Annotated in this window: 50 protein-coding genes and 1 pseudogene (1 of these 51 running past the window's edge); 28 read left to right on the top strand and 23 right to left on the bottom strand. The window is 59.9% G+C overall.

Going from position 1 to position 57,671, the window contains the following annotated elements; translation table 11 throughout:
* On the bottom strand, positions 1-724 hold the 5' portion of the coding sequence (locus VMA09_12675) for an AAA family ATPase (protein HUA34455.1). Its footprint begins 2,612 nt before the window's first position; the window shows 724 of its 3,336 coding nt (coding positions 1-724); its start codon is at positions 722-724; its stop codon lies off the left edge, out of view.
* A gap of 197 nt (positions 725-921) precedes the next feature.
* Between VMA09_12675 and VMA09_12670 the strand changes: the two genes are divergently transcribed.
* Positions 922-2,007 (top strand): hypothetical protein, encoded by a 1,086-nt coding sequence (locus tag VMA09_12670; GenBank protein HUA34454.1) that lies wholly within the window; start codon positions 922-924, stop codon positions 2,005-2,007.
* A 10-nt stretch (positions 2,008-2,017) separates the two neighbouring features.
* On the opposite strand, the gene VMA09_12665 is transcribed toward VMA09_12670, so the two are convergent.
* Together VMA09_12665 and VMA09_12660 are read right to left on the bottom strand one after the other, a co-directional pair.
* A complete protein-coding gene (locus tag VMA09_12665; GenBank protein ID HUA34453.1) occupies positions 2,018-3,205 on the bottom strand; it encodes an amidohydrolase family protein in 1,188 nt (395 codons plus the stop codon).
* Positions 3,206-3,239: 34 nt separating this feature from the next.
* The gene (locus VMA09_12660; GenBank protein ID HUA34452.1) at positions 3,240-3,890 is read right to left on the bottom strand and encodes a hypothetical protein; all 651 of its coding nucleotides are present in this window, start codon (positions 3,888-3,890) and stop codon (positions 3,240-3,242) included.
* A 201-nt stretch (positions 3,891-4,091) separates the two neighbouring features.
* On the opposite strand from VMA09_12660, the gene VMA09_12655 reads away from it, so the two are divergent.
* Genes VMA09_12655 through VMA09_12640 form a run of 4 tightly spaced genes read left to right on the top strand, consistent with a single transcriptional unit; the run spans position 4,092 to position 9,305 of the window.
* Positions 4,092-5,336, top strand: a complete 1,245-nt coding sequence (locus VMA09_12655) for a cytochrome P450 (protein ID HUA34451.1) — start codon at positions 4,092-4,094, stop codon at positions 5,334-5,336.
* Positions 5,337-5,361: 25 nt separating this feature from the next.
* Complete coding sequence (locus VMA09_12650; protein ID HUA34450.1) at positions 5,362-6,462, top strand: LLM class flavin-dependent oxidoreductase; 1,101 nt, start codon at positions 5,362-5,364, stop codon at positions 6,460-6,462.
* 10 nt (positions 6,463-6,472) lie between these two features.
* Entirely contained in the window at positions 6,473-8,146 is a 1,674-nt protein-coding gene (locus VMA09_12645; GenBank protein HUA34449.1) for an amidohydrolase family protein, read from the top strand.
* A gap of 37 nt (positions 8,147-8,183) precedes the next feature.
* Positions 8,184-9,305, top strand: coding sequence for an amidohydrolase family protein (locus VMA09_12640; protein ID HUA34448.1), 1,122 nt, complete (start codon positions 8,184-8,186; stop codon positions 9,303-9,305).
* Positions 9,306-9,325: 20 nt separating this feature from the next.
* On the opposite strand, the gene VMA09_12635 is transcribed toward VMA09_12640, so the two are convergent.
* Positions 9,326-10,225, bottom strand: coding sequence for an alpha/beta hydrolase (locus VMA09_12635; GenBank protein HUA34447.1), 900 nt, complete (start codon positions 10,223-10,225; stop codon positions 9,326-9,328).
* A 140-nt stretch (positions 10,226-10,365) separates the two neighbouring features.
* Between VMA09_12635 and VMA09_12630 the strand changes: the two genes are divergently transcribed.
* Positions 10,366-10,875 (top strand): cupin domain-containing protein, encoded by a 510-nt coding sequence (locus VMA09_12630; GenBank protein HUA34446.1) that lies wholly within the window; start codon positions 10,366-10,368, stop codon positions 10,873-10,875.
* 23 nt (positions 10,876-10,898) lie between these two features.
* On the opposite strand, the gene VMA09_12625 is transcribed toward VMA09_12630, so the two are convergent.
* The 5 genes from VMA09_12625 to VMA09_12605 form a co-directional block, all read right to left on the bottom strand.
* On the bottom strand, positions 10,899-12,548 hold the full coding sequence (locus tag VMA09_12625) for a hypothetical protein (protein HUA34445.1): 1,650 nt from the start codon (positions 12,546-12,548) through the stop codon (positions 10,899-10,901).
* Positions 12,549-12,597: 49 nt separating this feature from the next.
* Positions 12,598-14,889 carry an FUSC family protein gene (locus VMA09_12620; GenBank protein HUA34444.1) on the bottom strand — a complete coding sequence of 764 codons (2,292 nt, stop codon included), beginning with the start codon at positions 14,887-14,889 and terminating at the stop codon, positions 12,598-12,600.
* A gap of 31 nt (positions 14,890-14,920) precedes the next feature.
* Entirely contained in the window at positions 14,921-15,982 is a 1,062-nt protein-coding gene (locus tag VMA09_12615; GenBank protein ID HUA34443.1) for an adenylate/guanylate cyclase domain-containing protein, read from the bottom strand.
* A complete protein-coding gene (locus tag VMA09_12610) occupies positions 15,979-16,431 on the bottom strand; it encodes an SRPBCC family protein (GenBank protein ID HUA34442.1) in 453 nt (150 codons plus the stop codon). The genes VMA09_12615 and VMA09_12610 overlap by 4 nt, the downstream gene beginning before the upstream one ends.
* 290 nt (positions 16,432-16,721) lie before the next feature.
* A complete protein-coding gene (locus VMA09_12605) occupies positions 16,722-17,108 on the bottom strand; it encodes a hypothetical protein (protein HUA34441.1) in 387 nt (128 codons plus the stop codon).
* Positions 17,109-17,576: 468 nt separating this feature from the next.
* On the opposite strand from VMA09_12605, the gene VMA09_12600 reads away from it, so the two are divergent.
* Positions 17,577-18,245, top strand: a complete 669-nt coding sequence (locus VMA09_12600; protein HUA34440.1) for a DUF4410 domain-containing protein — start codon at positions 17,577-17,579, stop codon at positions 18,243-18,245.
* A 104-nt stretch (positions 18,246-18,349) separates the two neighbouring features.
* Complete coding sequence (locus tag VMA09_12595) at positions 18,350-19,210, top strand: SDR family oxidoreductase (protein HUA34439.1); 861 nt, start codon at positions 18,350-18,352, stop codon at positions 19,208-19,210.
* A gap of 28 nt (positions 19,211-19,238) precedes the next feature.
* Here the strand turns inward: VMA09_12595 and VMA09_12590 are convergent, their stop codons facing one another.
* A complete protein-coding gene (locus VMA09_12590) occupies positions 19,239-19,922 on the bottom strand; it encodes a YoaK family protein (protein ID HUA34438.1) in 684 nt (227 codons plus the stop codon).
* A 150-nt stretch (positions 19,923-20,072) separates the two neighbouring features.
* Here VMA09_12590 and VMA09_12585 point away from each other — a divergent pair, with 150 nt between their 5' ends.
* From VMA09_12585 to VMA09_12575, 3 genes and pseudogenes are all read left to right on the top strand, one after another.
* Complete coding sequence (locus VMA09_12585; GenBank protein HUA34437.1) at positions 20,073-20,888, top strand: alkaline phosphatase family protein; 816 nt, start codon at positions 20,073-20,075, stop codon at positions 20,886-20,888.
* Positions 20,889-21,047: 159 nt separating this feature from the next.
* Positions 21,048-21,437: pseudogene (locus VMA09_12580) on the top strand (alkaline phosphatase family protein).
* Complete coding sequence (locus tag VMA09_12575; GenBank protein HUA34436.1) at positions 21,437-21,787, top strand: YciI family protein; 351 nt, start codon at positions 21,437-21,439, stop codon at positions 21,785-21,787. Before VMA09_12580 ends, VMA09_12575 begins: the two are co-directional and overlap by 1 nt.
* A 54-nt stretch (positions 21,788-21,841) precedes the next feature.
* Here VMA09_12575 and VMA09_12570 read toward each other — a convergent pair whose 3' ends face one another.
* Genes VMA09_12570 through VMA09_12560 form a run of 3 tightly spaced genes read right to left on the bottom strand, consistent with a single transcriptional unit; the run spans position 21,842 to position 23,702 of the window.
* Positions 21,842-22,246, bottom strand: a complete 405-nt coding sequence (locus VMA09_12570; GenBank protein ID HUA34435.1) for a VOC family protein — start codon at positions 22,244-22,246, stop codon at positions 21,842-21,844.
* 15 nt (positions 22,247-22,261) lie between these two features.
* Positions 22,262-23,134, bottom strand: coding sequence for an SDR family oxidoreductase (locus VMA09_12565; GenBank protein HUA34434.1), 873 nt, complete (start codon positions 23,132-23,134; stop codon positions 22,262-22,264).
* A gap of 10 nt (positions 23,135-23,144) precedes the next feature.
* Positions 23,145-23,702, bottom strand: coding sequence for a carboxymuconolactone decarboxylase family protein (locus VMA09_12560; GenBank protein ID HUA34433.1), 558 nt, complete (start codon positions 23,700-23,702; stop codon positions 23,145-23,147).
* Positions 23,703-24,704: 1,002 nt separating this feature from the next.
* Between VMA09_12560 and VMA09_12555 the strand changes: the two genes are divergently transcribed.
* From VMA09_12555 to VMA09_12515, 9 genes are all read left to right on the top strand, one after another.
* Positions 24,705-26,387 (top strand): CSLREA domain-containing protein, encoded by a 1,683-nt coding sequence (locus VMA09_12555; protein ID HUA34432.1) that lies wholly within the window; start codon positions 24,705-24,707, stop codon positions 26,385-26,387.
* Positions 26,388-26,965: 578 nt separating this feature from the next.
* Complete coding sequence (locus tag VMA09_12550; protein ID HUA34431.1) at positions 26,966-32,524, top strand: HAMP domain-containing protein; 5,559 nt, start codon at positions 26,966-26,968, stop codon at positions 32,522-32,524.
* Positions 32,517-34,979, top strand: a complete 2,463-nt coding sequence (locus VMA09_12545) for a response regulator (protein HUA34430.1) — start codon at positions 32,517-32,519, stop codon at positions 34,977-34,979. The genes VMA09_12550 and VMA09_12545 overlap by 8 nt, the downstream gene beginning before the upstream one ends.
* Before the next feature lie 218 nt (positions 34,980-35,197).
* Entirely contained in the window at positions 35,198-38,416 is a 3,219-nt protein-coding gene (locus VMA09_12540; protein ID HUA34429.1) for an AAA family ATPase, read from the top strand.
* Positions 38,417-38,534: 118 nt separating this feature from the next.
* Positions 38,535-39,026, top strand: a complete 492-nt coding sequence (locus VMA09_12535; GenBank protein HUA34428.1) for a hypothetical protein — start codon at positions 38,535-38,537, stop codon at positions 39,024-39,026.
* A 74-nt stretch (positions 39,027-39,100) separates the two neighbouring features.
* Positions 39,101-39,577 (top strand): hypothetical protein, encoded by a 477-nt coding sequence (locus VMA09_12530; protein ID HUA34427.1) that lies wholly within the window; start codon positions 39,101-39,103, stop codon positions 39,575-39,577.
* Between the two features lie 233 nt (positions 39,578-39,810).
* A complete protein-coding gene (locus tag VMA09_12525; protein HUA34426.1) occupies positions 39,811-41,310 on the top strand; it encodes an alpha/beta fold hydrolase in 1,500 nt (499 codons plus the stop codon).
* A gap of 99 nt (positions 41,311-41,409) precedes the next feature.
* The gene (locus VMA09_12520) at positions 41,410-42,129 is read left to right on the top strand and encodes a thioredoxin family protein (GenBank protein ID HUA34425.1); all 720 of its coding nucleotides are present in this window, start codon (positions 41,410-41,412) and stop codon (positions 42,127-42,129) included.
* Positions 42,129-42,410: a hypothetical protein gene (locus tag VMA09_12515; protein ID HUA34424.1), complete on the top strand. Its 282-nt coding sequence runs from the start codon at positions 42,129-42,131 to the stop codon at positions 42,408-42,410. Before VMA09_12520 ends, VMA09_12515 begins: the two co-directional genes overlap by 1 nt.
* A gap of 75 nt (positions 42,411-42,485) precedes the next feature.
* Here VMA09_12515 and VMA09_12510 read toward each other — a convergent pair whose 3' ends face one another.
* Complete coding sequence (locus tag VMA09_12510) at positions 42,486-44,249, bottom strand: NAD(P)/FAD-dependent oxidoreductase (protein ID HUA34423.1); 1,764 nt, start codon at positions 44,247-44,249, stop codon at positions 42,486-42,488.
* 153 nt (positions 44,250-44,402) lie between these two features.
* Here VMA09_12510 and VMA09_12505 point away from each other — a divergent pair, with 153 nt between their 5' ends.
* Together VMA09_12505 and VMA09_12500 are read left to right on the top strand one after the other, a co-directional pair.
* Positions 44,403-45,059, top strand: a complete 657-nt coding sequence (locus VMA09_12505; protein ID HUA34422.1) for a hypothetical protein — start codon at positions 44,403-44,405, stop codon at positions 45,057-45,059.
* Between the two features lie 63 nt (positions 45,060-45,122).
* On the top strand, positions 45,123-45,308 hold the full coding sequence (locus VMA09_12500) for a hypothetical protein (protein HUA34421.1): 186 nt from the start codon (positions 45,123-45,125) through the stop codon (positions 45,306-45,308).
* Positions 45,309-45,358: 50 nt separating this feature from the next.
* Here the strand turns inward: VMA09_12500 and VMA09_12495 are convergent, their stop codons facing one another.
* Positions 45,359-46,291, bottom strand: a complete 933-nt coding sequence (locus VMA09_12495) for a LysR family transcriptional regulator (protein ID HUA34420.1) — start codon at positions 46,289-46,291, stop codon at positions 45,359-45,361.
* A gap of 111 nt (positions 46,292-46,402) precedes the next feature.
* On the opposite strand from VMA09_12495, the gene VMA09_12490 reads away from it, so the two are divergent.
* Positions 46,403-47,668: a molybdopterin-dependent oxidoreductase gene (locus tag VMA09_12490; protein ID HUA34419.1), complete on the top strand. Its 1,266-nt coding sequence runs from the start codon at positions 46,403-46,405 to the stop codon at positions 47,666-47,668.
* A gap of 69 nt (positions 47,669-47,737) precedes the next feature.
* Positions 47,738-48,055 (top strand): hypothetical protein, encoded by a 318-nt coding sequence (locus VMA09_12485; protein HUA34418.1) that lies wholly within the window; start codon positions 47,738-47,740, stop codon positions 48,053-48,055.
* A gap of 8 nt (positions 48,056-48,063) precedes the next feature.
* On the opposite strand, the gene VMA09_12480 is transcribed toward VMA09_12485, so the two are convergent.
* Together VMA09_12480 and VMA09_12475 are read right to left on the bottom strand one after the other, a co-directional pair.
* The gene (locus VMA09_12480; protein HUA34417.1) at positions 48,064-48,798 is read right to left on the bottom strand and encodes a TerC family protein; all 735 of its coding nucleotides are present in this window, start codon (positions 48,796-48,798) and stop codon (positions 48,064-48,066) included.
* A gap of 57 nt (positions 48,799-48,855) precedes the next feature.
* Positions 48,856-49,839 carry a helix-turn-helix domain-containing protein gene (locus tag VMA09_12475; GenBank protein HUA34416.1) on the bottom strand — a complete coding sequence of 328 codons (984 nt, stop codon included), beginning with the start codon at positions 49,837-49,839 and terminating at the stop codon, positions 48,856-48,858.
* A gap of 92 nt (positions 49,840-49,931) precedes the next feature.
* Between VMA09_12475 and VMA09_12470 the strand changes: the two genes are divergently transcribed.
* Positions 49,932-50,705: a glutathione S-transferase family protein gene (locus VMA09_12470; protein ID HUA34415.1), complete on the top strand. Its 774-nt coding sequence runs from the start codon at positions 49,932-49,934 to the stop codon at positions 50,703-50,705.
* Positions 50,706-50,804: 99 nt separating this feature from the next.
* Here the strand turns inward: VMA09_12470 and VMA09_12465 are convergent, their stop codons facing one another.
* Positions 50,805-52,022, bottom strand: a complete 1,218-nt coding sequence (locus VMA09_12465; GenBank protein HUA34414.1) for an FAD-dependent oxidoreductase — start codon at positions 52,020-52,022, stop codon at positions 50,805-50,807.
* A gap of 75 nt (positions 52,023-52,097) precedes the next feature.
* Between VMA09_12465 and VMA09_12460 the strand changes: the two genes are divergently transcribed.
* The gene (locus tag VMA09_12460) at positions 52,098-52,877 is read left to right on the top strand and encodes an NRDE family protein (protein ID HUA34413.1); all 780 of its coding nucleotides are present in this window, start codon (positions 52,098-52,100) and stop codon (positions 52,875-52,877) included.
* On the opposite strand, the gene VMA09_12455 is transcribed toward VMA09_12460, so the two are convergent.
* Positions 52,856-53,047 (bottom strand): hypothetical protein, encoded by a 192-nt coding sequence (locus tag VMA09_12455; protein ID HUA34412.1) that lies wholly within the window; start codon positions 53,045-53,047, stop codon positions 52,856-52,858. The genes VMA09_12460 and VMA09_12455 overlap by 22 nt on opposite strands.
* Before the next feature lie 77 nt (positions 53,048-53,124).
* Here VMA09_12455 and VMA09_12450 point away from each other — a divergent pair, with 77 nt between their 5' ends.
* Positions 53,125-54,171, top strand: coding sequence for a peptidylprolyl isomerase (locus VMA09_12450; protein ID HUA34411.1), 1,047 nt, complete (start codon positions 53,125-53,127; stop codon positions 54,169-54,171).
* Positions 54,171-55,025 carry an aminoglycoside phosphotransferase family protein gene (locus tag VMA09_12445; protein ID HUA34410.1) on the top strand — a complete coding sequence of 285 codons (855 nt, stop codon included), beginning with the start codon at positions 54,171-54,173 and terminating at the stop codon, positions 55,023-55,025. The genes VMA09_12450 and VMA09_12445 overlap by 1 nt, the downstream gene beginning before the upstream one ends.
* 24 nt (positions 55,026-55,049) lie before the next feature.
* Here VMA09_12445 and VMA09_12440 read toward each other — a convergent pair whose 3' ends face one another.
* From VMA09_12440 to VMA09_12425, 4 genes are all read right to left on the bottom strand, one after another.
* Positions 55,050-55,577, bottom strand: coding sequence for a GNAT family N-acetyltransferase (locus VMA09_12440; GenBank protein HUA34409.1), 528 nt, complete (start codon positions 55,575-55,577; stop codon positions 55,050-55,052).
* Between the two features lie 33 nt (positions 55,578-55,610).
* Positions 55,611-56,084, bottom strand: coding sequence for a 6,7-dimethyl-8-ribityllumazine synthase (gene ribH / locus VMA09_12435; GenBank protein HUA34408.1), 474 nt, complete (start codon positions 56,082-56,084; stop codon positions 55,611-55,613).
* Positions 56,085-56,234: 150 nt separating this feature from the next.
* Positions 56,235-57,269, bottom strand: coding sequence for an aromatic ring-hydroxylating dioxygenase subunit alpha (locus tag VMA09_12430; protein ID HUA34407.1), 1,035 nt, complete (start codon positions 57,267-57,269; stop codon positions 56,235-56,237).
* The coding region (locus tag VMA09_12425; GenBank protein ID HUA34406.1) for a TetR/AcrR family transcriptional regulator C-terminal domain-containing protein at positions 57,266-57,671 on the bottom strand (406 nt) is incomplete at its 5' end. The genes VMA09_12425 and VMA09_12430, both read right to left, overlap by 4 nt.

The raw sequence follows: 57,671 nt of genomic DNA, 5'->3' as shown, positions 1-57,671 counted from the left end.
TCTGTCCTGCGGTGCGCTCGATGAACCGACCGACCTCGTCTTGGCTGAGTCCGGCGAGCGGAATCGTAAGACCCTCGCGAATCAACGCACCGGCCAGTCGTGCCAGCTCCGGCGACTGTCTGATTTCGGCGTCGCGATAAGTGACGATCATCGCGATGCGCGTGCGTTTAATTTCACGCGCGATGAAGCGCAGCAAATGCAGTGAGGGCTGGTCGGCATCGTGGAGATCGTCAACGATGATCAGCAGAGGCTCGGCACGCGCGACATTCTTCAGGAAGGTCGCAACCGAGCTGAACAAACGGAATCGCGCCGACTCCTGGTCAGACATGATCCGGCTATCGTCCGGCGACGGGCGTGCAGGCCGCAATTCCGGAATTAACCGGCTGATTTCCCTTGTGCCTGGACCTAACAGTACTTCCAGTTGCCCGGCATCGCGGCCCTCGATACAGGCGCGAATCACCTGGATTATCGGCCAATAGGCCGGCGCGCCCTCGCCCTCCCAACATCTGCCCCAGACCACCTGGAAGCCCCGCGCGGTTGCCAGACGAGCAAATCTGTCGGCCAGCCTCGTCTTGCCGATTCCCGGCTCGCCGGCCAGCAAGAAAAGGCGCCCGCGCCCCTCGATCGCATCGTCGAGGCCGGCTCCCAACTCCGTCAGCTCCCGCGCTCGCCCGATGAAATTAGCCGCGGCGACGCCCCGCTCCGGTAGAGCTGATTGATCCATCTCGCGAGCCAGGCCCTCCTTCGAGGCTGTACGCCGCGCTGGTTTGGCGCTACGAATTGCTACACGTTTTGCTACCGAATGTACAAGTTCTATCGCTTGAGGCCGGAACAGAGCGATTTTGAGTGGTCGGACCCGGAGAGTGTTCTCAAGGATTGCACGCAACCTCGAGCGTCTCTCGTAACTGGCGAGGGAATCAGATGGCGAATCAAGATCGTGACTACACACAGCGGCTGACGGAACTTCAAACAGAAATTCTCGAATTCGTCGGGACCTTCGAATCGATCCAGGAAGAGATTCGGCCCGGCGTTCTTCCTCAGTGCCAGGCCCGTCTCGTCAGCGCAACTGGTGACACGTTTCGGCGATTCGATTCGAACTTCGTACAGATGACGCCACCCCCCGATCTCACGGGAACGCACGAGATGCTATGCGCCGCGATTGGCGAGCTTGCAAAAGCCTATCAGCTCTTCATGACGACGCCGGGACGCGAATGGACGCTTATCTACCTGCACTCGCGGGCCGCATTCTGCCGCGGGCTATACAAGATATTCGATTTGGGCGAGCGGTTGCCGATTCTCGCGGCACATTTCCTGACGCCCGGAGCGAACGCGCCAGTGCATGCGTCTGCGGACGGCCTGGCTCGCGGTTTTATCCATCGCAAGCGCAACGACGAGCGCTCTGACTACTCGCTCTACATTCCCGAAGACTATTCGAAATCGAAACCGCTGCCGCTGATCGTCGCGCTCCACGGCGGCTACGGTCAGGGCAACGAGTATATCTGGACGTGGCTGCGCCCGGCGCGAAGCCGCGGCTACGCGGTACTCGCACCGAAGTCATGGGACGTCACGTGGGACATGAGCATTCCGAGTTTAGATAGTCAGTCGATCCTGCGGATGCTCGATCAAGTCACAAATGAGTATTCGATCGATCGCGCTCGAATTTATCTGACGGGCTTATCCGACGGCGGAATCTTCACATTTATTTTCGGATTCGAAAACGCGCAGCTGTTTCGCGGCCTGGCTCCGGTTGCCGGCGTGCTGCATCCGGTGCTTGATTCCTTGCTGCGGCAAAACCGCGGCAAGGATACGCCGATACTGATGATTCACGGCGCCCAGGATTTCATCTTTCCAGTCGCGTTCGCACGCCAGGCGTTCGATCTCTTCAAGGCGGTTGGCTATCCGGCAACCTACGAAGAACTACCTGATTGGGGACATGCGTATCCCTACTCGATCAACGAGCGCATGGTGCTGCCGTGGTTCGAATCATTGCCGCCCAAGAGCCGGTAGTATCGCGATCTCAAACGCTTGATCGCTTCGCTTCGTCGGCTGCGCTGGGAGATGCGACCTTGTACAGCTTCTGCGCATTGTCCCAGAGGATCTTTCGGCGCACCGAATCCTCGCAGTCGGAAAGTCCGTCCCTGATCCGATCGTGCACCTCTTGGCCGTAGAGCGAAGTCGGATGCGGGAAGTCAGTCTCGAACATCACGTTGTCAGCTCCAATTTTGTCGATCAGCCGGCGCGGCGCGACCTGCTCGAACCAGTAGCAGGCGTACACGTTGCGCACGAAGTACTCCGATGGCATCAGCTTGAACTCGGGACGCTCCTCGCGAACGGCATTGCCGATGAACTGATAGTCCATTGCCTCGAGCATGAACGGAATCCATCCGATACCGCTTTCCACCGACACGAACTTGATCGCCGGATAACGATTGAGCACGCCCGACATGATGAGGTCGCTCACCTGGCGGCCGTTTTGCAGCAGGATGTCGATCGCAAGCGCGGTGAACGCGGGCGCGAGTCCGTATGACGATACGCGATTTTTGAGCAGTCCCTCCGACATGTCGCCCGAGCCGACGTGAAAACTGATCGGCAGGTCGAGATCGCACGCGATCTCCCATAGCGGGTTCCAATGCGGGTCGCCGAGCAGCGGCTGATCGAAGTATTGCGGGTCACCGGTGAAGAGAATTCCGCGATGGCCCATCTTCGCGCAGCGGCGCACCTCTTCGGCCGCGGCTTTCACGTCCCAGAATGGAATCGAGGTAATCGGCAGCAGGCGCCGCGAGTCGGCCGACGCCCATTCGGTCTGCCAATCGTTGTAGATGCGCACGCACGTCAGCATCAACTCAGGATCGTTGAGTTTGAGGAATTGCTGCGCGCCGAAGCCGCCCACGTTCGGATACATCACCATCGCCCAGATGCCCATCTCGTCCATGTATTTCAGGCGAGCCTTGGGATCGTAAGCACCCGGATGCATCTCCTCGTAGCTGCGCGGCGGATTCTTGAAACTGCCGCGCCCTGCGGTTGCGGTCATCCCGGGAGTCGCAAGGAAAGCTTTACTATCGCCGAGCACCCAGCGCTGCGTGCCCTTCGGCGAGGTTTCAATGCGCGGCACCCGATCGCGCATCGCGGCGGGCGCGCGACTCGTCCACACCTCGGGCGTTTCGGTGACGTGAGTATCCGCATCGATAATGGTGTAGCCGCGCATGACTAACCTCCCGCCTGCCGCAAAAAAGGTTCAGCTATTCAATCTTCGCCAAGCTCAGCCTCTGCGGTCCAATCTCAAGATCTGAGCCATTAGTCGCCGCGACATTTCTCGCGTCCACTCCGTGGACTGGGTGAATACGCTGAAAAAACGAAACCGAGGCGCGCAGGAATTCGAATCCGGCCTCGATCTCGTCGGGCGACAGCGATTTCTCGAGGTCCGAGATTAATTCCCGCACCAGGTGCTGCCCCCGCTCCGCCATCGAGAGGATGTACCGCTCGCCCTTCGGCGTCAGGATGACTTTCTTCTCACGGCCCGAGTCGGCGCTGCCGACAATCCGCACGAATCGAAGCGGCGGCTCCGCCAGCGTCTGCAATGCGATCGTGATCGCGGGGCTGCCGAGATCGAACCAGTTGTGCAGCCGCTTGGCGACGTCCTTGCGCAGCATGCTGCGCGAAGTGCCGCCTTCCGAGCGAATCAGCCACAGGATACTGGCCTGGGTCCGCGAGAGCTGCCCGCGCATCGCCGCGCCGATCGCAGAGATTCCCTTATCGTGGACGAAATAAAGAATCTCCAGCAGCTCGGCTGCGTTGGCTTCAAGTTGAGACTTTGGCGATTTCGCGGCGGCCTTGCCGGCCGATTCCGTCGAATTGGATTTACGTTTCGTTTTGAGAATGTTCAGTACCACCCTCTAATAATGTCCCGTGATTATATGACTTCGACCGCACGATTGCGCGTATCTTTCGAAACTTCGAGCCGGTCGCGGCAGGCTTGCCGTCGGAACACCCCCGGAGCTATGTTTCACACAATCGTTGCACGATCAAACAATTTAGCCAGGCAAGTATTAACCGAGGCCCGCGCCTTCGAGGTTCGCCAACGAGGATTGTCGATGGACCATCACTTTATCGATGAGGCTTTGAGCGATCCCGGCTTCTTCATCGATCACGATCCTCATCCCCTGTGGAAGGAGTTGCGTCAAACCGACCCCGTCCACTGGACGCAAGGGTCGGGTAAACCGTTCTGGTCAGTCACACGCTACGACGACATCATCGCGGTCGTCAGCGAGCCGAATCTTTTCAGCTCCGCCTACCTGATCGGCCTGCCGTCGAGTCCCGAGATGGAGCAGGTCACGCCCCAGATGCTCGGCGCGGGCGAGATGATGCTGATGACCGATCCTCCGCTACACGGTGCGATGCGCCGCGCGTTCAATCGCTTGCTGCTGCCGCGCGCAGTCGGACGCTTCGAAGCTCCGGGTCCGCAACTTGTGCGCGAGATCATCGAAGAAGCGATGGCGAGCGGCCAATGCGATTTCGTGGTCGATGTCGCAGCGCGGATGCCGATGGCATTCATCTGCGAGATCATGGGTATCCCACGCCAAGACTGGCCCGACATGTTCAAGTGGGGAAACATGGTGGCCGGCAACGAGGATCCTGAGTACCAGGTCGATTCGGGATCTGCCCTCGACACGCGGCAGGTCGGCTCGCGCAGTATCGGCCTCTACTGCGTTCAGGCCGCGCTCGAGCGACGCGGCGGCGACGGCGAAGACCTGCTGAGCGTCCTCGGCAACGCGACGATCAACGGCCGTCCGCTCTCGCGCACCGAGCTCGCACACAACGGCTTGCTCTATGTCGGCGCGGGCCTCGAGACGACCCGCAATGCGATTTCAGCTGGCCTGCTCGCCTTGATCGAACATCCGCAGCAGATGGATCTCCTGCTCGAGCATCCTGAGATCATGCCCACAGCGATCGAGGAGATTCTGCGTTGGGCGAGTCCTGTGACGCATTTCGCTCGGGTCGCAACGGCCGACACCGAGCTCGGCGGTAAAGCGATCCATGTGGGAGATCGCGTGGCGCTGTGGTTTCCATCGGCCAATCGCGACGAAGCAGTCTTCAAGGATCCATACAATTTTGATCTGAGGCGCACGCCCAACGAGCACATCGCATTCAGCAAGGGAGAGCATTTTTGCGGCGGCGCGCATCTCGCGCGGCTCGAATTGCGGCTGACGCTGCAAGAACTCCTGCCGCGCCTCAGGCAAATTCGAATTACGGGCAGAGTTGAACGCCTGCGCTCGAACTTCCTCGCTGGTATCAAGCACATGCCGGTGCGGTTCGCCGAGTCGCAGAATGCTGCGTGATTGTCATTTCAACGGAGGGTTCACTATGAAGCTCGGAGCATCGATCATTTTTCAGAACTACTTCCGTGGCGAAAAACCCGACTGGCAGATATACGAGGAGGACCTCGCGCTGGCGGATATGGTCGAGCCGCTCGGCTTCGATTCGCTATGGGGCGTCGAGCATCACTTCTCGCCGTACACGATGCTTCCCGACGTGCTGCAGTTCCTCACTTATATGGCGGGGCGGACGAAACGCGTCGGGCTTGGCTCGATGGTCGTGGTGTTGCCGTGGCACGATCCAGTGCGCGTCGCCGAGCAGGTTGCGATGCTCGATATGTATTGCGGCAATCGCGAGTTGACTCTTGGTTTCGGCCGCGGCGCCGGACGGATCGAGTATAACGGATTCCGCGTGCCGATGAGCGAATCGCGCGAGCGCTTCAGCGAAGCCGCCGAAATCGTGCGGATGGCGCTGACGCAGGAGCGTTTTTCCTACGACGGCAAGTACTACCAGATTCCCGACATGAGCATCCGGCCTCATCCGCGGCGCAAGGATCTGACCGAGCGTTTCTACGGCGCGATCATCTCGCCCGAAACCGGCGATATCATGGCGCGCCAGGGTATGGGGATGCTGGTGATCCCGCAGAAGCCGTGGATCGAGCACAAAAAGGACTACGATCATTTCAAGGAGTCGTGCGCGAAGTTCGGCCACAGGGCGAAGCGCCCTGTCGTGTCGACATTCTTCTACTGCGCGGAGACTGAGCGCGAAGCCAACGAAGCCGCCGAGCAATGGATCGGCAACTACTCCGACACCGCCGTCGCTCATTATGAATACGACGAGCCCGAGCATTTCCGCGGCGCCAAGGGCTACGAGTTCCACGCGCGGATGGCCGACGCGACCAAGAAGAGCGCGACCTCGTTCCGCGAGATGTTCACCAGGACGCAGGTCTTTGGCACGCCGGAAAAAGTGATCGAATCGCTACGCGAGATCTCCGCGACGATGGACGCTGCCGAATTCGTCGGCTTCTTCAAGTATGGCGGGATGCCGCTGGAAGTGGCACAACGCAGCATGAAGCTGTTCGCGACCAAGGTGTTGCCGCATATCCAGCGCGACACTGGCGAGCAACACAACGTAGCCGCCGGCCGTTGAGGTAAGCGCGATGTACGACTTGCTAATCAAGAATGGAACTGTGGTTGACGGAACGGGAGCGCCGCGCCGCGTCGCAGACGTCGCCGTGAAAGACGGCAAGGTCGCCGAGATCGGCAAGATCACCGGCGGCGCCGCGCAGATCGTCGATGCCTATGGCCTCGTCGTCGCGCCCGGCTTCGTCGATCCGCACACGCACTACGATGCGCAGATCTGCTGGGACTCGCAGATCACGCCCTCGTCGTGGCACGGAGTCACCAGCGTCGTGATGGGAAACTGCGGTGTCGGCCTCGCGCCCTGTCTGCCGAAGGCGCACGATATCGCGGCGCTCGATCTCGTCAACGTCGAAGCAATTCCGTACGACGTCCTCAAGCGTGGCATCACGTGGGATTGGGAGAGCTTTCCCAGCTACATGGAAGCGGCGGGACGCCGCGGCAGCGCGATCAACCTGGGGTTCCTCGCACCGCTCACGCCGTTTCGCCATTACGTGATGGGCGAGGATTCGATGGAGCGTGCCGCAACGTCCGCCGAGACCGAGCAAATCTCGGCGCTTCTGCGCGAGGCGATCAGTGCGGGCGCGCTCGGCGTATCGCACACGACGGGCGTCCAGCACGTCGGATATAAAGGACGGCCCCTTGCCTGCCGCCTGGCGGATCGCGCTGAGCTCGGCGCCTATGCGCGCGTGCTACGCGCCCTCGGCAAGGGCGTGATCGAGATCACGCTGACGCAGAACTTCGGCCATATTCAGGATCACGAGATCGATCTGCTGAAGTTCCTGCTCGATGAAGGCGAGCGGCCAATCACGTGGCTTGCGATCTTCGACCTCGAGGACAGGCCGAACGCGAGCGCCGAGACGCTCGACCGCGCCGAACCGCTAATCAAACGCGGCGCGATTCCGCAGATGACTTGCCGTCCGCTGATCGCGGAAATCGAATTCAAAACCGGCATGTCGTTTTCGCTGATGAAATCGTGGCAGCCGGCTGTCGATCAGCCGCCCGAGAAGCTCAAGAAGCTCTACGCCGATCCCGAGTTTCGCGCCGCCGTCGTTGACGAGATGAGCCGCGGCGTTCTGAGGCGCAATTGGAAGCGCGTCGAGGTCTGCGATGTCAGCCGGCCGGAGCTGAAAGGCCTGGTGGGCAAGACCGTCGCGGAGATCGCGCGCGATCGCGGCCGCGAAGGCCAGGAATTCGAGACGATGCTCGATCTCGCGATCGAGGACGACCTCAACATCTCGTTCGCGCAGGCGATCTTCAACAACAACGAAGAGCGACTCGCGAAGTTGATCAACGATCCGCGTCCGATGATCGGGCTGTCCGATGCGGGCGCGCACGTGAGCCTGCTCTGCGACGCGGGCTACTGCACGTACCTGCTCGGGCACTGGGTGCGCGAGCTTGAGGCGATCACGCTGGAATATGCGGTCAAGCGGCTCACGTCGGAGCCGGCGGATTTCTTCGGGCTCAAGGGGCGCGGCCGTCTCGCGGCCGGCAACAACGCCGATATCGCGATCTTCGATCCCGCTACCGTCGGATCGGCGCGGCGCGGCACGATGACCGACGATCTGCCCGGCGGTGGCAGGCGTCTGATCATGCCGGCGACCGGGGTGATTCACACTTTCGTCAACGGCGTGCCGGTTTACAAAGACGGCCGCTACACCGGCGCGACGCCTGGCGCGGTGCTGCATTCATAAATAGCAAGTTACTATTCCAAAACTGGGAGCTTCGAATATGGCAAACAATGTGATCAATAAGCCCATTATCTCCTCCGATTCGCACATCATGGAGCCGCCTGATACCTACATCGCGCGAATCGATAGCAAGTATAAAGACACCGCCCCGCGCGTCGTGTGGCAGGAAAAAGGCGGCGACGTATATGTGATCGACGGCATGAAGCAGACCATCCCGATGGGCCTCGTTGCCGCGGCCGGTGTGCCCGCCGAGGGCCTGGCGACTTCGGCGCGATTCGCCAAGTTCGACGATCTTCATCGCGGCGGATGGGATCCCGAGGCGCGCATGGCCGACCAGGATCGCGATGGTGTCGATGCCGAAGTGATCTACCCCAGTGTCGGCATGGTGCTCTGCAATCATCCCGATGCCGACTACAAGAAGGCCTGCTTCGATGCGTACAACATCTGGATCGCCGAGTATTGCAGCCCGCATCCGGATCGGCTGCTCGGCCTCGGCCAGACCGCGATGCGCACGCCGGAGGAGGGCATCAACGACCTCGAAAAGATGAAGTCCATGGGTCTGCGCGGCGTGATGATGCCGGGCTTTCCGACCCTCGAGGATTACGACAGCAAAATCTACGACGAGTTCTTCGAGGCCGCGATTTCCCTCAAGATGCCGCTCAGCTTTCACATCCTGACCTCGCGCGAGGGCGTCGCGAATCCTCCGCGCGGACCAAAGGCCAACTCCTTCATGTCAATTATCCGGGGCAACCAGGACATCATGGGGATGTTCATACTCGGCGGCGTCTTTGAGCGTCATCCGAAACTCAAGATCGCCTGCGTCGAGGCGGACGCCGGATGGGTTCCGCATTTCATGTACCGGATGGACCACGCCTACGATCGGCATCGCTATTGGCTCGATATGGCGAAGCTCTCGAAGGTGCCGAGTGAGTATTTTCGCGAGAATATCTACACGACATTCCAGGACGACTGGGTAGCGTTCAAGAGCACCGACATGCTGAATCCGCATCGCCTCATGTGGGCGAACGACTTCCCGCACAGCGATTCGACGTGGCCTAATTCGCAGGAGCTGCTGCAAAAGCATTCGCAATCGCTCACGCAGGACGAAAAGAACTGGATCCTCCACGACAACGTCGCGGAGCTATACGGGATCGCGAACTAGGATTTCCGCGTGGAGAAATACTAGCGCGTTTGCGCCCGAACGAACGCGACCATTTTCTCTACCGTCTGCGACGTCGACGTCGACGATGCATCGCGCTCGTAACCCGCGCCCATAGGCTGGGCCGGGTTGCGCGGCGCGAACGCATCGGCGGCGCCCTCCGACAATTCCAGCTCCACCGTACCGCCGGCCTTGCGATAGAGCTCGACGAACCGGTCCAACTGTGCGCGAGGATGCACGATGTCGCGCGAGTCCTGGATGTAAAGCACGGGAGGTGTCTCGACGCGCTCGCCTCGCTCGAGGATCTGCACTGGACTCGCCTCGCTCATCGCATCTTCGGTCTTCCAGTACTTGTCATGGAGCGGCAGCACCATGTCGACGAAGGGCGGAGGATTGCCCTTTTCCTTGAGTCCCTTCGCGTAGCGATAACGTCCGATCGGATCGATCACGGGCGCGCCCATGATAACGCCACGTACGCTAGCGTCACCGGAAAGCGGAATTGAGGTATAGCGCAAATCGGCCGGGCGCATCCCGAGTAGCATCGCTTGATGACCTCCGCTCGAAATTCCAAACGTGCACACCATGTCAGGACGCGTTTGCAGCCCGGCGGCCTTCGACTTGAGCCAGCGGATGCCGTAGTTGATGTCGACAACCGATGCCGGATATGAAGCGACGGGAGGCACGCGAAAATCCAGTGCCGCGACGAGAATACCCCTTCGTGCGAGTTGCTCGTTGATGCGGTCATCGTTTTTCCGATCGCCGAGGCACCAGGCGCCGCCGTGCAGCTCAACGATCGCAGGAAACGGGCCCTGCGCGCGCGGCTTGAAGAGTCGCGCCTGCAGGCCAATATTTCCGTGACGGAGATATTCCACGTCTTCGATTTCGATCTCGTGTTCGAAAGCCTTGGGAGCTGCAGCAGCCATAATCGCCTACTCCTCCAAATTGTGTTGCTGGGTCGTCTGAGTCTTAGCACCATCGGATGAATTCCTGAAACCGTCAATCGGGACTTTTTTGCTTGCTCACCCGAGCGCGCCGGAGTTAGCTTCCGATCGGAGGTTTTGTTATGGCACCGCAGTTCCGTCGAATAGTCACTGGCCACGACGCCGAAGGTAAATCGATCGTAGTAGTCGATGGACCAGCAACGCAATTCGGTGCGTATTGGCAAACGGCCGGCGCGCCTGCCGACAACAAGAGTGCGGGCGATGCGGCGCAATCGGTCAATATGCTCGAGCCCGCGCCGTTGGGCAGTATCTTCCGCTATGCGGTCATTGCTCCCGAAGATCCGAAAGTCTCGCGCGAAGAACGCGAAGCTGCCACCGCGAAAATGTTCGCCCAGATGCGCGCGGAGCACTGCCGTCCCGACACCACGCGCGATCCCGGCATGCATAAAACAAAGACTGTTGACTATGTAATCCTGCTCTCGGGAGAGGTTACGCTGATGCTCGATCGCGGTGAGGTCAAGTTGAAGCCCTTCGACGTAGTCGTGCAGCGCGGCACCAACCATGCCTGGATAAACAAGGGCAAGGAACCCGCGATCATCGCGGCCGTTCTGATTGACGCAGAGAAACTATAGAACTGCGCGCGACGAGCGCACTACTAGGCTGTCGCGCCTCCGGAATGCGCCACCCGCGGCGGTTCGGCGCCCTCGTCGGATTCAAGGAGGTGTCGTATCCGGAGCGAGTAAATGAAGATAAAAAATGGCGCGCCCAAGAGCGCCAGGCCGGTTGCTACCAGCGGCTCAGACTCGAAGAGCCCTTCGACTTCCTTTGCGTTGAAAGGGTTTACGAGATGGCTCGTCGTGGAGGCCATGACGAGCAAAGCGACGCTGATCACGTAAGCAAAGAAAAATGACACGCGCGCGAGTCGCGGAACCCGCGTCGTATGCACATTGCTGGCGATCTCGCCGGAGGAGAGAATATCCCACGCGAGTGCTGCGAATACCACCAGTGCTTGCGGCACGGTAAGTCGTCCCGGGCTTCCACGCGCGGACAAAAATGCGAGCACTAGTAATCCATAAAGCAGGAAACAAATATTCAACTCGCACAGCAGCATACCGTAACCGACAAACCGCGGTATCCTCCGGACCAGAGCAAACAGCAACATGAGCAACGTGCCAACCGCCACTGAGTAGTAGACATCGACGAATGCTTCGCCGTGGCTCGAGTAGTCCAGGAACCACATCATGCCAATTGAGGCTCCGAGGCCGAAAAAAGCGAACCGATGCCGCGATCGTCCACCGACCGCGTAAAACAATACAACTGCGACCACGAAGACAAGAAAGGGAAAGATGAAGACCTTGGAATAGCTGAACATCTGCGCCGGGTCGTATGTAACTGGATTACTGATAAAGCGCCACATCAGTCCGGCTTGCAATGTGACAAAATAGAGCGCAACGACCACGAGCAGTGGCCGGTATCCAATGTGCGGCGGGATTTGCGTCAATCGTTTATGCGACCTCCGGAGCATCAGGTAGATCAACCCTATCCACATACCAATACCGAGACCGCTACCGATGGCCGCGGCCAGAATCGTGCCCGAGCCAGCTACGAAGCGAGTTGTCACCCAAACATTCATTGCGATCGAGAAAAGCGTTATCACCACGACCGGTACTCTCGAGTGACCCAGCTTCCTGATACCTCGGGTTGCGGCCTCCGATGCCAGCATTGCGATTTCGGCGATGTCAGTTGCCGCCATGAACAGACCGAACATCGCCGCAGTCGCCTGAAAACCGAGAATACTTATGGCTATGACATGATATCCCGCGGCTGCGTAGATTTCGATCGTTGCGATGGTCGTGAAGGCTACGGTAATCGCACCTTGAACTCTTTGGATCGTCGACCAGTGTCGTTTCGAGGCAAGCACGGCGAAAATACTCAGCAGCGCCGCGGGGACCAGAAGGCCCAGACACAACTCGATGCCGTTAAGGATCATCACCAGAACGAGAAGGGTCGCAAGCACCGATACGATCGTGGTCTTGGCGCGGCCGCGCACCAGCAATACCGCGAGCGCGATGAACGTAACAACTATAGTTTCGCCCGCGATCAGAAATAGTAGAGTTGCGATTGGAATATCGCCGGCCAGCGTATGGACCGCCCTGCCAAGATGGCCGCCAAACAGGTTGAGAACGATCGCAATGACGACGGTGGCTGAACCGCTCTGGAATGCGATTCGAACGTCGCGATCCATCGAGGAGTAGTTAACGATCTTGTGGCGGAACTCTTCCCAGAATCCGCTCTGCTCGCTCATCGCGGCTCTCCCTGGGCGGCAGACCGATGAGAGCTGGACGACACAGTGTTCAGCCCAGTCGGGCAACGGGACGAGCGCTCGGAGGCGCGCCGGGAATCCGAGCCAGCCAGCGGTTAAGATCGTTTATAAGAAAATCCAGTCGCCGCATCGATTGTAGTTCGGCCAGAATCGTGCGCCGTTGATCGAGTGTCCATTTCTCGACTCGCGCGTAGCTGCCGTCTTCGATCCACGAGCCAAAGCTCGCCAGCGGAATACGAAGATCTTCCGGGCGGTAGGCATTGGCGACCGCGTGGGCAATCGCGGGTTTAAAGCAGTGAGGGCTCTTGAAGTAATCGAGCCAGTTCTCCAGTTGCTTGACTATAGGAGCGAGAATAGCTCCGCGTTCGGATTCTATCGCGGGATCTATCGGAGGCAGTTGAACGGAGATTCTGCCGGTTGAAATAGACGCGAACCTGTTCGCGATCCGGCGCAATGCGCCAGTCGCCTCGACGATCGCGTTGTGATCAACCATGCTGCTGCGCCCTTCGAGTTGCGCGTCATCGGCGACCTGCAGAATCTCGGCCAGCAGGCGCATCGTATCGGAGTTCACTTCCGAGATCTGTTCGTCGTCGCCTGCCGCCGAACCGCCCGGCGCGAGCGCCAAGGTGTCTTCAATTACCCTGCGCAGCCTTGGCAACAGCGAATCGCCGGCGTACACCGGCCATAGTAACAGCGTCGCAATAGCCACTACGAAAGTTCCAAGGAGAATGCTCCAGATGCGCCAGAGCGGCGAATAAATCTCAATCGATGGGCTGAGCCCGGCGAATACCAGTGTGAAAGTTGTACCGATCTGCCTTCCCGCATATGACACGCGGCCGCTGGTGAGGGACGCATAGCCGGAGACAAAAAACACAACCAGCACGGTCATCATGTATGACGGCAGATTGTCGAAATTAGGCGACACTATAATGATCGCGACCAGCGACACAATTCCGCCGAGCAACGCGCCGACGATCCGCAAAATCATCTTGCGCATTGCGGCGCCGTAAGTGGGTAGTGCGGTTATAAGCACGGTAGTTAGTATCGTGGAAAGCTCCGGGCGCTGGGCCGTCAGACCGATTGCGTATCCAACCACCGCGCACAGTCCAACCTTTAACGAGTATCGAGCGAGGTCGGGATTCGGCGAAAGAGTGAATAGCGGAGCCAGTTCGGAAGTCGCCTTGGGCAGCGACTGCGGTGGCTCATCGAGCAAACGTTCCAGATGCGCGGTCAGAACCGCGAGCGAGTCGGTAAAGGCAGCGAAGTTCTCGATCTCGGCCGTGCCTGCGGTACGAATATATTCGTGGCGAACCTCGAGGACCCGCGCCGAGAGTTTGTCCATCGCAGCTCGCGCCTGGGCTCGCGCGGGAGGCATTCGATCGACGCCAACGGGCACGTCGACTCTGAGTTGCCGCGCAAAATCGTCCAAGGCTTCCGCGATTCCGCGTGCGGCCGCGATTAGCTCCGGCCGCACCATCTCGCGCACTGCGTGCGGCACCTGTTCGCGGGCGGAGAATACCAGGCGATCCACTTCGAGGTTGATTCGCGCCGTGCGCGAGATCGCCGCCAGCAGGATCGCATGCCGATACTGACTAGCGCCCTCGGCAGAAGCCTGATCGAGTAATGTCATATGCGCAGGCAGATCGGAGGTCGGCGGGGGAAGTTTAGGACGTGGCGTTCCGGAGCGACCCACGTAGTAATCGGCCGCCGCCAGGAAGCGCAAACGTGCCTGCGCAACGCTCCTGGAGAGAGATTCCAACAGAATCGCATCACCGGGATCCGGCCATAGCCAGTTGTCAAACAGTACAAGGATGCCGAAGGCGAGCGCGCTGCCGCCGAGCGCACCGGCCGAGCTCCATCCGATGTCACCGGGCGCGAAGACAACGTCGTAGAAATTGCCGAGACAAACGACCTCGATCAACAACAATCCGGGAGCGAACTTGCGAATCATTCCCACGTACGTACCGTATGAAACCAACGCGAAGAGCAGCGGCGCCATCAGCCATGGCGTGTCGGCAAAGGCGCGGGCCAGGACGACAGATACGGCGAGGGCGATACCCTCGGCGATGAGAAACTGAATCGCGCGGCGCGGCGACATCATCGGCCCCGCACCGACCAGCAGCCAAACTATGTATGCGCCAAACTCACTGTATACGTGACAGGCGGCGACGAGGCCGGTGCCAATGGTCGCAACTGTAGTGAACCTGAGCGCAGTGCGGAGTTTGCGCGGCGTCGGCGCAAGCTCGCTTGCCAGGAATGTTCCAAACTGATCGAACCAGTTCGCGAATTGAACTATTCGAAGGTCCTTTGCAACGCCCGCCACTTCTCACTCCGCCGCTCGCCAGCGCATCGCATTATGGTCTCAGTTCCCGAATGGTGAATAGTCCGGCCGGCTCGCCGACGCCCCGCAGAATATGGTAGCCAACGGGCGTCAGAGCTTCTTCGCAGCGCGCGGCGAACTCCCGGGAGATAAGGACGGGACAATCGAGTGTGCGGCACAGTTCCTGGATTCGGCTGGTAGTATTGACCGCGGGACCGATCGCGGTGAAGTCCAGACGGTCGGGAGCGCCGATATTGCCATACATCACGGCGCCAACATGAAGCGCAACTCCAAACGGCAACCGACGCAGGTCCGATCCTATCCGCGACTCATCGAGCCGAGCCATGCCTTGACGCGCAGCGCGAGTCGCCGCCAGCGCCGCGCGGCAGGCGGCTTTCGCGTCGGCGCCCGCGAGCGGAAAAATTGCGAGCAATCCATCTCCGATGAACTTCAATACTTCGCCGCCGAATGGCTGGATCGCGCCGACCAGGTGCGAGCAGCAATCATCCAACGCCGCGATCACTTGCTCGAGCACATGCGTTTCCGAGAATCGCGTGAAATCTCGCAAATCGGACAGCCAGATTACTGCATCGATCGTCTCACCGGTGCCGCGCCGGACGGTTCCGCTCAAAACCCTTTCAGCGCTTCGGCGACCAAGGTACGCGCGCAGAAGAGCGCGCGTGGTCTCACGTTCGACGACGGCTTGCAGAGGAGCCTTCATCGCGAGGCAGACGTCATCGAGGTATTCACGCTGTTTGGTGTCGAGTTCCGCGCCGTCCGCGATGCTCCACGAAACTGATTGGGCGTTTGTCGAGTCGCGGGCCACCTGCTCGGCAAGTTGTTCATCGAGGCCCGAGGTTCCATGGAACTGCAGCTCGGCGACGACGCGGCCATCGCTACGGCGCCATCGCAACCGGCTTGCGGCAACCATTGGATCAAGACTCGCGACCGACATGATCGCCGACGCGATCGGCAATCCTTCAGCTACCAGCCGATTGCATACTTCGCCCAACAATATCCCGGCAGCGGCGGATTGCGCACCCTCATCAAGGAGCCAGGTTATGGTTGGTGTGCGCGGAATCGCAGCAGAACTCATTCACGTGTGCGTCCCGGCGGACCGGGATCGGGACCCGGATCGCCACCGCCCGCCGCAACAACCAGACGCGCCAGATAATGCGTCCATCCGATGCCATGTCCGGGAACTTCAGATGCCGGGAGACCGTTATGACTGAAGCGCACAAGCGTGCTTCCATTCTGCGGCAGCAGATCGATCTCGATCCGCGAAGAACCGGGCGGCACCTGCTCGTCACTGATCCATCCCCAGGTGTAGGCAAGCCGCGTCACCGGCACGACTTCAGTATATTCACCGCGCGCGACTCGCCCTTTTAGAACCTCGATCATGAACAACCCGCCCACGCGCGCGTCGATCTGCGCCGACGTTCCTACCCATCGCGTCAGACGTTCAGGATCGGTAAAGAAAGCAAAGACGGTGGCAGGATCAGCCTCGACCTTGAACTCGCGCTTGACCGAATTCGGCTCTTCCACGTTCAAGCTCTTAGCACTCACGCAAGCCAGGGTCCAAGCCTGTCCTTTTACCGGCTGGAACGCGGCATCGCACGCCCGATCATCTGCCCGGCCTGAACGAGTTAACAACCGGGAGCATTGGCCGCAGTCTGCTGCTTGACGATGTTGCCCTGATCGTCGGTGGTCGTCGCCGTTCGCGATGAGCTGGAAGGCGCCTCCGATGAGCTAACTGTAGTTTGATATGGCGGAATAAATAATTACTCAGAAAGATCGGATAACCGACTACTCACTGCTCAGTCATCTGCACAGAATCAGTAGCCGGGAGTTGTAGTCGTGGTCTGCTGTTGGACGACGTTACCCCGATCGTCGGTCGTGGTCGTCGATCGCGTCGTGCTCGAGGGCGGCACCGATGAGCTGGGGACCACCGTCGTTCGATAGGGGGGTCCTGCGGTCGTATATCCCGGATTGTAAGCAGTCGTGGTGCGCTGCTGCACCGCGCCGTTTGAGTATTGAGTCGTCACCGTGGTCGAATCGGCGCTCGGCGGCACTGCGGTCACTCTGGTCGGAACGTCGACGACTTTCGCGTTCGGCGGCGGAACGTAGGCTTCGCTGGTATCGGCAGCCGGTGAGCATCCGAGAATTGATAGCGCGGCCACGCTCATGCAGCCAATCAACAGATTTCGAATCGTGCTGTTCATAGTCGTGTCCTGATCGATTTCGTCGCGAGAGTTTACTTGCCCGTTGATCAGGCAATAGACGTGCCGATGAATAAGGCGCGTCGATCTATACGGAAAATGCGCGAGATCCGGCGTAATACTGCTCGCGGCGCTTGAATTCATTCACATTGGCGACGATGCAATACCACGCGGCCTACCGGTCTGAATGAAAAAACTTCAGGCTGATCGGTAGTGCGTTGGCAGGCCGCTGACGAATCACTGAGTATTCGTTGTGCACAAACAATCAATCTCAGGTTCGGTCTTTGTTTGTTCTCTAGTAACTTCCTGCTCCTGGGTGATCTGATGTGTTCAGCCTCTCAACTTCGCATCGGATTTAGCATTCGTCTCTACTCGCTCGCTCTGATTGCGGTAATTTATTCCGGTTGCGCCCAGCTCTCCGTCACACCTCGGGCACCGAAACCGGCAAATCCGCGAAAACAAGCCGCAGCGATGGCGGCGGAGCCGGTCGCGCCCGTTGAAATCGCGGTCAATGACTTTATCTTCGACACCGGCGACGTCACTGAAAATGGAAGCCCACTCACGCGGGGAATCGATTTCTTTCGCAAGAGCAATCCCAACGAGCGCCGCGTTGGAATCGGCGACGACCTCGCAAAAAGGATCTCGGCGCAAACGGCGAAGCGGCTGGACAAGATGGGCCTCCCCGCCGAACGCATTCCGGCCGACAGCGATGCGCCTTTGATTGACAACACCCTCCTGATCACCGGCCGCATGACGAAAATCGACGAGGGCAACGGTTTCACCCGTGTGACCTTCGGCCTGGGCGCCGGTGAATCCGAGCTCGCAACGGAAGTGCATGTCTATCGAATCATGCAGGGAGAGCATGCCGAAGTGCTGGCTTTCACTACTTATTCCAACAGCGGAAAGATGCCGGGCGTCGCCTGGTCGATGGGATTCGGTGAATTCTTCCTCGGTCCGGTAACCCTCATTGCGGCGCTTGACGACGCGGCCTCGAGCGGTCAGAAATTCTACGCCTCGCAGATAGATTATCTCTCCGGCGAGACCGCAATTCAGATTGCCAACTATATATCTCAATACTCGGCGAACGAGGGCTGGATCGTTCCGAGTAAAGCGGGATCGGTAAAGTTGCGCACGGAATAGAACTTCCTGCGATTTACGCCGCTGCCACCTTTGCCTCGACCCTTGCGGAAAGCGCCGGGCGGGTGCTTAATCGATCCAACTCTACAAGGAAGGAACGACCTTCGATGAGCCAGGATCGCAACGCGAAGCCAAATAACAAACCGGTCGCGGTCGTAGTCGGCGCCACTTCGAAGTGGCAGTCGGACGGCCGCAATACGTTGCTCGCGCATGGCAAGACGATCGACGACCGCGAGATGCCGGTCGGCGCGCGATGGGGCGTCGGCGGCGCGATAGCACAGAAGTTCGCGCAGGAGGGCTTCTTCGTCGTGCTGACAACCCGCAAGCAGGCCAACGCCGCGCCGCTCGCCGAGGCGATTCGAAGCAAAAACGGCGAATGCATGATCGTCGAGCTCGATCTCGTATCGCAGGAGTCGATCTCCGCAGCGTTCACGAAAATCCGCGGCGAGGCCGGCGAGCCGGAGGTGCTTGTTTATAATGCCGGTTACCTCGAAGGACGCGACCTTCCTCCTGACAAGGAGTTACTCGAATATATCCCGGTTGAGATGTTCGACACGGCGCAGCATATATCGAGCCGTGGACCATTCCTCGTCGCCAAGGAGGTGCTGCCGTCGATGCGCCAGAAGGGCCACGGCTCTTTCCTGATCAGCAACAACGCGAACGCGCTGCGCGGGCGCAAGCGGATGACGGGGCAATCGCTCTACTATCCGCGCGTCATGATGCGCACTCTCGCCCAGGTCCTGACCGAAGAATATTCCGAGCACGGCGTGCACGTCGCCAACGTCATTATCGACGGCCTGATCGACTCGCCGGGAACGCGTGCATTGTCTATCGCTCAGAAGCGCCCCGAGATCGTGATGAACCCGGTGAAGATCGCGGAAGCATTCTTCTACCTGCACACCCAGGACAAGTCATGTTGGACGCATGATCTACAGCTGACGCCCTACCCGACCAAACCGAGCTTCTGATGTTACCGAGTAGCGACGAGTCGATTTGCTACCCGCGAATTGCTCCGTAAATCGCAACCGTCAGAACCGGGAGGCTGGATACTATACCAACCATCGTTGGCACGTACTTGAAAATCAGTCCGGTGAACACTGCCGCGAGAAAATAGGTTAGCAGGAAACCAATCTGGATCACGACGCGCTCTTCGACTACTTCCTTGCTCTCGCGGCTTGGAGCCTGGCCGCCGATCGCTACAAGACCGCTTACCAAGGTCGTCCATGTTCCAGTGATGTAGGTCGTGATGACTCCGGGCAGCTTCAGCGGCAGTAGCGCTCCGCTCTGGAGTCCGATCGCGAACGCTACGCACGCCAATAGTATGAACGAAGTCTCACGGCTTGGAGCGCCGTTCAGGTAAATCCAGGCCGCCTCCGCGAGAAGCAGCAGCAATGCCTCGAACAGCAACGTGAAGGAAACCGACCTCGACCAGGTCGCATCGGATTTGACATGGCGCGTGAATAACGAGCCGGCCGCGACTCCCGTGGCGTAGAATATCAACGCGATGAGCGGATGGGTTCGTTCGCTCTGCATGCCAAATATCCCGATACCCAGTAGAACCGTGTTGCCCGTCATGTTGGCCACGAATGCGTGACCGAGCCCGAGGATGGCCCATCCGTCGGCAGAGCCCGAGGTAATCGCAAGCAGAAAAAGGAGTTTGTCCCGTTCAGATTTCTTCACGTCGGCGTTCCATTAGAAGCATGCGAGCCTTTCTTGTTTCACGAACAAAAACATTGCGCGATTCCGGAGCGCTTCACCCTTTCATATTTGCCTTACTGCGAAACGCCGCTATAGTCCGGTCTCGAATCCACAGAGGGAATATTTATCGCAATGTCATCGCCGCTCGATACGTTCGATCACGTTGTCGTATTGATGCTCGAGAACCGCTCCTTCGGTAACCTGTTCGGCTACCTCTACCGGGAAGGCGTTCCGCCGGGGAAGAACTTCGAGGGTGTGATCGGTAAAACGCTGAGCAATCTCGGCCAGGACGGCATTTCAGTCCCGGTCTCAGCCGACGCTGACGTCCATCAGCCGTATCCCGATCCTGGCGAAGAGTACGAGCACGTGACGATGCAGCTCTTCGGGTCCGATGCCGCTTCCGGCACGCCTGGAATGAATGGTTTCGTGAGGGATTACTACACGAACCTGACCGATACCCAGGGCTGGACCGGCTCGGCGGCCACGCAAAGCGCGCAGATCATGCGCTGCTTCGCGCCGAGCACAATCCCCGTCTTCAGCAAGCTCGCGCAAGCGTTCGCTGTTTTCGATCATTGGTTCTGCGCGGTGCCGAGTCAGACCTGGTGCAACCGCACGTTCTGGAATGCTGCGACTTCATGGGGATGGGTCAACAATCCGAAAACCTCGTCGCCTGGCAATCCCTGGGGCCTCGATCGCTGGGCTCATTTCAGCGCCGGGCCAACTATCTTCATCAACTCGAAGAGAAGTTCGGCAACCGCAGTTGGTACATATACGAGGATCTCGAAGTGCCGTTCACAAAACTGCTTCACTGGGGCGCGTCAAAAGACAAAATCGGTGAAAACTACTTTCGATACCTGGGTAAAGGATTTCATTTTGGCAAGAATTTCTTCGACGATTGCGCCGCCGGTGAACTCCCCAAATACTCATTTCTCGAACCTCATTTCATAAATTTCTTCGATCATGCGGTCTGGCATGACGACATGCATCCATCCGCCTTCGGCTCACCGCTCTATTCCAACGGCGGACCCGGTAGCGTGCTCCTGGGAGACCGCCTGATATGGGAGGTCTACCAGGCAATTCGCAACTCGAAGAGCAGCCGGAAACAACTGGTGGAACACGCTCCTCATCATCACTTTCGACGAGCACGGTGGAAATTACGATCATGTCCCGCTACCGGCTGCGGTGTCGCCCGATCCCGCGGGATTCAACACCGGAGTTGTATCGCTCGATGTCATGCAGATGGCGGCGATCAACCTGAGCGATATCCAGTTGAACAATCTGCAACGCTCGATCATCAATGCCGCACGCGAGTTCTACGGGCTCGATCCGACGGCGGCGCTCCTGCCCAAAAGCGCCAAGGAAGCGGCCGAACTCCTGGATAAAGTCGCGAGATTTCGTTTGCCCGTTCGCAACTTTTACTCGAATGTCGATTTGAGCGAGTGCCAGGCGACTAGGGGCAGTGAACGTCGATCGAACGAATCGAAAGGAGCAACGTGATGAGGTTCGTCTGCCTGGTTTATTTCGAACCGTCGGCGACCGCGGCGCTTTCGCCCACGGACAAGGCCACGCTGGGTCGCGATTCGATGGCTTACGATCAGGAGCTGAGTCGAAGGGGCAGCTATATCGTCGCCGAGGCGCTCAATCCCGTGAGTTCGGCGAAGTGTGTGCGGGTTCGCAAGGGAAAGGCGACGACCACCGATGGGCCCTTCGCCGAAACGAAGGAGCATCTCGGCGGATTCATATTGGTTAACGCCGCCGATATGAACGAGGCGCTCGAAATCGCGGCTGGAATCCCGCTGGCGCAGTTCGGCACCATCGAGGTTCGCCCCGTGATGCAGATGGGCTAGCGCTGGCGACGGCTCATCCGGCAATACGCGCGGGATGAGCCGTCGATCTGTCGATTACTTCGGCGCGGAGTTCTGCAGGAACTCGACCGTGTTGCCCTCGGGGTCCGCGACCATCGCGATTGTGACTCCCGGTCGAAACTCGGTGACAGGAACCGTAGCCTTGATGCCCTTGGCTTCGAGCTGCGCCATCAGGCCGCGAATGTCGGGCACGGAAATCGTGAAATAACGAAAGCCAAGCCCGCGCATCGGGCCGCCCGCTTCAGGCTTGGCCGTCGGCGTGCGCTCGAGCTTGACCAGCTTGATAATCGTGGTGCCGCACTTGAGTCGATACATGCGTCCGTTCGGCAGCGGCAGCTCGCCCTCTGATTCCATCCCGAGGCCGTCGCGATAGAACGCCAGCGCGGCCTTTTCGTCGGTGATCACAATGCCGAGATCGATCGAATCTTTACTTACCTGCATGGGTCTCTCCGTTACTCAAATCTTGCGTGCGGGCCGGCTGGTGCTCGACGCGCCAGTGCTGCCGCGATTTACCGCTACGTTGGATAGCTGGGCTTCGCGCGAGGTTCCAAAGCGCTGCCAGATGTCCGGGCCGGCCGCCGTCAGGCCGCCGTCGACCACGAGCGCCTCGCCCGTCACGAACTCGGAATCATCGCTGGCAAGGAACAGCGCCGCGCCCGCGATATGCTCAGGCTTGCCGTGCTCGGGCCACGGCTGGAAGGAATCCATCCGCTTGCCGGCGCTTGCGGGGTCTCCGCGATCGGTGAGGCCGGTGAGAATTCCGCCCGGGCAGATCGCGTTCACGCGGATACGATCCCCCGCCAGCTGCATCGCCGCCGCCTTGGTCAGGTTGATGACTGCCGCCTTGGCTGCCGAGTACACGGCCGGTCCTGCGCCGCCGCTCAGGCCGGCCACCGATGCAGTATTGATGATCGAACCGCCCTGCCCCTGCTGCTTCATCGCGCGTGCCGCGTGCTTGATTCCGAGGAAGACGCCCTTCGCCAGAACGTCGAAGGTGTAGTCCCATTCCTCGACGTCAACATCCCAGATCGGCCCCAGCGCGCCGCCGACTCCGGCGTTATTAAACACGATGTCAAGGCGGCCGAACTCCGCGATCGCAAGCTTGATCATGCCCTCGATGTCGGCTTCTTTGGCCACATCAGTGCGAATAAAGCGGACCCGATCTTTATGATTCCGTTCCGCCGCGAGTGCCAGCGTCTGCTTGCCTGTGTCTTCGTTGAAATCGGCGACGACGACGGCGGCGCCCTCGTCGAGGAAGCGCATCACCGTTCCGCGGCCCATCCCGCTGGCGCCGCCAGTGATCACTGCCACTCTGTCTTTAAGTCTCATCGCTCAAACCTCACTTGCGCGGAGTCATGTTCTCCAGGATATCGACCTTGCCCGCAAAATCTTCGAGGTCAACCTCCGTGGTCTCAAGAATGCTGGCGGTCTGGCGCCAGTGCCCGATAATAATCAGCAACTCGATAATTTCCTGCGCGCCGAGATGCCGCTTGAGGGCCTGCAAAGTTTCGCGCGAGGCTTTGACGTTCGCATTGACCTCATCGGTGAACTGCAGCACCAGGCGCTCCAGCTCGCTGAAGCATCGCGCACTCGGCCAGTTTTCGATCGCGGCGATCTGCTCCTCGCTCACGCCCACGTGCTTCGCCGCCGGCACGTGCTGCGTCCATTCATAGACCGAATGACAGTCCTTCGCGGTGCGCAAGATCGCAATCTCGCGCAGTCTGGGGTCGATAGCAATCTGCGTGAAGAGGGCGTTGCTGAGGCGGCTGCGCTGAACGAAGAGGCTCTGGGCGTTGGCTGTCATCCGCTGAACGTTGAGGACTACCTTGCCGGCCGTGAGAATCTTCAGAACCTCGGGCGTCGCCTCTTTGTCATCAAGATACGGAAGCAAGGCCATTAGTGAATCCTCCTTGTAAAACCTGAAATCGCTGCTCGATCGTCAAGGGAATTTTTACCGGATTCCCGACGCCAGTCCTAAGCCGGGCCTTTATTTAGTTCAGAAAATCGCGCTCCGCTCAATTCCGTCACGCCATGCCCGTTGGGCAACGCTCCGTTTGTCATGACGGAATTGCAGAGCCTTCACACGCGCTCATTGGTCGCGCAGCATTGCTCGGCATTTGCTCACTTTCCTCCCTCGCCTCTCGAAGCTGGTGAAGAGCAACCGTCTAAAAAGTCAACTACGCATTGCGGAGAGACCGCGAATACCACTTTCGAGAAAGGGCGAATTGGTTTTGAGCATGACGATTAGAACGACAATCAACTTTCGCAACATGCGGTCAGCGCCATGACTTTCTCGCCTGACGTAGCCTCTGATGGAATCCTTGCAACAACGGATTCAGACGAACCGCGACCAGCGTGCATAGGTACAGGCGAGCGCGGACGTCCCCGCGACCACCCCAGATTGCGCGTTTGCCTCTAAAGCATTGCATAGGAAAGCTAATCGAGCTAAACGCTCGAGTTGGAATTGAAAAAGTCAAAAAGGAAGTTTCGGTTAGAATCGCAAAGACATTAGCTAATTCCTGCTGCGGTAAGTCTTACCGTCTGCAATTCGATATCCCTGGAAAGATCACCTTGGATTGCGCTCGCTGGCGAACATCCCGCGATAGCGGCTCAGGCTGCTGGAAGGCATCGGCAAATGGCGAAGGGGTCGGAAAAGGCCGTGACAGAGGGCCGCTGGCCGCGTCTATGGGCGAAGCTGAGTTCCCGCTTTGGCCGCATCCTGTTTTTCATAGTTGCCTCAAGCCTGAGGGCTTTGGCGCGGCCTGTAGTCCTGCTTGCGATTCTGATTGCGCTCGTGCCTCAAGGGGTAGCCGCAGCGTGCAGTGGGGTTAATGTTTGCAGTATTAACCCTTGCTTGAACGGCGGAAGGTGTTCTCAAGATCCGGTTGCGTGTGCCGCCGTGTGCACCTGCCTCCCTGCCTGGACCGGGCAAAATTGCGACTTTCCGGTCGATAACGGTCAGCCTTCGCAGACCGTCAATACGACGACCGATGACAGCGGTTCCAGTGATGGGCTATGCAGTCTCCGAAAGGCGATCAACAACGCCAACAGCCCGGGCGCCGACACCACTGGCGGAGACTGCGTAACCGCCAACGCCACCGACACCATTACCTTCAGCGTCACCGGAACGATCACGCTGAGCGGCAGCCTGCCGACGATCGCTAACTCGTCGCCCGGCAGTTTGACGATTGATGGGACCGGGCAGTCCATCACCATTGATGGTGGAGGTTCCCAGGCGCTGGAAGTCGGGTCGGGAGCGACGCTCACGCTCAATAATCTTACGATTACTAACGGCGGCAACAGTTCAGGGAACGGCGGCGGCATCTATAACAATGGCGGCACACTGACCGTCCTCAACAGCACCCTCTCCAGCAACAGCGCCGGCAATGGCGGCGGCATTGCGAACGAAGGCTCGCTGACGGTCACTAACAGCACCTTCTTCGGCAATAGCGCATCAACCAACGGCGGCGGCATTTTCAATGACAGCAGTGCCACGTCAACCGTGACTAACAGCACCTTCTCGGGCAACGGCACCGGCGGCGGCATCTACAACAACAACTCCGCTGCTAGCGTAACCGTGACCAACACCATCCTGGCTGACAGCGGCTCCGGCACTAACTGCTCCGGCAATGGCGTCACTAATGGCGGCTACAACATCGCCGACGACACGAGCTGCAAATTCGGCAGCAGCACCGGCGCTGATAGCCAGACCCTCGGAGACGGCGTCTCGGCATCGCTCGCCAGCGCACTGGCCAATAACGGCGGACCTGCGGAGACCCTCGCGGAGCTGGTGGGCAGTATCTCGATTGACGCCATCCCCTTTGCCGACTGCATCTTTCCCTCGGGCGCGTTGAATCCTTGTACCGATCCGCCGTCCGTCACCTCGTCCACCCAACTCACCTGCGACCAGCGTGGTCAGCCGCGGCCCGATCCCTTCGATGGTCCGGGCGGCCCGTGCGATATCGGCGCGTATGAGTTTCAGGCGACCTCGCCGACCCCGACTCCCACCCCGACCCCGACCGCGACCGCAACTTCTACGGCAACAGCAACCGCGACTGCCAGTGCGACGGCTACCGCGACTCCAACTCAGACCGCCACGGCCACTGCGACCGCCAGCCCGACTGCAACAGCGACGGCGAGTTCAACCCCAACTGCGACGGCCACCAATACGGCCACAGCTACTGCAACCGCAACGCCGACCGCCACCGCGACCGCGACGCCAACCGCGACCGCAACTTCTACGGCCACAGCGACCGCCAGCGCGACGGCGACAGCGACTCCAACTCGGACCGCCACTGCGACTGCGACCGCCACGGCCACCAGCACACGAACCGCCACCCCAACTCGAACGCCAACTGCCACGCCGACTGCGACGCTAACCGCAACTCCGACGCGCACGCCGACACCCACACCGACGCGCTTCGCCGGAATTTCCGGAACCATAGGATGTCAGCTCGAAAGCGTCGCGGTCCTTTCCCTGCGATATGGAACCCTGAACAACGCCGCGTCGCGGCTGGGTTATCCAAATGTCAACGACCTGGAGAAGGCCATCAATCAATACTGCTTTCCTCCTCGGAGTTGAGAAGAGAGATCCCAAACGATAAGGCGCGGAGCCTGCAACCACAATTGATTCCGCATCTGAAAAGACCGAAGCCGCGGGCCGCGGCATCCACGTCAATCCTGTGTACTTCCAAGGTGGGGCTGAGGGGGCCTTCTCAAGTGAGGACGACAAGGAGGCCCGCGCCAGTCTTCGAGAAGCGAACGCCATCGATCGAGGGCCGGTGACGCTTCTGAGGCGCGCCGACTGGGACTCTCCAGACCTGCCGTGGCGAACCGTGCGCAGCATGCGTGATTACCGCGCGAAAGTAATTTGAGATAAAACCTGAAATCGCTGCTCGATCGTGAAGGGAATTTTTACCGGATTCTCGACGCCAGTCCTAAGCCGAGCCTTTATTTAGTTCAGAAAATCGCCGATTTGCCAGAACAATCGCCGAGAGCTGGTGATGCCGCCAATTACGGCTGAATTGCCGAAGGGCGGCACGCTTGATGCTCTCAGCGCGCGGGACTCTGTGTCCCTGCATCGGGAACCATAGCGGAACTCCCCGGTAAGTGCGTAGTCGAATCGTATCGCGATACGCAGAAAGGTTGCGATAGAAACTCATGGGTGCAAATAACCTCTCGACGGATTCGCCCGCAACGGCCGCCAAGGAAGCGCGAGCGCGGCGCTCGCGAGCGGTCGCCTCTGACACGCCCGCGCAAACGAACGGCGCCGCGAAACCGTGGAAGAACGGAGAGCGGCGCGCCCGCAACGGTCGCGCCGCAAGCCCCGGATTCGACGACCACGCCCTATCGACCGATGACCAGAACGAGCTCCTGCAGTTCATCGAGGTCCTCAAGGCCTTCAAGCAAGGCGATTTCAGCGTCAGGTTCGAATATCAAAAACATGGCCTCATGAGTCAGGCAGGAGAACTGCTCAACGACGTTCTCGGCCTGAACGAGCACATGACAAAGGAACTCGTGCGGGTCGGCAAGATCGTCGGCCAGGAAGGCAAGATGTTCGAGCGGGCGTCGGTCGGCGCCGCGCGCGGCGACTGGGCGGTGGGGATGACCAGCGTCAACCAGCTGATCGCCGACCTCGTATCCCCCACCAACGAAGTTGCCCGCGTTATCACGGCGGTCGCGCGCGGCGACCTGTCGCAGAAGATGGCGCTCGAGATCGAAGGGCGGCCGGTTCGCGGCGAGTTTCACCGCATCGGCGAGACCGTCAACAGCATGGTCGATCAGCTCAACTCGTTCGCCGCCGAAGTCACGCGCGTCGCCAAGGAAGTCGGCAACGAAGGCAAGCTCGGCGGTCAGGCCGACGTTAAAGGCGTCAGCGGCACCTGGAAGGACCTCACCGAGAACGTCAACGGTCTCGCCGCCAACCTCACGGCTCAGGTCCGCAATATCGCCAAGGTTACCACCGCAGTCGCCGAGGGCGATCTGTCGCAGAAAATCACTGTCGATGCGCGCGGTGAAATCTTCGAGCTCAAAAACACCATCAACACCATGGTCGATACGCTGCGCTCGTTCGCGGCGGAAGTTACCCGTGTCGCCAAGGAAGTCGGCACCGAGGGTATGCTCGGCGGGCAGGCCGAGGTTCGCGGCGTCAGCGGCACGTGGAAGAATCTGACCGACAGCGTCAACGTCCTGGCCGCGAATCTGACTACCCAGGTCCGCAACATCGCAAAAGTTACTACCGCGGTCGCGAACGGCGACCTCTCGCAGAAGATCACTGTCGATGCGCGCGGTGAAATCTTCGAGCTCAAAAACACCATCAACACGATGGTCGATACGCTGCGATCATTCGCCGCCGAAGTTACCCGTGTCGCCAAGGAAGTCGGCACCGAAGGCAAGCTCGGCGGCCAGGCCGACGTCAAAGGCGTTTACGGCACCTGGAAAGATCTCACCGATAACGTCAACGTGCTCGCGACCAATCTCACCGTTCAGTTGCGCGACGTTTCGAAAGTCGCAACCGCGATCGCCAACGGCGACCTCACGCAGAAGATCACGGTCGATGTCCGCGGCGAAATCCTTCAGATCAAAGACGTGATCAACAAGATGGTTGATCAGCTCAACTCGTTCGCCGCCGAAGTTACCCGCGTCGCCAAGGAAGTCGGCACCGAGGGCAAGCTCGGCGGCCAGGCGGAGGTCAAAGGCGTCAGCGGCACCTGGAAGGACCTGACCGACAACGTCAACGGCCTCGCCGCAAACCTCACCACCCAGGTCCGTAATATCGCGAAGGTTACTACCGCAGTTGCTAATGGCGACCTGTCGCAGAAGATCACTGTCGATGCGCGCGGTGAAATCTACGAACTGAAAAACACCATCAACACGATGGTCGATACGCTGCGATCGTTCGCCGCCGAAGTCGCACGCGTCGCCAACGAGGTTGGTACGGAAGGTAAGCTCGGCGGTCAGGCCGAAGTTAAAGGCGTCAGCGGCACCTGGAAGGACCTGACCGATAACGTCAACGTCCTCGCCTCGAACCTCACTGTTCAGTTGCGCGACGTGTCCAAGGTCGCAACCGCGATCGCCGATGGCGACCTCACTCAGAAGATCACGGTCGACGTCAAAGGTGAAATCCTTCAGATCAAAGACGTCATCAATAAGATGGTCGATCAGCTGAACTCCTTCGCGGCGGAGGTCACGCGCGTCGCCAAGGAAGTCGGCACCGAAGGCAAGCTCGGCGGCCAGGCGGAAGTTAAAGGCGTCAGCGGCACCTGGAAGGACCTGACCGACAACGTCAACGTTCTGGCCGCGAATCTGACTACCCAGGTCCGTAACATCGCAAAGGTTACTACCGCGGTCGCCAACGGCGACCTCTCGCAGAAGATCACCGTCGATGCGCGCGGCGAAATCTTCGAACTCAAAAACACTATCAATACGATGGTCGATACGCTGCGCTCGTTTGCGGCGGAAGTTACCCGCGTTGCCAAAGAAGTCGGGACCGAAGGCAAGCTCGGCGGCCAGGCCGACGTCAAAGGCGTTTATGGCACCTGGAAGGATCTCACCGACAACGTCAACGTCCTGGCCGCGAATCTCACTACCCAGGTCCGCAACATCGCAAAAGTTACTACCGCGGTCGCTAACGGTGACCTGTCGCAAAAAATCACCGTCGACGCCCTCGGCGAAATCTTCGAACTCAAAAACACCATCAACACGATGGTCGATACGCTGCGATCGTTCGCGGCGGAAGTTACGCGCGTCGCCAAAGAAGTCGGGACCGAGGGAAAACTCGGCGGCCAGGCCGACGTCAAAGGCGTGTACGGCACCTGGAAGGATCTGACCGACAACGTTAACGTCCTGGCCTCCAACCTCACCGTACAGCTTCGCGACGTCTCCAAGGTCGCCACCGCCATCGCCAACGGCGACCTTACTCAAAAGATCACCGTCGATGTCCGCGGCGAAATCCTCCAGATCAAAGACGTGATCAACAAGATGGTCGATCAGCTGAACTCGTTCGCCGCCGAAGTTACGCGCGTGGCGAAAGAAGTCGGCACCGAAGGCAAGCTCGGCGGCCAGGCCGAAGTCAAAGGCGTCAGCGGGACGTGGAAGGATCTGACCGACAACGTCAATTTCATGGCCGCGAATCTGACCAAGCAGGTGCGCGGCATTATCAAGGTCGTTACCGCGGTCGCGACCGGTGACCTCTCGCAAAAATTCGTGCTCGAAGCCAAAGGCGAAGTCGCGGGCCTGGCGGAAACGATCAATAGCATGACCGACACGCTGCGAACCTTCGCCGACCAGGTCACGACGCTCGCGCGTGAAGTCGGTATCGAAGGGAAGCTCGGCGGCGAAGCTATCGTCCCTGGCGTGTCGGGCGTATGGAAGGACCTCACCGACAACGTCAATATCATGGCCGGCAACCTGACCAAGCAGGTCCGCGGTATCGTCAAAGTCGTGACCGCAGTCGCGAGCGGTGATCTCTCGCAGAAGTTCGTCCTCGAAGCGCAAGGTGAAGTTGCCGCGCTGGCCGAGACCATCAACGACATGACCACTACGCTGCGCATATTCGCAGATCAGGTCACCACGGTTGCGCGTGAAGTCGGTATCGAAGGAAAACTTGGCGGTCAGGCAAAAGTTCCCGGCGCGGCCGGCACCTGGCGCGACCTCACCGACAACGTCAACCATCTCGCAGGAAATCTCACTTCGCAGGTGCGCGCGATTGCCGAAGTCTCGACCGCCGTCGCGAAGGGTGACCTTACCCGTTATATCACCGTCGAAGCGCAAGGCGAGCTGGCCGCACTCAAAGACAACATCAACACGATGATCGGCAATCTCAAGGACACGACTAACAAGAACCAGGAGCAGGATTGGCTAAAGACCAACCTGGCGCGCTTCTCCAGCTTGATGCAGGGGCAGCGTAATATTGTGTCGGTCGCCCAGTTGATCATGAGCGAGCTGACCCCGCTGCTCGACGCCCAGCAGGGCGCGTTCTATACGATGGAGACCGACGCGGTCGGCGAGCCCGTACTCCAGTTGATCGCCAGCTATGGCTTCGGCGGCCGCAAATCTCTGGCTAATCGCTTTCGCCTCCAGGAAACGCTCATCGGCCAGTGCGCGTTCGAGAAAAAAAGAATACTGCTTCGCGATGTACCTTCGGACTTCATCTATATTGCGAGCGGTATGGGAGAGGCCCCGCCTCGCTCCGTCGTCGTGCTTCCAGTCCTGTTCGAAGGTGAAACCAAAGCTGTTATCGAACTGGCCACGCTCAATCAATTCGGCGCCAATCACCTGACCTTCCTCGATCAGCTCACTGACTCGATTGGTGTTACGCTCAATATCATTTCTTCCGGAATGCGCACCGACGAGCTATTGCAGCAGCTCAAGAAGTCGAATGCCGAACTCGAAGCGCAGGCCAGTGAGCTCAATGACAAAGCCAAGCTACTCGAAATCAAGAACAACGAAGTGGAGCTGGCGAGCCTGAGCCTCGAAGAAAAAGCCGAACAGCTGCAACTCATTTCGCGATATAAGTCCGAGTTCCTGGCCAATATGAGCCACGAGCTGCGCACTCCACTCAATAGCCTGCTCATCCTGAGCAAGATGCTGGCGGAGAACGAGAACGGCAATCTCACGGAAGAGCAGGTCAAGTTTGCGCAAACGGTATACACATCGGGCAACGACCTGCTGTCGCTGATTAACGAGATTCTCGACCTGTCGAAGGTCGAGGCCGGTAAGATGCCGATCGAGCGCCGGATGGTTCGCCTCGCGGAGATCCACGATTACCTTTGGCAGACGTTCCGCCACGAAGCCGCGCAGAAGTCGCTAGCCTTCGAAATAAAAATGGATCCAACGCTGCCAGACAGTATCTTCACCGATGCCAGTCGTTTGCAGCAGATCCTGAAGAATCTCCTCTCCAATGCATTCAAGTTCACTGCATCGGGCGGAGTCGTGATGACGGTGAAAACTGCATCCATCGAGCGTGGCGAACCGATGCTAAGTTTCGTCGTGCAGGATACCGGAATTGGTATTTCGCCCGACAAGCAGAAACTCATCTTCGAGGCTTTCCAGCAGGCGGACGGTACAATCAGTCGCAAATATGGTGGTACCGGACTCGGACTGACTATCAGTCGCGAGATCGCGCGCCTGCTCGGCGGATCGATCGACGTCGTGAGCGCGCCGGATCAAGGCAGCACGTTTACCCTGACGCTGCCAACCACGCGCAGCGGGGCCGAGCTTCCGATCCTCGACGAACGCATCAGGCTCGATGAACGCTTCGAAGGAAATATTCCGGCGCTGCGCGACGGCGCCAGCTTCGAGGGCGCCAAGGTGCTGCTCGTCGATGACGACGCGCGCAACATTTTCGCACTGCGCTCGGTACTCGAAAAGCAAGGTATGAAGGTCCTTCACGCCGAGAATGGACGGGTCGCGCTCGAGATATTGCATCGCGAGCCGGATATCGAAGTTGTGCTGATGGATACCATGATGCCGGAGATGGACGGCCTCGCGGCGACCAAGGCGATCCGCGAGATTAAGCAGTTCGCCACCCTGCCGATCATCGCTCTTACCGCAAAAGCCATGAAGGGCGATCGCGAGAAGGCCCTCGAGGCCGGCGCGACTGACTATGTCACCAAGCCGGTCGAGCTCGAAAAGCTCCTCGCGGTTGTAGACTATTGGCGCACGGGCATTGAGCGCATCGCCCCCGCGATTACTCAGAGCGTAACGACCGATGGGTGAACTGCAACCCGCGGTGCATAGCCGTGCCGGCGTTCTGCTGGTTGACGACGTAAAGGCGAACCTGATCGCTCTTTCGGCGCTCCTGAAGCCGCTTGGGGCGCGCCTGGTCGAAGCGCAGTCGGCACGCGAGGCGCTGCTTGCGATCCAGCGGGAGCAGTTCGCGGTTGCGCTACTCGACGTCCAGATGCCCGAGATGGACGGCTTCCAACTCGCGGCGGCGCTTCGGGAGCTGGAGTACGGGCGCCGCCTCCCGGTTCTGTTCGTGACCGCGATTCACCAGGATGACTCTTACGTGAGGCGCGGCTATGCCGCGGGCGCAGTCGACTACATCACCAAGCCCTTCGACGCCGAGATCGTGCGCGCCAGGGTTCGCGGCTTCGTCGATCTGTTCGAGGGCCGCGAGCGCTACCGCAACAAAGAACTATTTCTGCGCACCAGCGAACGCGATGAGGCCGAGCGCAAGCTCAGTGCATTCGTGCGAATCACCGCGGCCGATTGGGAAGAACCTCTGCTGGAGGGATTCTTTCGCGAGCTGCTGGCCGTCTTGCTGGATGCTGCCGACACCGCGGATTCTGCCGCGATCCTGTTGCGGGAACAGGGCGAGTACGTCGTTCACGCGGCGGCCGGCACTAATCGATCGATCTTTCAGAAAGTCCCCGATCTGGTCGGCGCCCTGGAGTCAAAAGCGACGCCGCCGTTCAGCGTTATCGAATTGTCTGCAACTTCGCCGGTGACGGCGCTGTCCTGCATCCCGTTGATTCACACTGGCGAAATCTACGGTTTCGCTTGTATCGCGTCCTCGCGCGCATCGAGCTTTTCGCCCGGCGATCTTGTGCTGTTTCGCGCGGTCGCTGAGCGGGCAGCCTGGGCGCTCAGCCAGCAACTCGAGCGCCGCCTGTTGTACGATGTGTTCGGCGCGATTCCAGCTCTTATCTCGATCCTGCGAATGCCCTCGATGAAGTGCATCTTCGCGAGCCCCGAATTGCGCGGCCTGACAGGCAAGCGCGATCCCGTCGGTATCAGCGCGTCGGACATGGGAATGGGGTCCGAGGCCCTGGCGCTCATCGAGGAGGCCTATCAAACGGGCAAGGCCGTTTCAGCCGACGAGCTGCCCTTCATGTCGAATGGCTCGGAGCGTTTCGTTCAGTTCACCGCCCAGCCGCTACGCAATCTTGCGGGGCCAATCGATCGTGTTATCACCTTTGCAACCGAAGTGACTTCGCTCGTGAAGGCGCGCAAGCTGATCGAAGAGCACGAGGTCCAGCGGTCTCTGCTGCTCGAAAAGGAACAGACCGCTCGCGCTGAAGCAGAGCGCGCCAATCGCGAGAAAGACGAATTTCTCGCCATGATCTCGCATGAGCTGCGCACCCCGCTTCAGGCCATTTTCGGATGGACCGCGATCGCCCAACGAAAGGCGCCACCGGAGCTGAAGCAGGCGCTCGAGACCATCGAGCGCAACGCCAAGCGCCAGACCAGCCTGATCGAGGACCTCCTCGACGTCTCGCGAATCACCAACGGCACCCTGCGGCTCGATCGCGGCACAATCGATCTCGCCGAAGTGATTAACGCCGCGGTCGACGCGATTCAGCCAGCGGCGAAAGCAAAAAACATCGCTCTTGAGGCTGCGGTTTCCCCGTTTATGGATTTTACCGGCGATGCGGAACGCCTCCAGCAGGTCTTTGGTAACATCCTGTCAAACGCGGTCAAGTTCACGCCGAGCGGCGGCCGAATCAATCTCGAAGCGAAAATTCTTAAAACCGGTTTGCAAATCTCGATAAGCGACACCGGCGAAGGAATCGCCCCGGATGTCCTGCCCTTGATCTTCGACGCGTTTCGCCAGGGCAGCAGCTCCTCGACTCGCCGCCACAGCGGAATGGGACTGGGCCTGACGCTCGCCAAGCGCTTGCTGGAGGCCCATGGCGGCTCGATCGGCGCCGCCAGCGCAGGCCCCGGCCAGGGCACGACCATCACGGTCGACCTGCCCTTGGCGAAATCGGCCAGGGCCGCCGAATCGCGCGGCCCCGAAAACGCAAACAACCAACTGACCAAGGGACCTGGCCTGAGTCATCTCAAGATCCTGGTCGTCGAAGACGACGATGACGCACGTGAACTCCTGTCGGAGATCCTGCATCATCACTTCGGAGCGTCCGTGACGACCTCCGCGTCTGCCGCTCAGGGCATAGCAGTCCTTCAGCACTTCCATCCGGATGTGGTGATCAGCGATCTTTCGATGCCCGAGGTCGACGGCTACGACTTCATACGCGCCGTGCGCCAGCTCGACGCTAAGGCGGGCGGGCACACCCCCGCGATCGCGCTCTCAGCACAGGGACGCGCCGAAGACGGCGGCCGTGCGCTAAAAGCAGGCTTTCAGCTCTACGTATCCAAGCCGGTAGATATCGCGCACCTGGTCGCCGCGATCACCAGCCTCAAGCCAGCGCCTGAGACCTCTCACTGAGTTTATCTCTGCTAGCCGTCTGCGGAGATTGCAGTCCGCGGCCGACCCACATTTGCGCCCGCACCGAAGTTCTCAGGCGTTGATACGGCCATTTAACGTCCTTATAGCATTATTAGATATGTCAAATTGACATGACGCTATGAACAGTTATAAAGAATGAGAAGCGAAACATGTAAGCAGGTCTGACAGAAGGCGTCCTCTGACGATGGTTTAGGTCCATGCCTCGGTCCGGTACGCTCACGCTTCTAGTCTCCGATCTCGTCAACTCGACGGATCATTTACAGAACGCCGGCGATGAAACCGGGCAGAGTTTTTTTCGCGCCCACCACAAGCTCATAACGGACGCGATTAAAGCCTGCGCTGGCGAAGAGCTGCAGTGGCTCGGCGATGGCGTGCTTGCGGCCTTCGACTCCTCGGCGGACGCGGTGCGTTGTGCGATCAAGATCCAGCAGACGGCGCGCCGTCCCGTCGCGAACCTCAGGTTTGAAATCCGCATCGGGATCCATTGCGGCGAAGCCGTGCGCCAGGAGCAGGGATACTTCGGCACAGCGGTCGTCGTCGCGCGGCGCCTGTGCAACGAGGCCGACGCCGGCCAGATTCTCTGCAGTAAGCTGGTCGCGGAACTGCTCAGCTCGCGCGCCTTCAAGTTCCGCCCGCTCGGTCCTTTCAAGCTGAAGGGAATCAACGAACCGATCGAAGCATGCGAGACGCTCTACGAGCGCAACGATCCGATCGCGCTGCTCAATCGAACGCCCTTCGTTGGCCGCGCGCAGCAGCTCAAACGATTGCTTGCGAAGCTCGAGCTCGCCTGCAACAGCCACGGCGCGATCGTGATGCTTCAAGGCGAACCCGGTATCGGCAAGACGCGCCTCATCGAAGAGTTCTCTGACGTGGCGCGGCAGCATCGCACGATCGTCCTGCGCGGCGCGTGCTACGACGGCGAGTTCCAGCCGCCGTACGGTCCGTTCTCCGAGATAATCGCGGACTACGCGCGAATCGCGTCAGCCTCCGAACTGAAAGCTGTGCTACGCGACGGCGCGTCCGCGATGGTGCGTATCGCGCCCTCGCTGCGCCGCCATCTCGGCGATATTCCCGAGCCACAGGGCGCGCTCGACAGAGAGGAAGAGCGCTTCCGGCTCCTGGACGTCGTCGCGCAGACATTGATCGCAGTGTCGCAAAGCTCACCGCTGGTTCTCATTCTCGACGATTTGCACTGGGCCGACCGCGGCACGGCGGCAATGCTGAGTCACGTCGCGCATGTCGTTTCGTCAAATCCGATTCTGATGATCGGCGCGTATCGAGATGCCGAGGTTGACGAACGCCATCCGCTGGCGCCGGTTCTTGCCAGTGTGAGGCGCCTGCCCAACTTTGAGAATATTGCGCTCCAGGGTCTGGCGGGTGGCGAAGTTGGTGAATTGCTCAATATCGTCGGCGACCAGGATGCACCAGCGGAACTCATCAACGCGATCAGCTCCGAGACTAGCGGCAATCCCTTCTTCATCCGCGAGCTCCTGATGCATCTGGTTGAGGAAGGTAAAATATTGAGTGATGGGCAGCAGTGGGAGGCCAAGCTCGATATCGAGTCGCTCGGGATTCCAGACGGCGTCCGTGAGATCGTCGAGCGGCGCGTGCAGCGGCTGTCTGACGACGCGCGAAATTTGCTCAGCGTCGGCGCGGCTTTCAAAGGTGAGTTCTCATTTGATGTGGCCGCGGTGGTCGCCAACCTCGACGAAGCAACCGCCCTCAACGCGTTGGACGAAGCGCTGAAAGCGCAGCTACTGCGCGCGGGCGCCGGCACTGACAAGTTCGACTTCAGCCACGCTCTTATTCGTCACACCCTTTATTCCGTGCTGAATCCGGTCCGGCGCGTTCGACTGCATCGCTCGATCGCCGAAACGATGGAGCAGCACTGGGGCGAGCGCGCCGCCGAGCATGCCGCGGAAGTTGCGTACCATTTCTGGCGCAGCGCATCCGCCTCAGGACGTGCGGACCGTGGCGTCGACTATTCGATCGCGGCCGCCAACAACGCGGAAGCCGCGTGCGCCTATGACGAAGTCGTTGCCTTCCTGCGCATCGCGCTCGAACTGGTCGCGCCGCGCGATCCGCGGCGGACCGATCTGCTCGCTCGCCTGGGCCTCGCTCTCGCGTGGACGCTCAACGGCGATGGCGCTTATGACACCGCGATGTTGGCGAGCGAGCAGATCGCCGCAAGCGAGGGCGACCATGCCGCCGCGGCTTATCTCGACAGCGTTGTCCAGGAGCTCTCTGCGCCGGGACTTACCCGGCATTCCTGGCGACTCGCACGCGAAGGCCTGCGGTTGATCGGCGATCGCCGCGACATGGTCTGGGCGCGGCTGCGCGAGATCGATCTCGCGCGCGAAGAAGCCGAAGACGCCAACAACCCCGGGATCCGCGTCGATTCGCAAGGTCAACGCGAATGGCGCGCCGTTCTGACGACCCTGCCCCGCGAAACGGTCGGGATTCATCGCGCCGATACGCGCTACGATTCGCGGCTCGAAATCATCAACGACAGGAATCCCAACGCCCTATCGCTGCTGCTGCTGGCCGGCGAGTATAAGCGCGCATTGCCGATCTGGCAAAAGGATGCCGGCGACGCGGAGAGCCGCGGCCGTATCGGATGGGCCGTCACCGCGCTCGGCAACGTTGCCTGCGCTCAGATCGCTCTCGGTGACTTCGAGGCCGCGCGAGCGACGATGACACGCGGTCAACTGCTGGTTGCGCGTGTGAGCAATTCACCGTCGGGGCCGAAGTACAATCTGAATCTAATCAGTGCGCATCATGATCTGAGAGTCGCGACCGACGAGGGCTGGGAGCAGTTGCTGCAGGATCCGGGCGGCATGGACGTGCTCAATAGTCCGAAACCCGAAGACAACTGGGCGTTCGCGATGATTCGCGCTTGCGGCGCTTACTTCTTCTCGCGCATCAGCCAGGAGGCGATGGCGCTTGAATGGATCGCGAGCTTAAGAAATGCCTTCGAACGCGGCGCGCCGTGGGAACCGACTTATACGGCCGTCGTATGCGATGCGGCCGCCGCGCTGTGGTCGCTCAATCGTCCGGAATCAGCCTCGATCATCGAACGCTGTATCCTGAACAAGGTTCTCGCGCCTGATTTTCGCTATCCGATGCGCGACAGCCGCCTCTCGCTGGCAAGACTGTGCGCTCTGCAGAAGCGGTACGACGAAGCGCGCGAATGGTTCGCCAAAGCGCGCGGGGTGCTCGACGAACAGGGGGCGCGTCCGCTGCGTGCGCTGGCGGACTACGATGAAGCCACGATGTATTTGCGACGCGGCGTTAACGGTGACGGGCGCAGTGCGCTGTCGCTGCTCGAGGACGCACGCGATCAATTCCGCTCGATCGGCATGACGGGATGGCTGCACCGCGCTGACAACACGCTCGCGCAGGCGATCGCGGCCTAGCCGTCGGCGCTCACTTTACTTTTTGCAGAAAATCCTTACGTATGGTTCAGTCGGTCCAGGTCTCGCGACGGAACCGTCGATTTGTTGACACATAGTTGAGCTAAGGAGCTCCGACCCGATGCAGCTTAAGAAATTTGCGATGACAACGTCCATGGTCCTTTCGATGCTGGCATCCTCGGGACTGGCCTACGCGGCTTGCGGTCCCAACCCTGGCGTGCCCGGAGGGTGCGCCGCTAAACCCAACCCGTTCAACCTGATCCTGTGCGGACGCTACAGCCTGAGCTTCTCGGCGGCCGGCGTGCCGGTCGGACAAATCGGCGGTTCGGGAGCTATCACCGCCGACTGCAGGGGTAACCTTGTCAGCGGCGCCGAGACGATTACCGATCTTGCGGGCGATGTGTGTCCCGGCAAGCTCGCCGGAATATATTCGATGAATTCCGACGGCACCGGAACCGCCAATCTTTCCTTCATTCCATCGAGCGCCTCGCTCGCCTGTCCGATCGTGGATTTCACGGAGGCCCTCGCCGTTGGGCAGAATGGCGCCATCGTGAAGGCGGTGAACACCAGCGGCGCCGAAGTCACGACCCAGGAGGAGTGGGTAAGGCAATAGCTGAGCGCGCAGTTCCCTTCTCGTCTGCAGATCGGTAAACATTTGGCTCACCGCGGCTCAGCGCGGCGTTTCAAATGGACCGATTGTCTACGAATCGCGTGTCGCTATCACAGTCTCGCGCGAGATTTCGCGCAGGATTCTTCGCAGTTCTGATCGTCGCTCTGGGAATTTCGACGATCCTCGGCGGCGAGGAGGCTTTGGCGCAAGGAGCGCCGCCGCAGATTGCCGCGAGCTCGCCGTTTCAGCCCAATGCCTCACAGCCGGTCGATCCGAAACTGGTCGGCGTCTGGGAAGCCGCAGTGCCCTCGCCGCAGGGCAACGTGATTCACATGCGCGCGCAGATCAATGCCAACGGCACGTTTAAGACCACGTTCCCCGGATCGTCGCCGGTGCCGATCTTCGGCTCCTATGCCGCGCTGCATGGAGTATGGCTCTGGATGACGGCGACGGGCGCATCCGACAGCGGTTCGTACAACTTCACGACCCCGGACCAGGTTACGATGATAGGCAGATATGGCCCGCCGGTAACATGGCAGCGCGTGAGTCACTAATAATCATCAGCTCCTGCGACAAAAGCGCTCCGCGAGTTCGCCGCTTTCAAGTGAGATACATCGTGTTTCTGGCAATCGTGCTTGCGCTTCTGCCGAACGGCAGCGCGCAGGCCGCGACTTCCGCCTTCGTCTCACCGGAACTGCTGAATACTCACGCGATCTTTGCACCTTCATGCTCGAAGATCATCTATTCGTCCAACAAGGATGGCCCGATTCGCCCCTTCGTCATCGATATGAGCGATGCGAAGCGGCCGCAGGTTTCTGCCACGAGGATAACCGGGCAGCGCAGCTTCATCGCCCAATCGCTGGCTCCGGATTGCCGAACGCTGGCCCTCGTTTCCGATCAGGGCGGAGCGGGCGTCTTCGCGGTCTTTCTATATGATTTGAAATTGAAGCAACTCCGCGAGCTTTCGAGCACGACAGGACCAGACGAAGGCGACCCCGTCTTCGCACCTTCGGGACAGCTCCTTGCCTATCTATCTGGCGCGCGGCTGGCGCTGTTCGATTATGCTCAGTCGAAACCCATAAGTGTTCCGTCTTCAGCCTCCCGGTTTCGATCGGTCGCGTGGGCCGATGACGGCCGCAGTGTTTTCATGGAGGATGAGCGCTTCGATATCTGGCAATACGATATTCAGCCGCAACAGTTCCGAAGAATATGGCGAGCGCCCAAAGAGGGATTCTTTCGGCGGATGTTATCGGAAAAGCAAGGGCATCTGCTCTTCACCTCCGATCATGAAAGCAGCTTCAGGCAGATTTATAGTCTCGATCTCAAAAGTGGAGATACTAAGCGCATCTATCCGAGCGATCATGATCAATTCTCGCCGCTTGCATTGGGTAACAAAGAATATACTTTCCGCTCAGATTTCGATGAGAATTTCATCGCTTTCAAACTGGCGGGCGGCGAAAGCCAAGCCAGGTCGCCACTTACGGGAGTCACATACGATTTCTCACTCGATTTCGGCCCTCCACTGTTGTTTTATGCGAGTGACGAACATCCGCTAGGCTTTTTCTGGTTTGAAGGTAAGGACCTGAAGCCTTTACTCACTTCTCGCGTGAATTTCCATCAGCCTCCCGCTATTCCGATTAAGAATTCGCGCGGGATGACGAATTTTCTTTACCTTCCCGGCAAAGAGCCGAAAGCATTGCTCATTTGGCTGCACGGCGGACCTCATGAGCAGGTCTCGCCCCGCTACGATCTCTACTTTGATTTCCTGCTCCACCACGACATAGCCGTCTATGCGATTAATTACCCGGGCTCGACCGGCATCGGAAGTGACTATTCGCTAAGTAACCTTTCCGACGACGCTCAGGCGATACCGATCCAGGTCCACGCCGTTCAAGAAGATATTCGCGAACTCGATCGCGTCAGACCAATCCACGTTCCACGGATTATCGTCGGAGTCTCTTACGGTTCGATCGTGGCGCATCGTGTTGCCGCGGCGAATCCGGAGTTTCAAAACCTGATCGACTTCTCGGGAATCGCGGACCTGACAACCGTTCCGGAACCCGCGAATGTGCCATCGGTGCTGTTCATTTATGGCATCAACGACGAGTTCTCCCGGGCACCCGCCCGACTCGCCCTGCTCGACCGTTACCAGCACAGTTCCAGGTTGTCGAAGCTCGTCCTGCCCGACGAAGGCCATTACATCGGCAGACGCGACAGCATCGATTTGATCCTACGAGCAATCGAGAAGTTTCTACGAACGCCTGAGAAAAGCGCGCAGGCCCGCTGACGCGAGGATGCACGGCTTGACATCGGCCGCGGTGCGAGTTATTTAACCAACAGGTTATTTAACGTAGAGGTTTTCCACCGCCGCCGAGGAGGTCATGTCATGAGCCAGCATCAGGTCGTCTCTCGCGAAGAATGGATCGCAGCGCGCAAGGCTTTGCTCGCCAGGGAAAAGCAGATGTCGCAGGCGTTCGACGAGCTCAACGCCGAGCGCCGCAGCATGCCGTGGGTCAGGATCGACAAGGAGTATGTCTTCGATACGCCGCAGGGCAAGAAAACTCTCTCGCAGCTCTTCGACGGCCGCAGCCAGCTCATCGTGTATCACTTCATGTTCGGGCCCGATGCGAAGGAAGGATGCGTCGGATGCTCGTTCTTCAGCGATCACGTTGATGGCGCGAACCAGCACATCTCCCATCACGACGTGAAGTTCATAGCCGTGTCGCGTGGGCCGCTCGCCTCGCTCGAGGCCTACAAGAAGCGGATGGGATGGAAATTTGACTGGGTGTCATCGGCCGGCAGCGACTTCAACTATGACTTCAACGTTACCTTCACCAAGGAAGCGATGGCGAAGGGCGAGGTTTATTACAACTACGAAATGACCAAGGCAACGACCGAGGACCTGCACGGCATCAGCGTTTTCTACAAAGACGATTCCGGCGCGATCTTCCAGACCTATTCGTCATACGGGCGCGGTGACGAGCGCGCACTCGGCGCGTACATGTTCCTCGACATCACGCCCAAGGGCCGCAACGAGACCGGGCCTAACAAGAACCTTACCGATTGGGTACGCCGCCACGATACTTATTCGAACGGAGCCAAGTGATGAGTGCGTGCTGCGGAATCTCCGACGCCGAAGCGCAGGCGAGCATTCCGCCGTCGTCACGCGTGCGTGCAACACTCGGATGGATCGTGCCGACAGGAATGCTCGCGCTGATTCCGAAATGCCCCGCCTGCATCGCGGCCTACGTCGCCATTTGCAGCGGTTTCGGGATCTCGATTTCGACTGCCAGCATGATGCGCACATTTCTCATTGCCGCTTGCGTCGTATCGATCGTCTACTTCGCGACACGGCAGTTCAGTCGCATGCGCGGATCATCGAGGTGATCGCAGCGAACTTCGCGCAATACTGGAATTTCGAACAGTGATAAGGTGGGCGCCCTCGCGGGCGCCCACTGTTGGTTACTTCCTGGTGAAGACGAAGTGATCGCCCATCTTCGCCTGCACGTCTTCCATGTGCGTGCAGTACTTGTTGAAGCCGCCGTTGTAGTTGCCGTCCTGGCGGCGCTGGAACTCACCCTCGAAGTTGTAATAACCGGGAGTGCATTCCTGGTTGCGGCTGGTCTTGCCGCGATTGTTGATGACTTCCTGCACCCACCATTCCTCGGACTCCGGCTTCACGTCGATCGTGTCGTAGCCGTTGCGCCGCGTGTAGTCGATACACGCGGCGATATGATCACCCTGCGCCTGCAGCATGTCGGTGAGGTTGAACTGGAACGACGCCTGGTAGCCGCCCATGATGAACAGGTTCGGGTAACCCTGCGAGTGGATCCCGACCATCGTGCGGATGCCCTCGGCGTATTTCTCATTCAGCTCGCGCCCGCCCACGCCTTTGATCTGATTGTAGATGCCGGTCTTTTGCACTTCGAAGCCGGTCGCGTAAATCAGCAGGTCGAGCTTGTATTCCTTGCCCTCGAACACCGGGCCGTTTTCAGTGATCTCGTTGATGCCCTTGCCGTGGGTGTCGATGAGATGCACGGTCGGCAGGTTATAGGTCGGCAGGTAATCGTTGTCGAAGCACGGCCGCTTGCACATGAACATGTACCATGGCTTGAGCGATTCCGCCGTCGCCTTGTCCTTGACGATCTCCTCGATACGCTTGTGGATGCGCATCATGTAATCGATGTTGGCGTTTTCCTGCTTGCGGATTTTTTCTTCGCGCGAAATTTCGGTCTGCTCGACCCGCGGTTCCATCCGCCGCGCTTCAAGCCGCGCGCGCTCGCGCCGTTTCGCCTGCCATCCGGGCTGCAACTTCTTCGCCCACTCCTCGTCGGTAGGCCAATCGTCCTTGACGTCGATTGATGATGGTGTGCGCTGAAAGACGTAGAGCTCCTTGGCATTCGCACCGAGCCCGCCGATCGCCTGCACGGCAGTCGCGCCGGTACCGATAATTCCCACGACCTTGTCGTGGAGTTTCTCAAGATTCGCGCCGCAGTAGTCGTAGTCCCAGCGCGAAGTGTGGAAGGAATGGCCCTTGAACTTTTCCATTCCGTTGATCTTTGAGAGCTTGGGCTTGGAGAGCGTGCCGTTCGCGCAGATCACGAACTTCGCCTTCATGTGATCGCCGCGATCGGTCTCGACATGCCACAGCTTCTCGGCTTCATCCCACACCGTCGACGTGACGGTGGTCTGGAACACGGCGAGATCGTACAGGTTGTAGCGCTTCGCGATCATCTGGCAGTAGCCGAAGATCTCGGGCGCCTTGGCGTAGTGCCGCGTCGGCACGTAGCCGGTCTCGTCGAGCAGCGGCAGGTAGTCATACGCGACGACGTCGCAGGCCGCGCCGGGATAGCGATTCCAGTACCAGGTGCCGCCGACGTCGCCGCCGCGCTCCACGATACGGATACTCTCGACGCCGCGCTCGCGCAGCCGCGCCGAGGTCAGCAGCGCCGAGAATCCGCCACCGATGAAAAGGCATTCGACGGTATCGTTGATCGGCGCGCGCGGCTCGATTTCGCCGCTATACGGATCGATCTCGTAGCGCGAGAACTCGCCCGACAGATCGGAGGTGAACTGCCTGGTTCCCTCGGGGCGATAGCCGAGCCGCAGATCGCGTTCCTCGGCGAACTTCTTCTTGATTTCTTCGTAATACTCTTGCGGATGGCGCTCGCGGGCCGGAGCACCCATGCTCGCGAGGAGCGGCTTATCGGGGGCGTTGCTGCTCACATTGCACCTCTTTTAATTTCGGCTTCTCGGGGAAGTCCGAATTTCTCTCATGCAAACCGTAATAGTAGTAGCCCGCAGTTTGCAAACGCGCTACTCGGCGTAGATTCTCCGTATGACTCCCAACGATTCCTGACGAAAGGCATTAAATCGAGCATGAGATTGAAAGCATCGCTCGCAGCAGCGCTTCTACTGATACTTCCCGCCGCCGCTCGCGCTGGTTCCTGGCCCGATACTCCCCTCGCCCGGGTCGAGGCAGTCGCGGTTTTGCAGACCCTCAATGCGACACTGCTCAGCCATCCGAGCGCAACGGTGACGCTCGAGAACTGGTGCAAGGAGCATCAACTTGCATCCGAGCCGCGAATCGTCGCGCGCCATGTGGCTGTAATCGACAAGCCGATCACGGCAAAGCAGCGCCAGGAGCTGGCGATCGGCCCTGACGAACCGGTGCGCTATCGGCACGTCGAGCTCGCATGCGGTTCGCGAGTGCTCTCCATCGCTGACAACTGGTACGTGCCGTCCCGCCTCACGCCGGAAATGAATCACGTACTCGAAACCACCGACATGCCCTTCGGCAAAGTCGTCGCTCCGCTGCACTTCACCAGGCACACGCTCGAAGCCGAGCTTCTGTGGTCGCCGCTACCCGCGGGATGGGAAATGAGCAAGCTGCCGCCGCCGGGCAATTCGCCGATTCAGATTCCCGACGAGCTGCTGCGTCATCGCGCCATCCTCTCGCGCGCGGACGGCAAACCGTTCAGCGAAGTAATCGAGACTTACAGCGGAGCGATGCTGGATTTTATGCCCCCGCATTAACTGGAAGTAGGATTGGCATATGACCCAGTTAGCAATTAAAATCGGCCGCTCGGAGCCCTTGAGATGAGAATCGCGAGCGCGGCGCTCTCAATTCTGACCGCGCTCATATTGATGTGCGCCGCCGGATGCAGCCCCAGCGGCCAGGTGTGCAATAGCGGCGAGACATACGGCAGGTCTCCTGCGCTGCCGGCGCAGACGTGTGACGACTATTACGCGCAACTGCACGCCGAGTGGGCAAACAGGCAATAGTCTCGATTCAAGCCGCGGCTGAAGGCGCACCTTCGGCCTTCAGCACTCTGCTATCTGAGAGTTGGCGGATCTACCTCCAGGTGACGCATGAAGGCCACCGCCGTCGCCGGCAATGCTCCGGTTGGCACCGCCCAGTGAAAGGTTCGCGCGACGGTGAGATCGGCCAGCGGAACTATCACGAGCCGGCCGTGGGCGAGCTCCTCCTGGATACTCCAGCGCGAGACGAACGCGACGCCCAGCCCCGCAGCCACGGCGGCCTTTATTCCCTCCGTGCTGCCGATCACTATTTCGTGCGCGAGCTTTCGCGCATTCACGCCCGCCATGCGCAACGCGCGTTCGGTGACGGCACGGGTTCCCGAGCCAGCTTCGCGCCAGATGATCGGCAACCCAACGACATCAAGCGCGACGCGAACCGATTTCGCTATTCGAAAGATCTCCGGCGCTCGCGAGCTCTCACCCCTGATCAGCACGAGTTCATCCTCGACCATGGGCTTCAGACTGACCTGCGGCGCACGTGCGAGGCCTTCGACCAGGCCCAGCGGACAGGCTCCATCGCGCACGTGGCGCAGAACTTCTTCGGTGTTGCCCACGATGATCTCAAGGTCGATACGCTGGTTGGCGCGACGGAAGGCTGCCAACGACGCCGGCAGCACGTACGACGCGATGGTCGTGCTGGCCGCTATCCTCAACTGTCCTGAAGGGTGGGTGATCCCGGTCACGGCGGATTCCGCTTCCGCAGTAAGACGGGCGATCTCTCGCGCGTACTCATAAAGGCGCACGCCCCTCGCCGTCAGACGCATCCCTTGAACCGAGCGAATAAATAGCGGCGCTCCCAGGCCGTCTTCGAGTCGCTTGATTTGAGCCGTGACCGCGGGCTGCGACAGATGCAGCGCATCGGCCGCGCCAGACACGGTTTTCCGGTCGGCCACCGCCAAAAACGCAGCGAGCAGTCCTGGCTCTATTTTACCGGCAGCGTAGTTCACGATTCGTCAGCTTCTTCTGATCTCATTATCAGTAATCCTGATGGCTCATCCAATAATATGATTTGAATGTCTGATGCCATCGCTCGACCATGAAGGCAGAGGAACAGCGCGATGACGACGAATGGCCCGGACTCCAGCGCATCCAGCAATAGCTCTATCATCAGCCGCCGCGACCTGCTGAAGACTGCAGGCCTGCTCGGCGCGGCAGGAATTTTTCTGGGGCGCGGGACGACAGCATTTGCATCGAATCTCGTCGACCTGCCCTTTGCCAACGGCGAGCGGAGCCTGGCGCGTTTCCCGCAAAAGAGCGATCTGATCCTTCTCCGGACGCGCCCTCCTCTGCTCGAGACGCCCTTCGATCGGTTCGACAAAGGAGTCTTCACCTCCAACGAGGATTTCTACGTGCGCTGGCATCTGCCGGCGATCCCGACCTCGATCGACGTCAGCACGTACAAGTTGCGGATCGACGGGCACGTAAAGCGGCCCATCGAACTGTCACTCGGCGACGTTCTCAATCGTTTCAATCCGGTGCAGATGGCCGCGGTTAACCAATGCTCCGGCAACAGCCGCGGATTCTTCGCGCCGCGCGTGCCCGGCGGACAATGGGGTAACGGCGCGATGGGCAACGCGCTTTGGCGCGGCGTCGCGCTCAAGGAGATCCTCAACCACGCTGGCATTCAACCTGGCGCGGTTCAGGTCCGCTTCGGCGGTCTCGATGAGGGCGAAATGCCGCAGACTCCGCACTTCCTCAAATCGCTGGATATCGAGCACGCGATGAACGGCGAAGTGATGATCGCGTACGAAATGAACGGGGCGCCGTTGCCGATGCTGAACGGCTTTCCCCTGCGGCTCGTCGTGCCGGGCTGGTACGCGACCTACTGGGTCAAGATGCTGAGTCATATCGAGGTGCTCGATCGGCCCGACACTAACTACTGGATGAAGACCGCGTACCTGATACCCGATACGCCCGGCGCCAATATGCATCCGGGTCAAAAGAACGTCACGATGGTTCCGATCAATCGGATGGTGCCGCGCTCTTTCATTACGAATCTGCGCAACGGCGCCGTCGTCCCCCTGCGTCAACGCACAATCGTCCGCGGCATCGCCTTCGGCGGCGATACCGGACTCGGGAGCGTGATGTTCTCATCCGACGGCGGTCAGCATTGGTCCAGCGCGACGATGGGACCCGACCGCGGCAAGTATGGATTCCGCCAGTGGGAATTTGCTTTCGATCCCGCAAGTCCGGGCGAATTCACACTGATGGCGAAGGCGATCAACAGCGACGGCGTCGCGCAGCCGCTCGCGCCCAACTGGAACCCCGGCGGCTTCATGCGCAACGTCGTCGAGTCGGTCCGAGTTCGCGCCGCAGGAGCTTAGCCAATGAATCGGCATACTCGATACGCCGCGCTGTTAGTGGCGGTGATTACTATCCTCGGATCAGATGCGATGGTTCGGCAGGCGCAGGCAGGAGCGCCAGGCTCGGTGGGTGGCCATGGAGTCGAACTGCACTCAGAGTCGATCACGTTGCCGCTCGGCGATCAGACCTTTGGCAAAAGCGCTGGGGCAGAAGGGCTAGTGAGCACGCGCTGCCTGCTGTGTCACTCCCAGGAGATGATCGACACGCAACCACTGCTGACCAAAGACGCATGGCGCGCCGAGATCAAGAAAATGCAGTCGACTTACGGCTGCCCGATTCGCGACGACGAAGTCCAGGGTCTGGTCGATTTCGTCTCGCAGCGCAACGCATCGGAGCAACAGCGCTGACGCGCATCTCATCCGGGCGCATTCCGCTGTGCCGCACCGGATGCGGCGAGGCGGCGATGGCCCGCGATCAGATCGATCGCTTCGATTAGTACGGCGAACGCCATCGCCGAGTAGATGTAGCCCTTCGGGATGTGGAAGCCCACGGAATCGGCGACGAGGCTCATGCCAATCATCAGGAGAAAGCCGAGCGCGAGAGTCTTCACGGACGGATGGCGATTTACAAAGTCCGCGATCGTGCCCGCCACCGCCAGCATGATCACGATCGCAACCACGACCGCCACCACCATGACCCAAATCTGATCGACCGTCCCCACCGCGGTAATCACGCTATCGATCGAAAATACGACATCGAGCAGCACTATTTGCGTGATCACGCTTCTGAAGCTGATCACCGCGCCGGCTCGCGGAGCCTGGTTGCCGGGGGCGCCTTCGACCTGTTCGTGAATTCCATGCACCGCCTTGTAGAGGAGGAACAATCCGCCAACGAACAGAATCAGATCGCGGCCAGAGAAACCTCGGCCAAGTACGAAAAAGAGCGGCTGCGTAAGCTCGGTGATTGCGTCGATCGTCGCGAGCAGCACTATTCGTGCGACCAATGCGAGCGTCAATCCGATCCGCCGCGCGCGCACGCGTTGTTCGAGCGGCAAACGGTCGGCCAGGATCGCTATAAAAACGAGATTGTCGATGCCGAGAACGATCTCGAGAACGATAAGCAGCAGCAGGCTGCCGGCGACTTCAACCACGCGCGCTATCCTGCCACGCGCTCCGCCTCAGCCACAATTACGCAGCTGCGAATTCCGCTACGCGATCCGCGCCAGCGTTTCGGGACGCGGCCGCAATTCCCGGATCCCGCGTCCCAGCCTGCGACGTAACAACAATCGCAGCGCCACGCCGTCAGCGTAGCCGACCTTCGCGGCTATCTCGTCGACGCCATCCGAGGTCACCTTGAGCAGATGGACCGCGCGCTCGACCCGAAGATCCTGAAAATACGAGAGCGGAGACTTGCCCAATACCTTTTGCATCCGCCGCGCGAGCGTGCGCGTGCTGGTCGCCGTGGCGCGCGCGGCCGCATCGAGCGAGAAACCGTGTGCAAGACGCCGCCGCGCCCACCGCTCGAAGCGCTCAACCACCGGATCCGCATTGGCGAGATGACTCGGGATTATGTAGGCAGCTTGCGATGGCCGCGTGTCAACGATGAGATATCTCGCGGTCAACGCTGCCAGCTCAGGGCTGACGCGGCGGATGAGCCATAGCGCCATGTCGAGATGGCTGAGCGCAGCACCTGCCGTGACGAACTGACCTGAGCTCACGATGATCCGCGATTCATCGATCCGGACCTTGGGGTAACGACGCCTGAATAGCGGCGCGAGCCACCACGTCGTGGTCGCTTCCTGGTCGTCGAGTAAACCCGATTCGCCGAGCACGAAGGTTCCGATACAAGCCGCGGCAATGCGGACTTTCTTTGCCGCCCAGTGGCGCAACATCTCGGTCGCTTCGCAGACCTCAGCCCGTGCCAGCGCCGGCTCGAGCGTGTCGGGAGTTTTGAATCCGAGCGCAGGCACGATCACGAGATCCGGCGTCGCCCGTTCCGGGGCGGGAACGACCGGCACGGTCAATCCTTGCGCAGTTTTGATTTTGCGCCGGACGCCAACGATGCTCAGGTCGAACCGCAGCGACGCGATTCCCGACATTTCGGCAAGCTCGTTAGCCGTGACGAACGCATCGGTAACAGTAGCGAGGCCGGTATCGAACACATCGTTGAGCGCGAGAACAAATACCTTCATGGCGAAAACATATCGATTGTTGTCAATATCGCCAATAGACGAAATGCCTCATCGCCACTACTTTCCCGGTCGTACGATCGAATCATCCGCGGATGCGCGGACGGCAGGAACAATCAATGCAAGCGGTTCAAATCATCGGAAGCTTTCTTTCACCATACGTCCGGAAGGTCCTCGTTGTGATGGATCTGAAAGAGATTCCCTACGAGATCGATCCGATCGTCCCGTTTTTCGGTGATGATCGATTTTCAGAGCTGAGTCCCCTGCGGCGGATACCGGTGCTGATCGATGATCGAGTCACGCTGCCCGACTCCTCGGTCATCTGCCAGTACCTGGAAGATCGCTACCCGGAGCCGCGCCTCTATCCGTCCGGCATTGCCGACCGCGCACGCGGGCGATGGTTCGAGGAATACGCCGACTCAAGAATGGGCGAGGTGTTCATCTGGCAACTGTTTAACGAGGTCGCGATCAAGCCCGCGGTATGGGGCGAACGCACTGATGACGTCGCAGTGGCAAAGACGCTCGACGATGACATTCCGAAAGTCCTTGACTACCTCGAGTTACATGCTCCGATCGACTCTTTCATCTTCGGCGACGTGTCGATCGCCGATATCAGCATCGCATGCTTCTTTCGCAACGCCGCCTTCGCACGTTTTCGAATCGACGCGGCGCGATGGCCTCTGACCGCGGCGTATATCGACCGCGTACTGAAGCTCGACAGCTTCGAGAAACTGAAACCGATCGAAGATCGCCTCGTTCGCACGCCGCTTCCGCAGACGCGCACCGTGCTCGCGGAAATGGGCGTTCCCCTAACGAGGGAAACTTACGGGACCTCTTCGCCGCGAAGAGGCTTGATGCGTATTGATTGAAGGGGGCCACCAAAGATTCCTCGGCTTCGATCGGGATGAGGGATTGGACCATTCACTTGTTTTACAAAATCGTCAGTGCGGAAAACCGGCCGCGCTACATCAGATATGCAACTGTTCCCAGGCTTGTTCGCCGCGATCGAAGCGATCGCGGCTCAGCGCGGTCGCGTCGAGCGCGCCGTATTTGTCGGTCGCGATCAGCTCTGCCAGCGCCTGGCCGGCGCCGTAGGATTGCATCACGCCGCGGCCGCTGAATGAGTGCGCTTCATAAACCCTCGCCGCGGCGCGCCCGACGATCGCGCTGCGATCGGGGCTCACCTCGTACAGCCCGGCCCATCCCGTGACGTGCCGCAGCCGTTCCATACAGCTCATTCGCGCGTAAAGCCGCGGCCAGATCTCGTTCATGAAAAATGGCTCGCCGTCGTAGTTGAAGTGATAGCCCGGTGGCTCATCCTCGGGCGAATAGCCGGCCAGGATGTGCACGCCCTCGTTGTGGAAATACACGCCCGAGGTATCGACGATCATCCCGTGGTTGCCGAGATTTGTCATCCGATTGTCAACGAGGCAGATCTGCCGCCGGATCGGCGTGCTGAAGTTGCGCATTCCCAGCTCGCGCAGAACGGCTGGCGCCCATGCGCCGCTGGTCAGCACGATCGAGTCGGCATTCAGCTCGAAGAGGCGCCCTGTCTCCGCCTCGCCGGGGCCATCCTGCGTCATGATACGCGCGAGACCCTCGTCGGTGAGCGGCTCATCGGATTGCCAGCATTCGAGCCGCACGCCCGACGCGCCGGCCTCGATCGCGAGGACATAGACGCGGTCGATAAACTGCGCACCGCGCGCCAGCGCGCGATGCCGATAGTGCTCCTTCAGCAGGTTGGGATTGATGAGTCCGTCGCTCGGCGAAAACGTCGCGCCCGCGATTCCTTCGAGCTTATCGATTTCGGCAACGCGCTGATTCACCTGGGCCGCCGTCAGCGTTTCGATCGGATGGCCGAGGCCGCGCTGCATCGGGACATGATCGAGGGCCTGCGGCCACGTTTCGGCGTCGTAGAGCCACAGGTAGCCCTTCTGCCGGAAGCCAACTTCGTCGCGCACGCGCTCGTAATATTCGATCGACGCGCGGCAGAGCGTGACGTTAACTGGCTGCCACCACGTAGCGCGCACGCCGCCGGCGTTTTTCTCGCTCGAGCTGAGCCGCCCGCTGAGATCGATATCGACCGTGAGCGTCCTGAGCCCCCGCTCCGACAGCGCCATCGCAAGCGAACTGCCGACGATACCGGCGCCGATCATGATCACGTCGAATTTCTCGTGCGGGTCCACGTAATCGAGTCTAGCAAAACCGCATCTCACAACCTCTTGTCTCGTGTGGCCGATGACTGCCAAGTTTAAAATTCGATGTGTACGCTTGCTATCTACTTTCAGGCGACTGCCGACTATCCCGTGGTGATAGCGGCAAATCGCGACGAGTTTCTAAATCGCCCCGCCGACAATCCGACGACGCTCTTCATCAGTCCGCATATCGTCGGAGGCAAGGACCTCCAAGCCGGAGGCACCTGGCTCGGGATGAACGAGTATGGCCTCGTGGCCGGGCTCCTCAACCGGCGCGCGGAGAACGGCGCCAACGAGCAGGCGCGCTCACGGGGGCTGCTGACGTTCGACGCGCTCAAGCGCGCGTGCGCGGCCGAGGCGACGGCATTCGCCTCGCGCGAGCAGGCCTCGAACTACAATCCCTTCAATCTTCTGTTGGCGTCGCGCGAGGCGGCGTTCGTTGCTTACAACCGCGTGGGCGCGGCGGCGATTGAGATCGTATCTCTGCATCCCGGACTGCACCTGCTTTCCAACCTCGACGTGAACGATCTCGAATGTCCGAAGATCAGCGCCTCGCACGCGAAGTTCGCTGCCCTCGGCGAATCCGAAGCGTTTCGCCGCGACCCGCTCTCGTGCCGCAAGGAACTCGCCGCCCTGCTCGCCGATCACAATACGCAACTCGATCCGCGCAGCGGCCGTCCCAACGCGCTATGCCTTCATCTCGACAACTACGGCACGCGATGCTCGAGCATGATTTTCATCGGCAAGGAGCCGGGCAACGTTCATCACTTTTTCGCGCCCGGGCCGCCGTGCCGCACTGACTACGCGCCCGCGATTGTGCCGGCTCAGTCTTCGGCTTCGAAATAGGCGGTCGCGGCGGCGATCACGAAGCAGGCAATTGCGATCATCGCGCAGGCGAGGAAAATCGACGCGAGGAACGGCGGCTCGATGACGAAGAACAGGATTCCGCCCGAGACCAAGGCCAGGATCGCCGCGATCACCGCGACGTAGAGACACACCTTGCGCAATTGCGCCATTGAAAAATGCCGCCCTTGACGGCGGCCTTACCCCTACTATACGCCCGTTATTCATTCCATCTGGGGAACCCTATCTGATGACCTTGTACAAAAGGACTCTGGCCGTGGTGATCGCGCTCACGATTTTCGCCGCGGCGCCGCGCTCGCGCGCGCAGCAACTCGGACAATCGGGGCTCACCTGGCAGCAGCGTTTCCTCGGCATCATCCCGCTCATCAAACCCGATCCGAAAGATCCCGTCGTCGTCACGGTCAATGGCACGGCAATCACGGCGGCTGAGATCGGCGACTTCGCGAAGACCGAGGCCTCGATGATCAACGCCACCTCAACCGAAGAGAACAAGGCGGTCTGGAAAGATGCGACCGAGAACCTGATCAATCGGACGTTGCTCTACGAGGAGGCGCAGCGCCGCAAGATCGCGGTTTCGGACGGCGAAGCGGCGCAGCGCGCGCGCGAGTTCCAGGTCGAAAGTCCGGGCGGGGAAAGCGTCGCACAGGGCAACGCACCCGATCCGCAACTGCTCGACGGCGTGCGCGAATCGATGATGATCGAGAAGATGCTCGATACCGATTTCAGTGCCCAGCACGCGCAACCTACGGAGCAAGAGATCGCGCAGTACTACGATCAGCACAAGGACCTGTTCATCAAGGATCCGGGCGCGGTGCGAATCGCGCATATCGCGGTGAAGCTGCCGCCCAACGCGACCGACGCGCAAAAGAAGGCAGCCTATGAGAAGATCATGAAACTCTACGCCCAGGCGCAGAAGACCAAGGACTTCGGCGCGTTGGCCAAGAAGGTCTCCGAGGACACCGAAACCGCCCCCAAGGGCGGCGATCTCGGCACCTTCCGCCCGGGACAATTGCCGCCCGTGGTGGACAAGCTGGTGTTCTCGACCCCGGTCGGGCAGATCTCGCAGGTAATTGAATCGAACCTGGGCTACAGCTTCATCAAGGTAATCTCGCGCCAGGGCGAGACCTACGCGCCGCTCAGCGAAGTGAAAGCCAAGATCGCGATCATGCTGCTCGACTACAAGGAAGAGGACCTGGTCAAAGCGCTGGTCCGCAACCTGCAAAAGTCGGCCAAGATCGATTTCAGGAATCCACCCAACGCCCCCGCCGGCACTTGATGGACGCGTCGAAAGTCGATGCGCTGATTCGATCGATCAATCATGCGCGAGACGTCGAATACACCCTCGTCGAGCGGGCCAACTCCGGCGAATCGGGCGCATGGATCATCGTCGATCCGGCGGAACGCCGGTTCATTCTGAAGGCCGGCAGCGGCGTCGAATTCCGGCCGAAAGTTGCTGCGGACATCACAAAGACGTTGCGCAGCCTCGATTATCCGGCACCTCAATATGAGCTAATCGGCTCGTTCGAGGAGGATCGCTACGCGATCCAGGAGTTGATGCCCGGAGCGCGTCTGCTTGACAGGGAGTTGACGCCGCAAATCATAAGCCGTCTGGTCGAGCTCACTCGCATCCAGCGCGGCCGCTCGGATTCTCCCAACGCTCAGTGGAAAGCCGAGCTGAAGCGCTCACTGACGGAAGGGTTCCAAGACTACTGCCGCCTCGACGCGCTGCGCGAGGACTCTCCGGACTTCCTGCAGTTTCTACAAGGGATTGTGGAGGCGAACCTCGATGCGCCGCATCCCGCAAACGACATCGTTCACTGGGACTTTCACCAAGGCAATATCCTTGTAGAAGGCAATCGCGTGACCGGCGTGGTCGATTGGGACGGCGTGCGGACGGGCGACGCGTCTTTCGATCTCGCGACCCTGCTCTTCTACCTCTATCCGCATCCTGAAGTGAGAAAGCCGTTTCACGACGAGGCGTTAGCACATTCGAGCCGCGGCGCGTTTCAGATTTACCTGGCGCATATGATCATTCGTCAGCTCGACTGGTCGATTCGTAACCATCCGCCGCCGACACTCGCCTATTTTCGCGGGATCGCCGACGGCATCGTGCGTGACTTTCTGTCTTAGCGCGTCAGAGAGTTATCGGAACACTCAAATCGAACCGAACAGCCGCTTCAATTTCGGCGAATCCAAAATCTCCCGCTTTGCGAACACGATTAGCGTCGAGCGACTGTTGGGACTGTCTTCGACGACAAACCCTATCTTCTTCGCGATTGCTATCATGCGCGGGTTGGACTTCTGAATATTGGCCTTGATTGTCCTGAATTTCCGCGGCTTCAGATCGATCAAAAGATTGGACAAAAGAAGTTTGAAAGCCGGTCCACCTCGGTGGGTGGCCTCGATTTGAATCGATGAAATGTACAGGTCTTGAAGGTCGGTTAAATCATCGCAGTAGTCCGCGTATCCGACGACTTCTTGCGCCTTTGTAACGACAATCATTCGATTCGACGGGTGGAACAAGGTAACTCTTCGCCGATCCTCCGGGAAAGCACGCCCGACCGCGCTAAGAATTGCCTCCATGTTCTTTCGGTCTAGAGCGATGATTTTTTCCGCTAGAGGACTGCCCTTAAGCGATTCACCCTTAACAAGCAGAATTGAATAGCTCGCGGTTTCGCTCATCGGGTCATTTTATCGAACGCGCAGCGCCGAACATCATCCGGTCGAGCGGCGCCATGCGATAATCTCGGCGGCGGCCGATGCGGCGGCAAGACCCTTGTTGAATTTGTCCTTGCCTGCGCGCTCGAGAGCGTGACGGAGCTCGAGCACGGGCAGGATCTCGACAATGATCGGAATGTCGATTTCGACGCTAAGCCGCGCGAGACCGCTGAATATCTCCCGGGTGATCATTTCAAAATGGAAGGTGTCGCCTTTCAGGATGACGCCCAGGCAGATGATTGCATCGAAGCGTTGGCCCACCTTACGGACGAGATGATGCACGGCAAATGGCAGCTCGAACGCGCCGGGCAGCCTATGCTCGGACACCGATGAGCAGCCGGCGTTCGCCAGACCGGTTCGGCACGCATCCGCAAGAGATTCGACAATCTCCGGATACCAGCGTGACTTGAGGATCGCGATCTTCGCGCCCTCAATCCGGGGGATTTTCGTCTCGTCGATGCCCTGCTGCATCACCCGCACCTCGCGCAAAGCCGCTGCGATCCTCCCGCGCCCCACGCCCGATCGGGATCACAACAAGCTCGCGTGACAGCTCCGTTCGAGCGTATCTCGCGCAGTTCTCGCCGACGGCATCGTGCATGACCATCTGTCGTAGCGCGGTCGTCAGCGCGCCGCGACCGAGCCCACATCGCTTTGCTGCTCAGCATTGCCCTTCCTGGCATCGAGGATCGCATGCTTGCGCATCCCCCAGAATATCGCGAACGCGCGATCGGCCGGGTAGAGCTTGAAGCGCGAGAAATCGCCCGGCGCATCGGTCTGCGAGAGCAACACCTGCCGATCCTGCAAGACGAAAATCGCGCGGTCGTAGCGCGCTGCGATTTTTCCCATCATGCCGCCCAGCCAGCCGTCGTTGGTCGTGCTGCGATAGCGCGCGTACAACCAGGTGTGCGTTTCGTCGACGGGGGTCAGAAAGTAGTTGACGTAGAATCCGCCGAAGTCAATCAGCGCGATCGCGGGGAGCGTGAATTTCGCCTTGATCGCTCGGTCGCGCCGCAGCCTGCTCGGCGTCTCGTAGCGCATCGTCGCCGAGAACGAGAGGATCCCACTATCGGCAGTCACTTCCATCTCATCCATCCGCGTGCCGATTCCCGGAAGCATCGCCTTGTGAAGAATGGGGAAGTGATGAAAGTCGAGCAGGTTTTCGGCGATCCGAAGGTACGGCACATTCAGCGTATAAGTATATTCCGCGGCGCCGACGCCGGGTTCGCTCGCGCCGGGAATCCACGGCACCTCGCGCGATGGCTCGCCTTCGCCGCGCCACTGCCAGACGATCCCGTGCTCTTCGCGGACTGAAATCAAGGACAGATCGAATCCCGCGGGCACTGCCGCGCCCACGCCATTCGCCGGGATCAGCACGCACTTGCCGTCGGCGTTGAAACGCAGTCCGTGGTACGGACATTCCAGGCACCCCGCGCGAATCTTGCCCGGACTGAGAGCGGCCGCGCGATGAGAGCATCGATCGGGAAAGGCAACAACGCGGCCGGCGGCGACTCGCCACAGCACTAGCGACTGTCCGAAGCGCATCACGCCAAGCGGCTTGCGCTGAACGACGCTCGAACTGGCCGCGATCGGATACCACCCCGGCACGTGCTGACTTTCAGTTGGCGAATCGTGTTCAGGCGAACGGTCGTGGCTCATGACTTCTTCTCCCCGGCGCGGCGGCGCGGCAGCATTCCGTTGATCGTCATTCGTACGCTCTCGGCGATCTCCGCGCGCATCGTTTCGAGCGACAGGTCCTCGCGGGTCGCAAACGCGATCGTCCAGGTAAGGCAGATCCCATAGAAAAGTCCCGCCGCCCGCGGCGAATCGAGATTCGCGTCGATCGATCCCTGCTTCTTGAGATAGTCGAGCATCGTCGTCAGTTGCGCGATCAGCCGCATATCGAGCGCGAACAGGCGCGCGCCCATATCCGGCGACGCAATCGCGGCAACGAACAGCTCGCGCCACAGCCGCCGCTCACCGGCAGTGATGCTCTGCACCATCACCTCGGTCAGCGCCGCGATCGCCTCGACGGGATCGTCGGGAGGATCGGCGAGAATA

Source organism: Candidatus Binataceae bacterium (assembly GCA_035508495.1).
Classification (GTDB): domain Bacteria; phylum Desulfobacterota; class Binatia; order Binatales; family Binataceae; genus JASHPB01.
This window is presented reverse-complemented; position numbering and strand designations above follow the sequence as displayed.

Coding starts and splice junctions, on each gene's coding strand:
- VMA09_12670 (HUA34454.1), top strand. CDS start 922: ATGGCGAATCAAGATCGTGACTACACACAGCGGCTGACGGAACTTCAA.
- VMA09_12665 (HUA34453.1), bottom strand. CDS start 3,205: ATGCGCGGCTACACCATTATCGATGCGGATACTCACGTCACCGAAACG.
- VMA09_12655 (HUA34451.1), top strand. CDS start 4,092: ATGGACCATCACTTTATCGATGAGGCTTTGAGCGATCCCGGCTTCTTC.
- VMA09_12650 (HUA34450.1), top strand. CDS start 5,362: ATGAAGCTCGGAGCATCGATCATTTTTCAGAACTACTTCCGTGGCGAA.
- VMA09_12645 (HUA34449.1), top strand. CDS start 6,473: ATGTACGACTTGCTAATCAAGAATGGAACTGTGGTTGACGGAACGGGA.
- VMA09_12640 (HUA34448.1), top strand. CDS start 8,184: ATGGCAAACAATGTGATCAATAAGCCCATTATCTCCTCCGATTCGCAC.
- VMA09_12635 (HUA34447.1), bottom strand. CDS start 10,225: ATGGCTGCTGCAGCTCCCAAGGCTTTCGAACACGAGATCGAAATCGAA.
- VMA09_12630 (HUA34446.1), top strand. CDS start 10,366: ATGGCACCGCAGTTCCGTCGAATAGTCACTGGCCACGACGCCGAAGGT.
- VMA09_12625 (HUA34445.1), bottom strand. CDS start 12,548: ATGAGCGAGCAGAGCGGATTCTGGGAAGAGTTCCGCCACAAGATCGTT.
- VMA09_12615 (HUA34443.1), bottom strand. CDS start 15,982: ATGAGTTCTGCTGCGATTCCGCGCACACCAACCATAACCTGGCTCCTT.
- VMA09_12605 (HUA34441.1), bottom strand. CDS start 17,108: ATGAACAGCACGATTCGAAATCTGTTGATTGGCTGCATGAGCGTGGCC.
- VMA09_12600 (HUA34440.1), top strand. CDS start 17,577: ATGGCGGCGGAGCCGGTCGCGCCCGTTGAAATCGCGGTCAATGACTTT.
- VMA09_12595 (HUA34439.1), top strand. CDS start 18,350: ATGAGCCAGGATCGCAACGCGAAGCCAAATAACAAACCGGTCGCGGTC.
- VMA09_12585 (HUA34437.1), top strand. CDS start 20,073: ATGTCATCGCCGCTCGATACGTTCGATCACGTTGTCGTATTGATGCTC.
- VMA09_12575 (HUA34436.1), top strand. CDS start 21,437: ATGAGGTTCGTCTGCCTGGTTTATTTCGAACCGTCGGCGACCGCGGCG.
- VMA09_12570 (HUA34435.1), bottom strand. CDS start 22,246: ATGCAGGTAAGTAAAGATTCGATCGATCTCGGCATTGTGATCACCGAC.
- VMA09_12565 (HUA34434.1), bottom strand. CDS start 23,134: ATGAGACTTAAAGACAGAGTGGCAGTGATCACTGGCGGCGCCAGCGGG.
- VMA09_12560 (HUA34433.1), bottom strand. CDS start 23,702: ATGGCCTTGCTTCCGTATCTTGATGACAAAGAGGCGACGCCCGAGGTT.
- VMA09_12550 (HUA34431.1), top strand. CDS start 26,966: ATGGGTGCAAATAACCTCTCGACGGATTCGCCCGCAACGGCCGCCAAG.
- VMA09_12545 (HUA34430.1), top strand. CDS start 32,517: ATGGGTGAACTGCAACCCGCGGTGCATAGCCGTGCCGGCGTTCTGCTG.
- VMA09_12540 (HUA34429.1), top strand. CDS start 35,198: ATGCCTCGGTCCGGTACGCTCACGCTTCTAGTCTCCGATCTCGTCAAC.
- VMA09_12535 (HUA34428.1), top strand. CDS start 38,535: ATGCAGCTTAAGAAATTTGCGATGACAACGTCCATGGTCCTTTCGATG.
- VMA09_12530 (HUA34427.1), top strand. CDS start 39,101: ATGGACCGATTGTCTACGAATCGCGTGTCGCTATCACAGTCTCGCGCG.
- VMA09_12525 (HUA34426.1), top strand. CDS start 39,811: ATGAGCGATGCGAAGCGGCCGCAGGTTTCTGCCACGAGGATAACCGGG.
- VMA09_12520 (HUA34425.1), top strand. CDS start 41,410: ATGAGCCAGCATCAGGTCGTCTCTCGCGAAGAATGGATCGCAGCGCGC.
- VMA09_12515 (HUA34424.1), top strand. CDS start 42,129: ATGAGTGCGTGCTGCGGAATCTCCGACGCCGAAGCGCAGGCGAGCATT.
- VMA09_12505 (HUA34422.1), top strand. CDS start 44,403: ATGAGATTGAAAGCATCGCTCGCAGCAGCGCTTCTACTGATACTTCCC.
- VMA09_12500 (HUA34421.1), top strand. CDS start 45,123: ATGAGAATCGCGAGCGCGGCGCTCTCAATTCTGACCGCGCTCATATTG.
- VMA09_12490 (HUA34419.1), top strand. CDS start 46,403: ATGACGACGAATGGCCCGGACTCCAGCGCATCCAGCAATAGCTCTATC.
- VMA09_12485 (HUA34418.1), top strand. CDS start 47,738: ATGGTTCGGCAGGCGCAGGCAGGAGCGCCAGGCTCGGTGGGTGGCCAT.
- VMA09_12475 (HUA34416.1), bottom strand. CDS start 49,839: ATGAAGGTATTTGTTCTCGCGCTCAACGATGTGTTCGATACCGGCCTC.
- VMA09_12470 (HUA34415.1), top strand. CDS start 49,932: ATGCGCGGACGGCAGGAACAATCAATGCAAGCGGTTCAAATCATCGGA.
- VMA09_12460 (HUA34413.1), top strand. CDS start 52,098: ATGTGTACGCTTGCTATCTACTTTCAGGCGACTGCCGACTATCCCGTG.
- VMA09_12455 (HUA34412.1), bottom strand. CDS start 53,047: ATGGCGCAATTGCGCAAGGTGTGTCTCTACGTCGCGGTGATCGCGGCG.
- VMA09_12450 (HUA34411.1), top strand. CDS start 53,125: ATGACCTTGTACAAAAGGACTCTGGCCGTGGTGATCGCGCTCACGATT.
- VMA09_12445 (HUA34410.1), top strand. CDS start 54,171: ATGGACGCGTCGAAAGTCGATGCGCTGATTCGATCGATCAATCATGCG.
- VMA09_12440 (HUA34409.1), bottom strand. CDS start 55,577: ATGAGCGAAACCGCGAGCTATTCAATTCTGCTTGTTAAGGGTGAATCG.
- ribH (HUA34408.1), bottom strand. CDS start 56,084: ATGCAGCAGGGCATCGACGAGACGAAAATCCCCCGGATTGAGGGCGCG.
- VMA09_12430 (HUA34407.1), bottom strand. CDS start 57,269: ATGAGCCACGACCGTTCGCCTGAACACGATTCGCCAACTGAAAGTCAG.